Source organism: Stenotrophomonas hibiscicola ATCC 19867 (genome assembly GCF_000382065.1).
Lineage (GTDB): Bacteria > Pseudomonadota > Gammaproteobacteria > Xanthomonadales > Xanthomonadaceae > Stenotrophomonas > Stenotrophomonas hibiscicola.
The window spans coordinates 159,040-215,052 of record NZ_KB907499.1; the positions used below are offsets into that span (position 1 = coordinate 159,040).

General features: G+C 66.4%; 51 protein-coding genes. 14 read left to right on the plus strand and 37 right to left on the minus strand.

The window, feature by feature from the left end; translation table 11 throughout:
* Positions 1 to 119 precede the first annotated feature (119 nt).
* Positions 120 to 617: a YciE/YciF ferroxidase family protein gene (locus tag G370_RS0105630; RefSeq protein ID WP_019659711.1), complete on the plus strand. Its 498-nt coding sequence runs from the start codon at positions 120 to 122 to the stop codon at positions 615 to 617.
* Positions 618 to 656: 39 nt separating this feature from the next.
* Here the strand turns inward: G370_RS0105630 and G370_RS0105635 are convergent, their stop codons facing one another.
* From G370_RS0105635 to G370_RS0105645, 3 genes are read right to left on the minus strand one after another with little or no spacing between them, the layout of a single operon-like run.
* Positions 657 to 1,391: a DNA-formamidopyrimidine glycosylase family protein gene (locus tag G370_RS0105635; RefSeq protein ID WP_019659712.1), complete on the minus strand. Its 735-nt coding sequence runs from the start codon at positions 1,389 to 1,391 to the stop codon at positions 657 to 659.
* A complete protein-coding gene (locus G370_RS0105640; protein ID WP_026346986.1) occupies positions 1,384 to 2,151 on the minus strand; it encodes a DUF72 domain-containing protein in 768 nt (255 codons plus the stop codon). Before G370_RS0105640 ends, G370_RS0105635 begins: the two co-directional genes overlap by 8 nt.
* Entirely contained in the window at positions 2,148 to 2,615 is a 468-nt protein-coding gene (locus tag G370_RS0105645; RefSeq protein WP_019659714.1) for a BLUF domain-containing protein, read from the minus strand. Before G370_RS0105645 ends, G370_RS0105640 begins: the two co-directional genes overlap by 4 nt.
* A gap of 303 nt (positions 2,616 to 2,918) precedes the next feature.
* On the opposite strand from G370_RS0105645, the gene G370_RS0105650 reads away from it, so the two are divergent.
* Positions 2,919 to 3,242: a KGG domain-containing protein gene (locus tag G370_RS0105650; protein WP_019659715.1), complete on the plus strand. Its 324-nt coding sequence runs from the start codon at positions 2,919 to 2,921 to the stop codon at positions 3,240 to 3,242.
* A 121-nt stretch (positions 3,243 to 3,363) separates the two neighbouring features.
* On the opposite strand, the gene G370_RS0105655 is transcribed toward G370_RS0105650, so the two are convergent.
* The 3 genes from G370_RS0105655 to G370_RS1000000121870 form a co-directional block, all read right to left on the minus strand.
* Entirely contained in the window at positions 3,364 to 4,272 is a 909-nt protein-coding gene (locus G370_RS0105655) for a manganese catalase family protein (protein WP_019659716.1), read from the minus strand.
* A 39-nt stretch (positions 4,273 to 4,311) separates the two neighbouring features.
* On the minus strand, positions 4,312 to 4,833 hold the full coding sequence (locus tag G370_RS0105660) for a ferritin-like domain-containing protein (RefSeq protein WP_019659717.1): 522 nt from the start codon (positions 4,831 to 4,833) through the stop codon (positions 4,312 to 4,314).
* A gap of 156 nt (positions 4,834 to 4,989) precedes the next feature.
* Complete coding sequence (locus G370_RS1000000121870) at positions 4,990 to 5,406, minus strand: hypothetical protein (protein ID WP_019659718.1); 417 nt, start codon at positions 5,404 to 5,406, stop codon at positions 4,990 to 4,992.
* 132 nt (positions 5,407 to 5,538) lie between these two features.
* On the opposite strand from G370_RS1000000121870, the gene G370_RS0105670 reads away from it, so the two are divergent.
* Positions 5,539 to 5,931 carry a response regulator gene (locus tag G370_RS0105670; RefSeq protein ID WP_026346987.1) on the plus strand — a complete coding sequence of 131 codons (393 nt, stop codon included), beginning with the start codon at positions 5,539 to 5,541 and terminating at the stop codon, positions 5,929 to 5,931.
* Between the two features lie 13 nt (positions 5,932 to 5,944).
* Here the strand turns inward: G370_RS0105670 and G370_RS0105675 are convergent, their stop codons facing one another.
* From G370_RS0105675 to G370_RS0105685, 3 genes are all read right to left on the minus strand, one after another.
* Positions 5,945 to 6,343 carry a BLUF domain-containing protein gene (locus tag G370_RS0105675; RefSeq protein ID WP_026346988.1) on the minus strand — a complete coding sequence of 133 codons (399 nt, stop codon included), beginning with the start codon at positions 6,341 to 6,343 and terminating at the stop codon, positions 5,945 to 5,947.
* A 285-nt stretch (positions 6,344 to 6,628) separates the two neighbouring features.
* Positions 6,629 to 7,126, minus strand: coding sequence for a hypothetical protein (locus tag G370_RS0105680; protein WP_019659721.1), 498 nt, complete (start codon positions 7,124 to 7,126; stop codon positions 6,629 to 6,631).
* 10 nt (positions 7,127 to 7,136) lie between these two features.
* On the minus strand, positions 7,137 to 8,300 hold the full coding sequence (locus G370_RS0105685; RefSeq protein WP_019659722.1) for a zinc-dependent alcohol dehydrogenase: 1,164 nt from the start codon (positions 8,298 to 8,300) through the stop codon (positions 7,137 to 7,139).
* A 149-nt stretch (positions 8,301 to 8,449) separates the two neighbouring features.
* Between G370_RS0105685 and G370_RS0105690 the strand changes: the two genes are divergently transcribed.
* The 3 genes from G370_RS0105690 to G370_RS0105700 all read left to right on the plus strand — a co-directional run bounded on the left by G370_RS0105690 (position 8,450) and on the right by G370_RS0105700 (position 9,930).
* On the plus strand, positions 8,450 to 8,638 hold the full coding sequence (locus G370_RS0105690) for a hypothetical protein (protein WP_019337695.1): 189 nt from the start codon (positions 8,450 to 8,452) through the stop codon (positions 8,636 to 8,638).
* 98 nt (positions 8,639 to 8,736) lie between these two features.
* Positions 8,737 to 9,375 (plus strand): DUF6766 family protein, encoded by a 639-nt coding sequence (locus tag G370_RS0105695; RefSeq protein ID WP_019659723.1) that lies wholly within the window; start codon positions 8,737 to 8,739, stop codon positions 9,373 to 9,375.
* A gap of 3 nt (positions 9,376 to 9,378) precedes the next feature.
* The gene (locus G370_RS0105700) at positions 9,379 to 9,930 is read left to right on the plus strand and encodes a cysteine hydrolase family protein (protein WP_019659724.1); all 552 of its coding nucleotides are present in this window, start codon (positions 9,379 to 9,381) and stop codon (positions 9,928 to 9,930) included.
* Positions 9,931 to 9,955: 25 nt separating this feature from the next.
* Here the strand turns inward: G370_RS0105700 and G370_RS1000000121240 are convergent, their stop codons facing one another.
* From G370_RS1000000121240 to G370_RS0105740, 9 genes are all read right to left on the minus strand, one after another.
* Positions 9,956 to 10,189 carry a hypothetical protein gene (locus G370_RS1000000121240; RefSeq protein ID WP_080112502.1) on the minus strand — a complete coding sequence of 78 codons (234 nt, stop codon included), beginning with the start codon at positions 10,187 to 10,189 and terminating at the stop codon, positions 9,956 to 9,958.
* A 260-nt stretch (positions 10,190 to 10,449) separates the two neighbouring features.
* A complete protein-coding gene (locus G370_RS0105705) occupies positions 10,450 to 10,899 on the minus strand; it encodes a BLUF domain-containing protein (RefSeq protein ID WP_026346989.1) in 450 nt (149 codons plus the stop codon).
* Between the two features lie 210 nt (positions 10,900 to 11,109).
* Positions 11,110 to 11,955: an aldose epimerase family protein gene (locus tag G370_RS0105710; protein ID WP_019659726.1), complete on the minus strand. Its 846-nt coding sequence runs from the start codon at positions 11,953 to 11,955 to the stop codon at positions 11,110 to 11,112.
* Positions 11,945 to 12,982 (minus strand): glycoside hydrolase family 43 protein, encoded by a 1,038-nt coding sequence (locus G370_RS0105715; RefSeq protein ID WP_019659727.1) that lies wholly within the window; start codon positions 12,980 to 12,982, stop codon positions 11,945 to 11,947. Before G370_RS0105715 ends, G370_RS0105710 begins: the two co-directional genes overlap by 11 nt.
* Before the next feature lie 16 nt (positions 12,983 to 12,998).
* Complete coding sequence (locus G370_RS0105720; protein ID WP_019659728.1) at positions 12,999 to 14,483, minus strand: MFS transporter; 1,485 nt, start codon at positions 14,481 to 14,483, stop codon at positions 12,999 to 13,001.
* A 59-nt stretch (positions 14,484 to 14,542) separates the two neighbouring features.
* The gene (locus G370_RS0105725) at positions 14,543 to 17,236 is read right to left on the minus strand and encodes a glycoside hydrolase family 3 protein (RefSeq protein WP_019659729.1); all 2,694 of its coding nucleotides are present in this window, start codon (positions 17,234 to 17,236) and stop codon (positions 14,543 to 14,545) included.
* The gene (locus G370_RS0105730) at positions 17,233 to 18,927 is read right to left on the minus strand and encodes a glycoside hydrolase family 43 protein (RefSeq protein ID WP_019659730.1); all 1,695 of its coding nucleotides are present in this window, start codon (positions 18,925 to 18,927) and stop codon (positions 17,233 to 17,235) included. Before G370_RS0105730 ends, G370_RS0105725 begins: the two co-directional genes overlap by 4 nt.
* Positions 18,928 to 18,980: 53 nt before the next feature.
* On the minus strand, positions 18,981 to 20,933 hold the full coding sequence (locus tag G370_RS0105735; protein ID WP_080112503.1) for a sialate O-acetylesterase: 1,953 nt from the start codon (positions 20,931 to 20,933) through the stop codon (positions 18,981 to 18,983).
* Between the two features lie 32 nt (positions 20,934 to 20,965).
* A complete protein-coding gene (locus G370_RS0105740; protein WP_050563253.1) occupies positions 20,966 to 23,140 on the minus strand; it encodes an alpha-glucuronidase family glycosyl hydrolase in 2,175 nt (724 codons plus the stop codon).
* Positions 23,141 to 23,232: 92 nt separating this feature from the next.
* Here G370_RS0105740 and G370_RS0105745 point away from each other — a divergent pair, with 92 nt between their 5' ends.
* A complete protein-coding gene (locus G370_RS0105745) occupies positions 23,233 to 24,285 on the plus strand; it encodes a LacI family DNA-binding transcriptional regulator (protein WP_026346992.1) in 1,053 nt (350 codons plus the stop codon).
* Positions 24,286 to 24,311: 26 nt separating this feature from the next.
* Here G370_RS0105745 and G370_RS0105750 read toward each other — a convergent pair whose 3' ends face one another.
* The 8 genes from G370_RS0105750 to G370_RS0105785 form a co-directional block, all read right to left on the minus strand.
* Positions 24,312 to 26,870, minus strand: coding sequence for a glycoside hydrolase family 3 protein (locus tag G370_RS0105750; RefSeq protein WP_019659734.1), 2,559 nt, complete (start codon positions 26,868 to 26,870; stop codon positions 24,312 to 24,314).
* A complete protein-coding gene (locus G370_RS0105755) occupies positions 26,867 to 28,276 on the minus strand; it encodes a sugar porter family MFS transporter (RefSeq protein WP_019659735.1) in 1,410 nt (469 codons plus the stop codon). The genes G370_RS0105750 and G370_RS0105755 overlap by 4 nt, the downstream gene beginning before the upstream one ends.
* A gap of 31 nt (positions 28,277 to 28,307) precedes the next feature.
* A complete protein-coding gene (xylA, locus tag G370_RS0105760) occupies positions 28,308 to 29,642 on the minus strand; it encodes a xylose isomerase (RefSeq protein WP_019659736.1) in 1,335 nt (444 codons plus the stop codon).
* 43 nt (positions 29,643 to 29,685) lie between these two features.
* On the minus strand, positions 29,686 to 31,179 hold the full coding sequence (gene xylB, locus G370_RS0105765) for a xylulokinase (protein WP_019659737.1): 1,494 nt from the start codon (positions 31,177 to 31,179) through the stop codon (positions 29,686 to 29,688).
* 164 nt (positions 31,180 to 31,343) lie between these two features.
* The gene (locus G370_RS0105770) at positions 31,344 to 32,873 is read right to left on the minus strand and encodes a tryptophan halogenase family protein (protein ID WP_019659738.1); all 1,530 of its coding nucleotides are present in this window, start codon (positions 32,871 to 32,873) and stop codon (positions 31,344 to 31,346) included.
* A 14-nt stretch (positions 32,874 to 32,887) separates the two neighbouring features.
* Entirely contained in the window at positions 32,888 to 33,910 is a 1,023-nt protein-coding gene (locus G370_RS0105775; protein WP_019659739.1) for a cupin-like domain-containing protein, read from the minus strand.
* 3 nt (positions 33,911 to 33,913) lie between these two features.
* On the minus strand, positions 33,914 to 34,672 hold the full coding sequence (locus G370_RS0105780; protein ID WP_019659740.1) for a SapC family protein: 759 nt from the start codon (positions 34,670 to 34,672) through the stop codon (positions 33,914 to 33,916).
* A gap of 129 nt (positions 34,673 to 34,801) precedes the next feature.
* Positions 34,802 to 37,930, minus strand: a complete 3,129-nt coding sequence (locus G370_RS0105785; RefSeq protein ID WP_026346993.1) for a TonB-dependent receptor — start codon at positions 37,928 to 37,930, stop codon at positions 34,802 to 34,804.
* 421 nt (positions 37,931 to 38,351) lie between these two features.
* Here G370_RS0105785 and G370_RS0105790 point away from each other — a divergent pair, with 421 nt between their 5' ends.
* Positions 38,352 to 38,909: a fasciclin domain-containing protein gene (locus G370_RS0105790; RefSeq protein ID WP_019659742.1), complete on the plus strand. Its 558-nt coding sequence runs from the start codon at positions 38,352 to 38,354 to the stop codon at positions 38,907 to 38,909.
* A gap of 99 nt (positions 38,910 to 39,008) precedes the next feature.
* Here the strand turns inward: G370_RS0105790 and G370_RS0105795 are convergent, their stop codons facing one another.
* Together G370_RS0105795 and G370_RS0105800 are read right to left on the minus strand one after the other, a co-directional pair.
* On the minus strand, positions 39,009 to 39,221 hold the full coding sequence (locus G370_RS0105795; RefSeq protein ID WP_010485683.1) for a hypothetical protein: 213 nt from the start codon (positions 39,219 to 39,221) through the stop codon (positions 39,009 to 39,011).
* 106 nt (positions 39,222 to 39,327) lie between these two features.
* Complete coding sequence (locus tag G370_RS0105800) at positions 39,328 to 40,509, minus strand: serine hydrolase domain-containing protein (protein WP_019659743.1); 1,182 nt, start codon at positions 40,507 to 40,509, stop codon at positions 39,328 to 39,330.
* Positions 40,510 to 40,803: 294 nt separating this feature from the next.
* On the opposite strand from G370_RS0105800, the gene G370_RS0105805 reads away from it, so the two are divergent.
* Entirely contained in the window at positions 40,804 to 42,051 is a 1,248-nt protein-coding gene (locus tag G370_RS0105805) for an arsenic transporter (RefSeq protein WP_019659744.1), read from the plus strand.
* A 25-nt stretch (positions 42,052 to 42,076) separates the two neighbouring features.
* On the opposite strand, the gene G370_RS0105810 is transcribed toward G370_RS0105805, so the two are convergent.
* The 5 genes from G370_RS0105810 to G370_RS0105830 form a co-directional block, all read right to left on the minus strand.
* Positions 42,077 to 43,507, minus strand: a complete 1,431-nt coding sequence (locus G370_RS0105810; RefSeq protein ID WP_019659745.1) for an OprO/OprP family phosphate-selective porin — start codon at positions 43,505 to 43,507, stop codon at positions 42,077 to 42,079.
* Between the two features lie 134 nt (positions 43,508 to 43,641).
* On the minus strand, positions 43,642 to 44,418 hold the full coding sequence (locus tag G370_RS0105815) for an ABC transporter permease (protein WP_005409726.1): 777 nt from the start codon (positions 44,416 to 44,418) through the stop codon (positions 43,642 to 43,644).
* Positions 44,402 to 45,235, minus strand: coding sequence for an ABC transporter ATP-binding protein (locus G370_RS0105820; protein ID WP_014647218.1), 834 nt, complete (start codon positions 45,233 to 45,235; stop codon positions 44,402 to 44,404). The genes G370_RS0105815 and G370_RS0105820 overlap by 17 nt, the downstream gene beginning before the upstream one ends.
* A 13-nt stretch (positions 45,236 to 45,248) precedes the next feature.
* Positions 45,249 to 46,307 (minus strand): ABC transporter substrate-binding protein, encoded by a 1,059-nt coding sequence (locus G370_RS0105825; RefSeq protein WP_019659746.1) that lies wholly within the window; start codon positions 46,305 to 46,307, stop codon positions 45,249 to 45,251.
* Positions 46,308 to 46,382: 75 nt separating this feature from the next.
* The gene (locus tag G370_RS0105830; RefSeq protein WP_019659747.1) at positions 46,383 to 47,504 is read right to left on the minus strand and encodes a 4-oxalomesaconate tautomerase; all 1,122 of its coding nucleotides are present in this window, start codon (positions 47,502 to 47,504) and stop codon (positions 46,383 to 46,385) included.
* A gap of 109 nt (positions 47,505 to 47,613) precedes the next feature.
* Between G370_RS0105830 and G370_RS0105835 the strand changes: the two genes are divergently transcribed.
* Positions 47,614 to 48,516 carry a LysR family transcriptional regulator gene (locus G370_RS0105835; protein WP_010485668.1) on the plus strand — a complete coding sequence of 301 codons (903 nt, stop codon included), beginning with the start codon at positions 47,614 to 47,616 and terminating at the stop codon, positions 48,514 to 48,516.
* Between the two features lie 61 nt (positions 48,517 to 48,577).
* On the opposite strand, the gene G370_RS0105840 is transcribed toward G370_RS0105835, so the two are convergent.
* Both G370_RS0105840 and G370_RS0105845 read right to left on the minus strand, forming a co-directional pair.
* Positions 48,578 to 48,958 carry a hypothetical protein gene (locus tag G370_RS0105840; RefSeq protein ID WP_019337724.1) on the minus strand — a complete coding sequence of 127 codons (381 nt, stop codon included), beginning with the start codon at positions 48,956 to 48,958 and terminating at the stop codon, positions 48,578 to 48,580.
* Between the two features lie 108 nt (positions 48,959 to 49,066).
* Positions 49,067 to 49,594, minus strand: a complete 528-nt coding sequence (locus G370_RS0105845) for a DUF6622 family protein (RefSeq protein WP_019659748.1) — start codon at positions 49,592 to 49,594, stop codon at positions 49,067 to 49,069.
* 234 nt (positions 49,595 to 49,828) lie between these two features.
* On the opposite strand from G370_RS0105845, the gene G370_RS0105850 reads away from it, so the two are divergent.
* Positions 49,829 to 50,980 (plus strand): serine hydrolase domain-containing protein, encoded by a 1,152-nt coding sequence (locus tag G370_RS0105850; RefSeq protein WP_080112506.1) that lies wholly within the window; start codon positions 49,829 to 49,831, stop codon positions 50,978 to 50,980.
* A gap of 6 nt (positions 50,981 to 50,986) precedes the next feature.
* On the opposite strand, the gene G370_RS0105855 is transcribed toward G370_RS0105850, so the two are convergent.
* Positions 50,987 to 51,859, minus strand: a complete 873-nt coding sequence (locus tag G370_RS0105855) for a methylenetetrahydrofolate reductase (RefSeq protein WP_019659750.1) — start codon at positions 51,857 to 51,859, stop codon at positions 50,987 to 50,989.
* The gene (locus G370_RS0105860) at positions 51,859 to 52,773 is read right to left on the minus strand and encodes a LysR family transcriptional regulator (protein WP_019659751.1); all 915 of its coding nucleotides are present in this window, start codon (positions 52,771 to 52,773) and stop codon (positions 51,859 to 51,861) included. The genes G370_RS0105855 and G370_RS0105860 overlap by 1 nt, the downstream gene beginning before the upstream one ends.
* Positions 52,774 to 52,848: 75 nt before the next feature.
* Here G370_RS0105860 and msuE point away from each other — a divergent pair, with 75 nt between their 5' ends.
* The 3 genes from msuE to G370_RS0105875 are packed head-to-tail and all read left to right on the plus strand — an operon-like array spanning position 52,849 to position 55,542.
* The gene (gene msuE / locus G370_RS0105865) at positions 52,849 to 53,436 is read left to right on the plus strand and encodes an FMN reductase (protein ID WP_019659752.1); all 588 of its coding nucleotides are present in this window, start codon (positions 52,849 to 52,851) and stop codon (positions 53,434 to 53,436) included.
* A 57-nt stretch (positions 53,437 to 53,493) separates the two neighbouring features.
* Complete coding sequence (locus tag G370_RS0105870; protein WP_019659753.1) at positions 53,494 to 54,471, plus strand: DUF1852 domain-containing protein; 978 nt, start codon at positions 53,494 to 53,496, stop codon at positions 54,469 to 54,471.
* Between the two features lie 42 nt (positions 54,472 to 54,513).
* Positions 54,514 to 55,542 (plus strand): methionine synthase, encoded by a 1,029-nt coding sequence (locus G370_RS0105875; protein ID WP_019659754.1) that lies wholly within the window; start codon positions 54,514 to 54,516, stop codon positions 55,540 to 55,542.
* The last annotated feature ends 471 nt before the right edge of the window (positions 55,543 to 56,013 follow it).

Below are 56,013 nucleotides of genomic sequence, written 5' to 3' on the forward strand. Positions count from 1 at the left end.
ATCGTGAAGGGCACGCGCACGGTTCGCGTGGACCTTCACATGCCGCCTTCACCTGGCACCTGCCTGATCGCAACCGGGAAGACCCTACGCTGATCGCTCCACTCACTGCGGAGCCCAGTATGGCTATCAAGACGGCGGAAGACCTGTTCATCCACGAACTCTCGGATATCTACAGCGCCGAGAAGCAGCTGACCAAGGCCCTCCCACGCCTGGCCCGTGCGGCCGAGAATCCGGACTTGGCCACGGCGTTTGAGACGCACCTGGAAGAGACCCAGGGCCAGATCGAACGCATCGACCAGGTTGTCGAGATCCTGGGCATTCGCCTGAAGCGCATCAAGTGCGCGGCGATGGAGGGCCTGGTGGAGGAAGGCAAGGAAGTGATCGACAGCATCGACAAGGGCCCTGTGCGGGATGCTGCGCTGATCGGCGGCGCGCAGAAGGTCGAGCATTACGAGATTGCGTCCTACGGGACCATTGCCGCGCTGGCCAAGCAGCTGGGCTACAAGGACGCCCTGCCGCTGCTGCTGGAGACGCTTGAGGAAGAGAAGGCCACCGACGAAAAGCTGACCCTGCTGGCCAAGGGCGGCGGCAACGCCAAGGCCGCGCAGGCCGCCTGATCGGCGCGCCTTGGAACCCGGCTGCCACGGACGGCGGCCTCAGTGCCTGTAAAGCACCTGATCATTGGGGCAGAAGAACGTGCGCCGCCGCGTGGTCCCCATGTAGAGCTTGCTGATTGGGCCACCGCACAGGGGACAGACCTTCTTCGTGTGCACCTGCCAATGCTTCTTCAGCTCGAAGCGCCGCTTCCATTCCAGGAAGTCGAAGCTGTAGGCGCGCGCCTGTTCGATCAGCGCGGTAAGCCTGCGTGGCGGCAGGTCGCCCAAGCGGGTGGCGGGGTGCACGCCTATACGGAACAGCACCTCGTTCTTGATGATGTTGCCCACGCCGGCAAAGACCGTCTGGTCCAGAAGCGCATCGCAGACCATGACTTCCGGCATTGCCTTCAGCTTGCGCCGGGCCAGCGTCGGATCCCAGGCATCGTTCATCACGTCCGCGCGCCAGTCGTAGACGTCGTCCAACGGCTCGTCGATCAGCCGCACGGAACACGCATAGAAGTTCAGCTCGCCATTGTCGAACAGCAGGGATACACGCGCCGGGGTTGGCTTCCGTTCGTCGATGCGCCAGCTGCCGAACATCATCAGATGGATGCGCAGTGTGTGGCGGCTGAATTCCAGCAGGAAGTGCTTGCCCCAACTGTGGACCGCCTTGACCCTTCGGCCCTGCAGCGGCGACAGGTCGATGCGGCTGTTTCCGGAGACGGTGCGGACCACGTGCCCTTTGAAATGGCTAGTGGCTTCGCGCAGCAGTACGATGGAAGGACCTTCAGGCATGGGCGTTCTCCTGCAGCAGCGCCTGCAGGCGCAGTGCGTTGCCGGTGGCATGGCCCAGTGCTGTATTGTCCAGTACGAACCAGGCCGGCCGTTGCGCATCAGCTTCGCGCCGCAGCCCTTGCGCCAGTTCCGCCAGGGCCTGTTCGCTGTACACACTGCGATAGATCTGCGGCTGGCCGTGCCAGCGCCAGTAGCTCCACGCACGATCACCGCCGGGAACCGCTGCCGCCGGCACACGTGCCGGATCTGCGGCTACCCGTGCAACGCCATGCGCGCTCAGCAGCGCATCCACGTCCGCCGTGAACCAACTCGGATGCCGCGGCTCGCACGCTACATCGGCCTGCGTGCGCGCGCGAAGGCCCCGCAGGAAGGCTTCGGCCGTGGCCGTGTCGTACACCAGGCTGGGCGGCAGCTGCAGCAGCAACGGACCGAGCTTTCCACCCAGCTCCAGCACGCCCTCAAGGAACTGTTCGAGCGGCTGCATTGCATCGCGCAGCCGACGCTCATGGCTGATCTCGCGCGGGAGTTTCACCGCGAACCGGAAGCCCTCTGGAACGCTCGCCGCCCATCGCGCGTAAGTCCTGGGCTGGTGCGGTCGATAGAAGGAAGAGTTGATCTCCACCATCGACAGGCGTGTGGCATAGCGCTGCAGTAGGCTGTCGCCCGCGCCGAACGCTTCCTGATCCGCCCGCGGCAGCGACCATCCCGCACAACCGACGCGTGGTGGGCCGGACGCAACCGGGGCGGCTGTGGCCTTCATCGTGCCAGCTGCCCGTCTGGTTCGATGATGCCACCCGCGCTTGCTTCCGTCTGCGATTGCGAAACCGACAGTAGTCGATCCAGGGCACTGGTGCCCGACTGCAGCGCCGACGCGCTGCGCACGAATCCGGTCCAGTCGGAAATGGCGATCTTTCCCAGCGCGAGCTCATCCACCCGCACGCTGCGCATCCGCCAGCGCGGAAACTGTCGGCGACCCACCCTGCCCCGGTTCAGTTCGACGATTCCGCTGTGGCTGCTTGCAGCCAGAATGCGCGTGTACACCGCCTTGACCCCTGCCTCCGGGCCTTCCAGGTACTGCAGGAAGCGCGAGCCATCGAACAGCAATGTGCCGGTGACATCGGCGGACTCGTTGAACTGCACCGCCTCCGCCACGAGTTGCTGCAGCCGCTGTTCCGTCAGGTTGCGGGAGGCTTCACTTACATAGGCAATCGCTCTGAAGGGCATGGCACCACCGGTTGTTGCAGACCGCTCTACCTTAGCCACACCGATCGTACGCGCGGTGAGACCGGTGTGGAGGCTGCGTCGAACTGTGGCGTGTACCTTCCGCATCGCGTTGACGCACGGTTGGGCCGCGGAACGTGTGTCTGCCACTGTGCGCACGCGTGCAGGGATGTTCGTGGAGGCCGGATGAGGAATCAGAGCCTTCCGGATGACGCGACGTTGGCGGTCGTGCCACCGCCGTCTAGCGCCGGATCTGGAAGATGGTCGCTGCCGCCAATGAGGCGGCTGAGCCCAAGGAGACTTTCCATGGCCAACCAGAACCAGAACCAGGGCACCAGCAACCGCGGTTTCGCTTCGATGGACGAGGACAAGCAGCGCGAGATCGCCGCCAAGGTCGGACGTGCCGCGCACGAGTCAGGCAACGCCCATGAATTCAGCTCGGAAGAAGCACGCGAAGCCGGCCGCAAGGGCGGCGAAGCAGTGAGCCAGGACCGCCAGCACATGGCTGACATCGGCCGCGAAGGCGGCCAGAACAGTCGCGGTGGTGGCAACCAGGGCGGCAACCAGGGCGGCGGGCAGCAACAGCAGGAACGCGGCGGCGGCAACAACCGCGGTGGCCAGCAGCGCTGATCGGCGCTGAAACCCGTTGCATCCCTTCGTGGGCGGACGTGATGTCCGCCCACTTTTGTACGCCCCACGCGGCTCAGGGGCGTTGCAACCGGAGCGCCGCGAACGGGCGCCCCGGCTTCTTTCACGGCTCGCGTGGCGGCAGGTCCAGTGCACCTGCACCCGGGCCTGCCCCCAGCTCGGCCCCGGTGGCCGGCCGCGCTTCCGGGTCGGAGAGTGTGCGCAGGGTCATGGCCTGCACCGCCGCTTGTTCGCGCGGGTCCAGGTCCACCGTGCCGCCGCCGTCGCCACCATCCACAGCGGCCTGTGCGTCGCGGTCGCTGACCCGCTCCCAGAGCTCGCCGCTGTTCCAGCTGCCCTGCAGATCGTCGGCGCCGTCACCCTGCGACATGTCCATGTACAGATCGGTGAACGCCGGATCCCCCGGCAGCTTGCCCGGTGGGAAGTTGGGCTGGATGCTGTGCAACGCTTTCTCGAACGACTTCATGTGCGCGATCTCGCGGGTCATCAGGAAGCGCAGCGCATCCTTGATGCCCGGGTCGTCGGTAACGTTGATCAGGCGCTCATACACCAGCTTGGCGCGCGCTTCGGCCGCGATGTTCGAGCGCAGGTCGGCGGTGGGGTCGCCGATCGAGTCGATGTAGGCGGCTGTCCACGGCACCCCGCTGGAATTGACCAGCGCGGGGCCTCCGCCGTACAGGATCTGTTCGGTGTGGCTGGTGCTGTTCTGGCCCAGCAGCCGCATGTCCTCGGCCTCGGCAAGCCCTTCGGACTGGATCGCCTTGGGCCCACGGTTGAGCATGGCGATGATGGTGCCGATGATCTCCAGATGACTGATCTCCTCGGTGGCGATGTCCATCAACAGGTCCTTGCGCCCGGGATCGCATTCGCCAAGTCCCTGGGTGAAGTAGCGCATCGCGGCGGCCAACTCGCCCTGTGGGCCGCCGAACTGTTCAAGCATGAGGCTGGCGAGCTGCGGGTTGGATTCGCGGACGCGCACGGTATACATCAGTTTCTTGTGATGAAAGAACATGAGGGCTTCTCCGGTGGCTGGTGTGGGCTGGCTTAGGGGTCAACGCTTGGCTTGGGCGCCGGGCGTTTCGTCACGGTTGAGGAACGCTCCGACCAGCCCGTCCTGGTGGTCCTCCAGCCAGCGCGCCATGGCAACCTCTTCCTGCAGGATCTGGCCGCACACCGCCGCAATGTCGGGCGCGCCGGCGCGCTCGGCAGCGATCACCAGCGCCCTGTACGTGGCGATCTCGGTGTTCTCAAAGCCGAATGAAAGGCCCACGCTCTTGACCACCTCGTCCTCCATCAGCGTGTTGCCGGCGGCGTGGATGGCGGCGGTCATGCTCGCGAACAATCCCTTCGCGGTGGGCACGCTTCCTCCCAGCGCCTCAATGCACTGCCGCAGTGAGGCAGACTGCCCCTGCGTCTCCTGGACGTGCTGGCTGATGCGTGCGGCAAGCTGGGGATAGTTCTCGATCCGCGAAGCCATGGCCTTCATCATGGTCTCCGCTTCCTGTTCCATGGCGTACGCGTCCTGCAGCCACTTCAGCAGGCGCTCGCTTCGGGCGGTGTTCTGGTCTGCCATCTCGATCTCCGGTGCGGGGCGACATGCCTCCGGAGACCATCGTGGAGCGAGCGCAATCACCGCGTTGTCGGGCGATGTGAGCCGCCGCAGGTTGGCATTGCACGCAGCGCTGATGCAGCGATAACATCCGCACCCCGGACTGGACCCGGGGCGCCCTCAGGTCGCCAGGGCGCTCGATGCGACCGCGCCCGCCCTGGGGCCCCGGGGGCGGGTGTTCGAAGCGCCCCCGCCGTCCGCCGCCATCACGGCCTGCATCACGCGGTGTTGAGCGCGGTGCCCACCCCCGTCCACGCCCACGACATAGACAAAACGGCCATCAAATTTGGCCTGTGCGCCTTCAAGGGCATCGTCGGCCTGCAATGCCCGCTTCAGCGACTTCATCCATGTCCGTTCAGGCGTACGGTCCAGTTCCACGACAATGGCGGCGCCGCCACAATCGAGCGGCATGCACTCGATACGCAGCACGCCTGGAGAGGCCGCTTCGTTTCCGGATAGAGGCATGACAGAAACTCCGATACAGGGGTCGGCGGCAGTATCCACAGCGCATGCCAAGAAGCCGTCAACGAAATCCATAAGGCCCTCCACGCCTCCTCCACGAGGTTGGTCACGCGCGCAAGGCTTCGCGCCGGACTGACAATGCGCACGCAGGATCTTGATGCAGCACAGCAGAAACTCGTGTTCCCAGGACAACACAGGCATGTACGCATGCAATCCGCAATGAGCCAGCGCAGATGCAACCTGCTGCTGGTGGAAGACCAACTCGACCTGGCCGCACTCATGGAGCACGCCCTTGAGGACGTCGGTGATCAGGTGACGCATGCCTACAGCGTGTTCGACGCTCTCGGGCTGCTGGACACCCAGCGATTCGACGGCGCCGTGCTCGATGTCGAACTTCGCGACGGTGTGGTCTTTCCCGTCGCTGATCGCCTGGCAGAACTCGGCATCCCCTACCTGTTCGTCTCTGCGGTCTACGACCAGTTGGTGCCGCAGCGCCACCGGCGCGCAGCCTTCGTTGCCAAACCGTTCCATGTGAGTCAATTGCAGGACACGGTTCGGCGCGTGCTGGGCGATACCTGCGCGCAGCCGCCCCCGCATTGAATCCATGCAACCGTCACCCCAGGTGCGGGGCTACCACCAGGCCCAGCTGGCGCAGCGCGCCACCACGGGAGAGGCCATCCCAGTTGCCGTGCGCGACGCTGCGGATCTCGGAGGCCTCAACCCACAGCAATCGCATCGACCAATAGGGAAAGAACCTGCCGGAAACCCTGCCGCGGCCCAGTTCGATCAGCTCGCGATGGCTGCGGGCACTGAGAATGCGGCTGTACACCACGTTGATGCTGTCTTCCGGCCCCTCGATGTACTGCAGGAAGCGGAGCCCGTCATAAAGAAGCACACCCGTAACGCCGGCTTCAAGGTTGAAGCGGGCGGTGGCCCTGGCGAGGTCATCCACATGGTCCATGGAAAGCCCCGATGTCGCCTCACTTGCGTAGGCGACTGCACGGAGGGGCACATTCGTTCCTTCTGGCGCAGGAAAAAATTTCCTGCACTTCAATGATCGCCGCGCTGATGTAGGCAGGGATGAGGTGTTCAATCGCCGGGCTACCAGTGCCCTCCCCGAGCTGCACGCTGCGATAACGCGTCGGCAGGCGGGAGCTTCTGCGCTCCCGCGCCGAGCGGTTCAGCGCCAACAGCGTTCACGGCTGTAGATGGTAATGGGCGCAGGCGCCGGCGGCCACATCACTCGGCTGGAAGCGTGGCCTGCCCATGAATACCCTGTGCGGTGATCCTCACCCGGTCAGCGCGGGCGCCTCGCTCTCGCCCTCACGCACTGGAGAAGCTCCCACAGCCAAGGCAGCACCACCAGGCCAGACGCCGGCAGCAGGACCCACCACCAGATCCCGGGTGCTGCCGGTTCCACACTGAGCGACCATCGAGGATGGGCCTGCCAGGCCACCCAGGCCAACAGGACCCACGGCGCGGCATCCAGCACACTGTGCACATGCTGCTCCGCCGGACTGATGCGTCTGCGGCCGTCTGCGCTGACGGTGTCCAGGTAGCCGGCGATTGCGTGAGCAATGACCAGAAGCGCCAGGAGCGTGACCAGCGACAACGTGTTTTCCAGCAGCAGCCACGCCAGCACGCCGCTGCCGATCAGAAGCAGCTGCACCCCATGCAACAGGCTTTCGCGCATCGCGGAGGTGTGTGGAAGGTCGGTCCGGCGGTGAAAATGGAAGTCCAGCGAACCGGCCACCAACCACAGTGTGTACACACAGCCCACGACAATCGCACTCATGGCGCCACGCTCACGGTGTCAGAACGATCTTGCGGCAGTCGTCATCCTTGGCATCAAACATCGCATAGCCCTGCGCTGCATCGGCCAGGCGCATCCGGTGCGAGATGATGTCACCCGGATCCAGCTTTCCTTCCAAGATGGCGTCGAGCAGCTCCGGCATCAGTCCCTGCACGTGGGTCTGCCCCATCTTGAACGTCAAGCCCTTGTCGAACGCGTCACCCAGCAGGAAACCGTGGATGAAGCCGGCATAGACACCGGGGATGCTGACAACGCCGCCGCGGCGGGCCGCGGCGATGCACTGCCGGATCGCCACCCCGCTGCTGCCTTCCAGTTTCACGGCGGTCAGCGCTGACTCCAGCGCACTCCCTTCGGCCTCGAAGCCTACGGCCTCGATGCAGGCGTCTGCGCCCCGCCCGCTGGTCTGGGTCAGGATGTAATCGGCCGGGTCCTCGATCTCCCTGAAGTCGATGGGGGTCACCCCGTAGGCGCGACGCGCGTAGTCAAGGCGGTAGCGAAGATGGTCCACCATGAAGATGGTCTCGGCCCCCAGCAGTCGGCAGCATGCTGCGCTCATCAGCCCCACCGGCCCGGCACCGAAGATGGCCACCGTCGAGCCGGGCTTGACCCCAGCGTTCAGCGCGGCCTGGTAGCCGGTGGGCAGGATGTCCGAAAGGAACAGAACCTGCTCGTCGGCCACGCCTTCCGGGATGCGCAGCGGGCCTACATTCGCCTTCGGCACGCGTACGAATTCGGCCTGCCCGCCGGCCACGCCGCCATACAGATGGCTGTAGCCGAACAATGCGGCCGGAGGCAGTATGCCCTTCTGGTTCAGTGCGGCGCCCTTGCCCGGATTGGTGGTCTCGCAGGCGGCATACTCGGCCAGCCGGCAGTGGAAGCACTCGCCACAGGCAATCACAAACGGAATCACCACGCGATCACCGGGTTTCACCTGGGTCACGCCGCTGCCGACCTCTTCCACCACGCCCATGAATTCGTGGCCCAGCACATCGCCATCGTGCAGGTCAGGAATCTTGCCCCGGTACAGGTGCAGGTCCGAACCACAGATGGCGGTGGCGGTCACCCTCAGGATCAGATCATCCTCGGCCGCCAGCACCGGGTCCGGCACGGTCTCGACGCGCACATCCCTGCGGCCGTGATAGGTCAATGCCTGCATCGCGGTTCTCCAGAAAGATCGGAACACCAGCATCGCAGGGCAGTCCCCCCGCTGCGGTGACATCCGGGTGTGCGCGGCGTTCATTCCGCGGCGCCGTGGCGTTAACCCGGCGCGGTGCAGGCTTCAGGTTCTCGCCGCAGGAGCTGCTCATGAACGACAAGTTGCCTTTCAATCCAACCACGGACGTGGACGATCAGTCGAAGGCCCACACGCCGGACAAACGTCGCAACGACCAGGCCAGGTGGAAGGACCACGACATGCCCGACGATGGGGACGGCCCCAAGGCGGTACCTGAAGACTACGAGCGGCCGGATCCTGACCCGACAGGCAAGCGTTGAGCCCGCCTCACATCCTCGATGCGCAGTGATCACGAGCCCTGCCCTCTTGCCCGCGCATGCTTCGGCACGGTCTCTGGAACAGCTGATCGAGGTGTTGCATGTGGAAACGCAACGGTCTCTCGCTGGTGCTGCTTGCACTCACCGTCGTGTTCATCGTTGGGCAGGCAGTTGCGGGGCACCATGTCCACAACCAGGAGTTGACGCAGCACGGGCGCGCGCCGATCGATCTATGGCACTACCTGGCGACCGGCCACTTCGTCAGCGCCACATTCGAGAACTGGGAGAGCGAATTCCTGCAGATGGGCATGTATGTTCTCCTGACCGTCACCCTTCGCCAGCGTGGCTCGGCTGAATCGCGGCCGTTGGATCCTGCACAGGAGCAGAGCCGCGTCGAGCCAGGACCTACGCCCTGGCCGGTGAGGCGTGGCGGCGTCTGGAAGGTGGTGTACGGTCATTCGCTTGCAATCGCCTTCGGGCTGTTGTTCCTGTTGAGCTTCACGCTGCATGCGTTGGGAAGCTGGCGAGCCGAGCAAGCCGAGCAGCTGTTGCGGGGCCTGCCCGCACCCGGCTTCCTGCAGCACCTGGCCAGCAGCACATTCTGGTTTGAATCGATGCAGAACTGGCAGAGCGAATTTCTCGCCGTGCTGTCCCTGGTTGTACTGACGATCTTCCTGCGCCAGAAGGATTCACCGCAGTCCAAGCCGGTCGAGGCCCCGCACGCACAGACAGGTGATTGAGCCATGGGACAGGATCCATCGACGGCGTTGCTGATCATCGACATGTTCAGCCGTTTCGACTTCCCCGGCGCGCAGGATCTTGCGCCCGTTGCGGAGCGGGCGGCCAGACAGATCCGGCGTTTGAGAGACCACTTCGATGACCGCAGGTGGCCGGTCATCTATGCCAATGACAATTTCTCCGACTGGAAGCGTGACTTCCGACAACAGGTTGCGCAGTGCAGGCGGGACGGGGGCGCAGCCGGGCGGATAGCCGAGCTGCTCTCGCCCCTGCCCGATCACTACTTTGTACTCAAGCCCAAGCACTCGGCGTTCCTCGCCACCCCGCTGCCGGTCCTGCTGGCCAAGTTGGGCGTGCGCCGACTTTGGCTCAGCGGGATGACAGCCGATTCGTGTGTGCTGGCAACCGCGTTGGACGCCAACGCCAGGGAGTTCGACGTCGTCCTGGCAAGGGAGGCCGTGGCGGGGATGCCGTCACAGAAACAGCGAGCAATGGCGCTGCTCGCCGATTCGGGGGCAGCCCGGGTGGCACGAATTGCTTCTCTGGTGCCGGCATGACCAGCGGGATGGAGCAGCATTCGGCTCAAGCCCGGTCTGCGACACCCTTTACACCGGCATGACCGGCGCAATGTGCGCAGCAGAAAATCCGGCCGTTTCCCTCGACACCGTGTCCGATGACGACGCAATCGCAGTGGGCGCAGCGCGGGGCGAACGCATGGATCGCGCATTCGAAGGAATCGAACGTGCCGCTACGCCCGCCTTGCTGTACGGTGAAGCTCTTGTCGTAGTCGTTGCCGCAGACATCACAGGTAGCCATCGGGCACCTCCTGCTCTGGAAGGAGCCTGCAGTGTGGCCATCACGGATGTCGGCGGCAGTGAAAGCACCGTGTCACGACTGTGCAGGGTCTTCACGCGGAGAGCGGCATGGCACCTGCCCTGCATCGTCCGTCCGGACCTGTCCAATGAACCGGCACGCCAGCATGATCTGCACGATGCAGTGATCGCGGGCAGTGCGGGTTGACTGGAAATGCAGGAGATGACTGCTCGCCCGTAGCGTACGTTGGCAATCCCCTTGCGTTATGCGGCAAGGGCGTACGGCTCCACCAGTCCCACCAGCAGATCCATTGCCGATTGCCCACCGGCCGACGTATCGCCACGCTGCACGAAGCCGACCCAGTCCGCGTGGGCCAGCGACTTCAACTGCCCGGGCTCTACCGCAAGCCAGCGCATCGGCCAGAACGGCAGGCGCCGGTTGCCCACCCTGCCCCGCTGCAGCTCCACCAGCCCTGCGTGGCTGGTTGCGCCCAGCACACGCGCGTACGCCACCCGCAACCCGTCCTCCGGTCCCTCCATGTACTGGAGAAACCGCCCGCCATCGAAGAGAAGCACGCCGGTAACGCCGGCGTCCCGGTTGAAACGTGCGGCGTTGTCGACCAGCTGGTCCAGCCTGTTGCCCTCCTTGCGCCCGTTGTCGCCCACAACAGTTGGGCTGGCTTCGCTGACGTATACCACTGCCCTGATAGGCATCGGTTGCTCCTGTGACGAATCCCCCCAGATTCCGATGGCCTCACCGTAGCCCATCCGAGGACCTGGGATGTTCCCATCGTGTGTATTCCGTGATCCGATCGCCACTATCCGACCAGCGGTGCACCTTTCCTCGGCGTGTTCAGGATCCGCAGCCGGTCGTCCTGCTGTGCCGGCACCGCAGGTTCGGGGAGACGCATGCCAGTGCCAGGCTCACGCCCTGTCCGCTGCCCACGCCAGGTCGAACGTCAACGCGAGGCGCTGGCCGGGCTCCAGCCGGTGCGGCGCCAGCGTGAAGCCGTCCGGCGGGCCGCTCTGCGGCTCCACACAGGTGGCGTGCGGCGTGCCGTCGTAGACCACCCAATGGTCGTGGTCCGAGCGCAGCCGCAGGTGCTGGCCTTCGCGTATCAGCGTGATGTCACTGTCGGCGATGAAGCAGTCATCCCAGGGACCGGTAGTGGGAGCCACACAGGGCAGCGTGGCAATACCTTCCCCGTCCCGCGGGTACATCGCACGAGGCGTGAACAGCAGCCGGTCCGGCTTCCGGAACCAGGGATGCCAGCCCAGCACCGCCGGCATCGCCTGCTCGCCGGCCTGGACCGAAAGGCGCATCTGCAGGGTGTGGGCCTGCAGCTGCAGGTCCAGCATGGCGATGCCACCGAAGGGCCAGTAGCCGTCGCGCGGTAACGCCAGCGACAACCTGGCTGCCGCCGCATCCAGCCGGTCGATCTGCCACGGTCGCGAGAAGCCCAACCCATGAATGGCGTGCCCGTTGAAGTTGAGCGGCAGCCGATGCGGCCTGCCGTCAAAGTGGAACGTTCCATGGCGGATGCGCCCCGCCCAGGGCACCATCGGGTAGCAGCCCCAGGCGATCGCAGCCACCCCGCCTTCCTGCGCATCCACCAGCCACTCCACGCCCCGGTAACGCAGGTGCGCCACGCGCCCGCCCGCCCCTGCGGCGAGCGCAACCTCCAGTTCGCCGCATCTCAGCCAGTGCAGTTCACCGGCCGGCAGCGGGGCCAGCGCATCATCCACCGGCAGCATGCGCTCAGGCCCCATACGGATTGATCGTGCGGATGCTTCCGTCCGGCTCCATGTGCAGCGGTGTGCACTTGGCCGAGCGCAGGTGGGTGATGCCGCCGGACATCAGTGCATCGTGATAGAACAGGTACCACTGCCCTTCGAACTGGCAGATGGAGTGGTGGGTGGTCCAGCCCACGACGGGGGTGAGGATCACACCAGCGTAGGTGAACGGGCCATACGGGCTGTCGCCGATGGCGTAGCACAGCTGGTGGGTGTTGCCAGTGGAGTACGACAGATAGTAGCGACCCTGGTACCTGTGCAGCCACGGGCCTTCGAAGAAGCGGCGCGCATGGTCGTCCGCACGCAGCGGCTGGCCATGCTCATCCAGGATCTGCACTTCGCGGGTGGGTTCGGCCAGCTCGGTCATGCAGGCGTCCAGGCGGCCCACGCGCGGCCCCAGCGCCGGCGCGCTGCCCTCGGGTTCCTCGTGGGCCTCGCTGTACTGGTTGTCGCGATACTTCTGCAGCTGCCCGCCCCAGATGCCGCCGAAGTACAGGTAGTGGCTGCCATCCTCGTCTTCGAACACGGCCGGGTCGATCGAGTACGCGCCCTTGATCGGCTCCGGCTGGGGCACGAACGGGCCCTCCGGCCGCGTACCGATCGCCACGCCGATGCGGAACCGGCCCTCGGCGTCCTTGGCCGGGAAGTACAGGTAGTAGTGGCCACCGCGGCAGGCGGCATCGGGGGCCCACATCTGTTTCCGCGCCCAGGGCACGTCGCGCACGTGCAGCGCCATGCCGCAATCCATGGCCGCGCTATCGGGCGTATCCATCTTCAGCACATGGTAATCCTGCATGCCGAAATGGCCACCTTCGTCGTCAAATGGCTGGCCACCATCGATGTCGTGCGAGGGATAGATGTACAGGCGCCCCTCGAACACGTGCGCCGAAGGGTCGGCGGTGTAGATGTGGGTCACCAGCGGTTGCGAAATGGCGTGCGCGGTGAGCTGCGCAAGACGGGCTTTGCTGGCCTGGCCGTCTTCGCCGGCATGGAGGTCGATCATGGTTGTCATCTTGGCGTTACGCGGAGGCGTCGGCGGAACGTCGACGCAGGTGGAGGTCCTGCTCGATGCGGGTTTCGGTGCGCTTGTCGATCCTGTAGAAGAACAGCAGCGCCACGGCGAGCAGGAAAGGAAGGGAGCAGTAGACGCTTACGGTCAAGCGGATGCCCTGCACCACGCCCTCAGGCTGTTGCGCCAGTCCTGCCTGGTAGCCGTAGTGGGCAAGGATCGCGGCGACCAGCGCGCCTCCGACGCTGAGGCCGATCTTCAGCCCGCACAACATCGCCGAGAAGATGATCGCCGTTGCCCTTCGATGGTTCTTCCACTCCGAGTAGTCCGCGACGTCGGCGATCATCGCCCACAGCAACGGGATGGTGATGCCATAGCAGAAGCCATGCAGCATGAAGGCTGCGAACGCCACCGCCACCGCCGTCGGGGGGAACAGGTAGAAGGCCAGCAGGAACAGGGTCGAGACAAACAGGGCGCCACCGAAGACATCGCGCTTGCCGAAGCGATCCGCCAGCCGCCGTGATGCGCCGATACCCAGGATCATGCAGAGGATGCCGCACGCGTTGAACAGGCTGAACACCGAGGTGGCCGCATCCTTCGGCCAGGTGAACGCCGCGAAACCGGCGCTGGCGAGGGCGCCATTCAATGCACGGATCAGGCCGTTGAAGCCAGAGTTTTCCAGGAAGCCGGCCAGCGCCGCTTCGCTCATGTAGTACTGGAAGTAATAGATGTAGGTGCCGCCTTTCAAGGCCAGGTTGATGAACACCAGCACGGTCAGCGCCAGCATCACCTGCCACGGGCGGTTGTGCAGCAGGTCCGACAGGTCCTGCACTATGCCGCCGGTCTGCTCGCGCGTCGGCACGATGCGTTCGCGAGTGGTGGCGAACGTGATCAGGAAGAACGCCGTGCCGATGATGGCGAATGCGGTCATGACTTGCTCGAAGCCGCGCACCCGGTCGCCATCGCCCAGGATCAGCACCATCGGCATCAGCAGCACCTGGATGATGAACTGCGCGACCATCACAGCCACGAAGCGGTAGGCCGAGAGGCTGTTGCGCTGGGCCATGCTGCCGGTCAGCACGCCGCTCAGCGCCGAGTACGGCAGGTTGTTCGCGGCGTAGACGCAGACCAGCAGCGCGTAGGTGGCCAGTGCATAGATCACTTTTCCGCGCTCGCCCAGGTCCGGGGTGCTGAACGCCAGCAGCGACAGCACGCCGAACGGAATGGCTGTCCACAGGATCCATGGGCGGAAGCGGCCCCAGCGTGTGGACGTGCGGTCCGCCGCGATGCCGATCAACGGCGTGAACACGAACGCACCCAGCAGGCCCACCACGAAGATGATCGTGGCCGCGGTGGCAGCCGGCAGGCGGTAGACGTCGGTGTAGAAGAACGCCAGGTAGGTGATCAGGGTCTGGAAGATCAGGTTGGCGGCGAGATCGCCCAGGCTGTAGCCGAGCTTCTCGCGTACCGATAGCGCGTGTTCAGTGCTTGCCATGCAGCGGACGTCCTTGAAAAGGAATCTGGTCGAAGCGGAATCGATGCCGGCGGGGATGATCAGTCATGCGCGGGCACCACGGTGAACCTGCCCTGCGCACGTATATCGGCACTGGACGCCCCCACCCTGACCTCGTAGGCACCGGGCTGCACCGCGTACGCCGCGCGCGCCTCGTCATAGTGGCGCAGGGCCTGCGCCGCCTCCAGGGTGAACGTCACCGTGCGGCGTTCGCCCGGAGCCAGCTGGACGCGCTGGAAGCCACGCAGTTCCTGCACGGCGTCGCCGCTGCCAGCGTGCTCGCGCCGCACGTACAGCTGCACCACTTCGTCACCGCTGCGCGCGCCCGCGTTGGCCACATCCACCGCCACGCCCAGGCGGCCATCGGCACGGACACTGTCTGCATCGAGGCGAAGCGTTGCATAATCGAACCACGTATACGACAGACCGTGACCGAACGGATACAGCGGCGTGCCGCGGAAGTAGCGATAGGTGCGGCCCTCCATGGCGTAGTCGTCGAATGCCGGCATCGCTTCGCCGGCCTTGTAGAACGTGACCGGCAAACGGCCGGCGGGATTGACGTCGCCAAACAGCGCCTGACCGACTGCGGTGCCGCCGCGTTGCCCGGGGTACCAGCTCATCAGGATCGCCGGTAGATGCGCCTGCGCCCAGTCCACGGCGATGGCCGAGCCACCGGTAAGCACCATCACCACCGGCTTGCCGGTGCCGTGCAGGGCCTCCAGCAGGGTGCGCTGCGGCGCGGGCAGCCGCAGGTCGGTACGGTCGCCACCGGCAAAGCCCGGGTAGTTGACCGTCATCTCTTCGCCTTCGACATCGCCGGTGAGTCCACCAACGAACACCACCACATCGGCATCGCGTGCGGCATCGAGCGCTTCATCGAACGGTGCCTTGGCGCCGGGCATGCGCCAGCCCAGGCGCACGCCGGCATCGCGCTGGTCGTCGTAGTACTCCAGCTTCAGCTCATAAGCACGCCCGGCCTGCAGGTCGAGTTCGACACCCTCGGCATGCAGGCGATCCGTGTTCACCCAGTGATCGATCACGCGCTTGCCGTCCAGATAGAGGCGGTAGCCATCATCGCCGGCCACCTCCAGCCGGTAGCGACCGGACACGGGCGGCAGCAGTTGGCCGCTCCAGCGGATGCTGAAGCGGTCGTTGGGTATGCCCTGCCCTGGTGCCGCTTCGCCGCGAGCCAGCAGGTTGTCGGTCGGCGAGCCGCGGTCCCAGCGGAAGCCGATCTGCGCGTCGGTACGCACCAGGGCCGGAGTGCCGGACAAGTCGGGCGTGCGGAAGTACTCACCGCGCAGGCCGCGCTCGGGCGACTCCGCCGAGGACCGCAGATAGGTCGGCTCGATCAGCGGTGTGGCGCCGGGATCGTCGCGGCCCTCCACCAGGTCGACGCCGCGGGCATAACGCACTTCAACGCCCTTGGCCGCCTCGCGTATGCCCTGCAGGATCGTCACCGGCGCCGCCGGTGTGCCGAAGTAGTTGCCGAGCAGTGCCATGGTGTCGTCGGCAGTGGGTCCGACCACGGCAATGCGCTTGATGTCGCGCGACAGTGGAAGGATGCCGTCGTTCTTCAGCAGCACGAGCGATGCCTGCGCGGCCTTGAGGGCCAGCGCATCATGGGCCGGCGCCTGGTTCAACGAGGCCGGAGTGCGCGCCCAGCGCACCCGCTCCGGCGGATCGAACATGCCCAGGCGCATCCGTGCGGTGAACAGGCGGGTCACCGCATCGTCGATCTCCGCCTCGCTGATCAGCCCTTGGCGCACTGCGGCAGGCAGCGTTGCGTACTCCTGGCCGCATTCCAGCTCGGTGCCGTTCCTCACCGCCAGCGCCGCAGCGGCTTCGCGCGTGGTGACGATACGGTGGTGCTTCCAGATATCGACGATGGCCCAGCAGTCCGAGACCACGTAGCCCTTGAAACCCCAGTCGCGTCGAAGCACATCGTGCAGCAGGAAACGGCTGGCACTGGCGGACTCGCCGTACACGCGGTTGTAGGCGCCCATGACCGCATCCACTTCGCCCTCCTTCACCAGCGCCTCGAACGCCGGCAGGTAGGTGTCATACAGGTCGCGCCGGCTGGGCCGTGCATCGAAGTGATGGCGGTCGGCCTCCGGTCCGCTGTGCACGGCCAGATGCTTGGCGGTGGCGTCCAGCTTGCGGTAGACGGGGTCGTCGCCCTGCAGGCCACGTACGAAGGCCACGCCCATGCGCGCGGTGAGGTAGGGATCCTCGCCGTAGGTCTCCTGTCCGCGCCCCCAGCGCGGGTCGCGGAAGATGTTGACGTTCGGCGACCAGAAGGTGAGGCCCTGGTAACGGCCATGCGCGCCTTCGCGGAGGAACTGGTGGTGCTTTGCGCGGGCCTCGTCGCTGATGGTCGTGGCCACCTGCCCCATCAACGGAACATCGAAGGTCGCGGCCAGGCCGATTGCCTGCGGAAACACCGTGGCCTGCCCTGCCCGTGCGACGCCGTGCAGTCCCTCGTTCCACCAGTCGTAGGCGGGTACCCCCAGCCGTTCGATCGCCGGCGCCGCGTTCTGCATCTGCGCGGCCTTCTCTTCCAGCGTCATCTGCGCGACGAGTGCCGCGGCCCGTTGCTCGAAGCTGGCCGAAACGTCCAGCCAGGGCCGCGGCGCAGCCGCGGACGCGGCGGCAGCCACACAGGTCAGTACGAACAGGGCGATCCCACCGCGCCAGGTACGGCGGCGGGCCTTGGACGAAATCGACAGCCTCATTTGCTTCTCCCGTTGCGCTCGTCGCGCGCGAAAGGACCCAGCAGTGCGCCCACGAAGCCGCCTGCCCGGTCCGTACTCAGAACGGTGCCGTCCACCCCGCCTGCGAGCAGTTGCCAGCCCTGCCCATCGCCGGTGTCGAACGAGAACGCATAGTCGCCCTCGTTGCCGGCAATCTTCAGGCGCAGTGCTGCAGGCACCGGTACTTCACGGCTGGCCAGCGTCCGCGTGCTGCGGCCACCGTCGCGCGCTTCGAGGAAGAGCGAGAGGCGCCCCCCGCCAAGGTCACGAACGCCAAGGAAGTACCAGTACGCCTCGCTCTGGAACGCCGCCAGGCCGGCGGCGACTCCGGAAGCTGGCGGGGTCATCGCGGTGCTCGCCTCGAAGCGCAGATGCTGCTGGCGCCGGCCGAGAAACGCCGGATTGCGCAGCGTGTCCAGATCCTCGGCGAGCGGGTGCACGGCCAGCATGCCGGGGCGCATGGCCAGGTCGGCCCAGGCATGCCTGGGCACCCGCACGCGCAGCCACTGTGGATCAAGCGTCGGGCCATCAAAATTGTCGCGCGCTACGAAATTGCCGGTCGAAGGGGCCTGGGATGCCTCGCCCTGCATCCACGCGGGGGCCTTGACCGCATAGGGAATGGCCTGGTCAACCGGCAGGATCTGCGGCCAGCCATCCTGCCAGCGTACCGGCAACAGGTAGGTCTCGCGCCCGGTGTTGTAGTGCCGCTTCTGGTAGTTGCGGCTGGCCAGGAACACCGCCCACCACGAGCCATCCGGGCCTTCGACCAGGTCGGCATGGCCGGCATTGGTGATCGGAAGTGGACGGTCGTCCGGCAGTTCTCGTTGGGTCAGGATCGGATTGCCCGTATAGGGAACGTAGGGGCCCCACACCGTGCGGCTGCGCAGCACCACCTGCGAATGCTGCGGCCCGGTACCTCCTTCAGCGTCGGACAGGTAGTACCAGCCCTCCCGCTTGTAGATGTGCGGTCCCTCGATCCAGATGGGATTCTTTGCCGGCTCCACGCCTCCATCAACCAGCACCCGGCGCGGCCCGACCGGCCTGAATGCCGCCAGATCGATCTGCTGCATCCAGATGGCGCGGTGCCCGTCGTAGCGCGGCGGGCCGGGCGGTGCATCGTTGTTGACCAGGTATACCTTGCCGTCATCGTCGAAGAACAGTGACGGGTCGATGCCATCGATGCCGGGCAGCCAGTGCGGATCGGACCACGGACCGGCCGGATCGCGCGCGGTGGCGATGAAGTTGCCACCACTGTCGGTGGCGGTGGTGACGACGTAGAAGGTACCGTCGTGGTACTCGATGGTCGGCGCGAAGATGCCGCGCGAGACGCTCAGGCCGTCGAAATCCAGTTGCGTGGGGCGGTCAATCACATTGCCGATCTGCTTCCAGTGCACCAGGTCGGCACTTTCGAACACCGGAATGCCAGGGAAGTAGGTGAAGCTGGAATTGACCAGGTAGAACCGGCCGTTCGCGCGCACGACGCTGGGATCGGCATGGAAGCCGGCCAGGACAGGATTGCGGTAGTGGCCGGCCGGCAGCGGCACTTCAAACGCCTGGTCATTGCCGCGGTACTCGAACCAGTCGAAGTACACCGGGGGAGCATCCGGTGGCGCGCTGGCCCGGGTGGTTGCGGCCGACAGCAGGAACAACGCCCCCAGCAGGTGGCGCGCCATCGACCTCAGGCCGGCCCTGTCGCGGGCCACAGGGGATTGCTTGGACAACGTCATCATCGTCGGGCCTCGGCTTCGGCAATGGGAAGTTCGAACGGGCCGGCCGGCGCCCCGCTGCGGTCGCGCAGCGTGCACACCGGGCCATCGGCCCAGCAGTAGCGCACATGCGTTGCGCGCGTGGACAGCGGGCCGCGCAGCAGGATCCGGCGCGCATCCAGTCCGGCATCGGCGTACTCGCAGTGGCGCGTATGGCCCCTGGCCTCGCACAGTTCAAAGCCGATCGGACGCAGTGCGCCGGTCGCGGTGAGCGCGCCTTCGACATCCTCGAACGCAATGGCGACGCCCTTGGGCGTCCGCACGGCGGCGACCGCTCGCGGGCCCGACGGTGCCATGCCCTGCTCGCCGTACACCACATGGCGCGCCACGCGCGCCAGGCGGCGCCCGAGCTCCTGCTTGTTCGGCGGATGGATGTCGTAGGCGTCGCCGATGTCGATGGCAATGGCAAGACCGCTCTGCGCATCCTCGGCCGCGACGCGCCGCTGCGCCTCACGCACCTGCGCCCAGCCGCTGTCGGCGGGCGCAGCCGGCGGCTGGCCGTAGCCGGCCAGTTGTACCAGCAGCAGTGGCGTGCGCGCACCGAACTGCCGTCGCCAGTCCTCGCGCAGCGCACGCAACCGCACTGCATAGGCCGCACCATCGCCGGTGTTCGATTCACCTTGATACCAGAGCATGCCGCGCAGCCCGAAGCCCCCGAGTGGTGCGATCATTCCGTTGTACAGCGTCGACAGCCCGGTGGCGGCCTGCCAGGGGGCAAACGGCGGCGCCTGTTGGCCCGGCGCAACCCGATACATCCACGGTCCCTGCAGTGGCACCCGCTCGCCGGTATCGAACTGCAGGCGGTGTGCCGTTGAAGGGCCGGCCAGGCCGCCTTCGCCGTAGGTGTCCAGCACGTTGACCGCAATGCTGTTGGATCCTGCCTTCAGCAGGCCATGTGGCAACGGATAGCGCCTCTCGCCGGCGCCGTACTGGCTGCCGACGGCGACCCCGTTCACCCAGGTCACGTCCACCTCGTCAGCCGATGCCAGCTCCAGGGTCGCGCCGCGTGCAGCCTGTTCAGCGCTCAGCATCACCTGCGTGCGATACCAGACCATGCCGTTGTAGTCGGCAAGTGCGGGCTCGTTCCACCGCTCCCATGCGCCCAGTGTGGCCGGTGCGCGCGACCATCCGCGGTCATCGGCATCCGCCCGCCATGGTGCGTCACCTGACAGTGCGCCCTCGCGTGTGGCCCACCAGTGCTGCCAGTAGCGGCCCCAGGCTGCGCGTGCCTCCAGCGGATCACGCGCAGACCGCGCGAGGATATCGAGGGCCTCATCCAGGCCGCCCTGCCCGCGCAGTGCACCAACGCTGGACCAGGCCTCGATCCGCGAGCCACCCCACGCCGCCTCGATCAGCCCCATCGGCACGTCGACCGTGCGCTGCAGTTCGCGCGCGAAGTAGAAGCAGGTGGCGGAGAAATCGCGCACCGCATCAGGCGTTGCCGATGTCCAGGCAGTGCTGTCGTTGAAGGTCTCCTGTGCCTGCACGGCGGCGTGCTGCGGCACGGTGAACAGCCGGATCCGTGGCATCGTGGCTGCGGCGATCTCGCTGGCTGCGTTGAGCGAGCGCCACATCGGCAGCTCCATGTTCGACTGGCCCGAGCACAGCCACACGTCGCCGACCAGCACGTCGCGCGCCATCTCCCGACGCGTCCCAGCGTTTACCTCCAGCGTGTACGGACCGCCCGCGGCCACCGGGGGCAGCATCGCCTGCCAGCGGCCTGCGGCGTCCGCCCGGCTGCTCACCGCCTGCCCCGCAAACGTCACGGAAACCGGCTGCCCGGGGCTTGCGTGCCCCCAGACCGCAATGGGCCGGTCACGCTGCAGGACGGCGTGATCCCTGAACAGCGGATGCAGCAGTCCCGTCGTCTCCCGCGCCGCGGCCGGCATCGCCACTACTGCCGCAGCCATCATCAACAGCACACACCCGACCGCTCCGAACCTGCTCATCGGCCATCCCCCGGTGCGAACGGAAACTGCAACGCCTGGTAGTACGACAATGGCTGCGGCGGTGGCCGTTCGCCGGCGGGCAATGGCCGTCCGCTGAGCGACTGGAAGTACGCCACGCTGGCGTCACGCCACCATTGCGCTTCGTCGTGCTGGATCTGCAGGAACGCAGCAACGTGCCGATGCCGCTGCGGATCGATCCGGTCGCTCAGGCCGGCCCAGGTGTCCTGCATCGACCGCACCTGGCGCACACCCCGCGAATAGCGCCCGACCAGCTCATCCCAGAGCGTCCCGCCCGAGCGCATGCGGTGATCCCACGGCACATGATGGAACCACAGCAGCAGCGACTCGGGCACCCGCTCGGGGTCGCCATAGATCTCGGCGACCTGCGGGGCGTACTGGCCTACGGCGTTGCTTCCGCCTGCGCTGCGATCAAAACCGATGCCCTGGCTATCTGCGCGGTGGTAGTAGACCGACGTCCAGTCCGCACGCGGGCCGCCGTCCACCCAGGGGCCGGGGCCGTAGTGATGGCCGCGTGCCATGAGGTGATGCAGGCCCAGCGGCGTCATGTAATCCACTGCCGCCTCGCGCGAGTCCATCATCATCCGCACGATCGGGCCGGTCACCTGCAGGTCGGGCGAGAACGTCAGCGCTGCCCAGTCTTCGGCAATCGCGCGCGCGGATTGCTGCGGGTTCCAGGCCAGTCGGCCGAAGGCGTACCAGTTGGCCTGGTCGAAGTGCGAGCCACTCCAGGTACGGTCCATGCCGATGTTGGCGACGCCGGCGATACCGGTGAGTGCGTGGCCCTCCAGCGAACCATCGACCACGCGGGCAACCGTGGAGCCTTCGCCACGGGCATGGGTGTCGGCCTGCAGCACTTCTTCGTAGAGCGTTCCCAGGTACACCAGGTGCGTCGCAAAACCCAGGTACTCCTTGGTGATCTGCAGCTCCATCATCAGCGGCGTGCGCGGCATCGCGCCAAACAAGGGGTGGAACGGCTCGCGCGGCTGGAAGTCGATGGGGCCGTTCTTCACCTGCACGATCACGTTGGGGCGGAAGGCGCCGTCCAGCCCGACAAACTCGCTGTATGCCTGCTTGGCGCGATCTTCGGGGACCTTGTGCGAATACACGAAGGCCCGCCACATCACCACGCCGTTGTAGGGCGCCAGCGCGTCGGCCAGCAGGTTGGCGCCGTCGGCATGGGAACGACCGTAATCCTGCGGGCCGGGTTGGCCCTCCGAGTTCGCCTTGACCAGGAAGCCGCCGAAATCCGGTATGTGCGCATGGATCTCATCGACCTTGTCGCGCCACCAGCGCCGCACGCCGGGATCCAACGGGTCAGCCGTCGCCAGGCCGCCGAGCTCGATGGGCGCACTGAAGCGTGCGCTCAGGTAGACCCGGATGCCATAGGCGCGGAACACGTCGGCCAGCGCGGCGGCCTTGGCCAGATAGGCCGGCGACAGGCTCAGCGCACTGGCGTTGACGTTGTTGAGGACGGTGCCGTTGATGCCGAGCGAAGCGTTGGCACGGGCGTAGTCGGTGTAGCGCGGGTCACGCCATTGCGGCAACGTCTGCCAGTCCCACAGCGAGCTGCCCGCATAGCCACGCTCGACGTAGCGGTCCAGGTTGTCCCAATGGTCGAGCACACGCAGTGCGACCCGCGGCGACTCCCGCACGTTCAGCCCCTGCAGCGGCATGCCACGCTGCAACAGGCGCAGCAGGTGGAACGTGCCATACAGCACGCCGACATCCCGGCGTGCCGCCACCAGCAGCACATCGCGCCCCTCGGTCCGGACCTGCCGGATCAGGAAGCCCTCGTCGCCCAACGTCGCGATCTCGTTGCCGAACGCGGCAACCAGCGCCGAAGACTGCGGCGTACCCAGCACCAGGGCATGGTCAGTAGTGATTGCCGTTCGCATTGGCGGGGCCGTTCCCAGCAATCCAGAAAGGCTCCGCGCAAGCTCGTCGCGGGTGGCGCGCTGCATCGGCGTGCGATCCGGGGCGACCACTTCGGCCAGTTGCCGCCGGTAATCGGCAGCAACCGTTGCGGCAACCGGCTGGTAGCGCATCCACAGCGCATAGCCATCCTCCGCCCGTGCCCCGCCAGCACAGGCCAGCAACACGAGCACGGCGCACAGGCGCGTGCCGACAGCACACAACAACGGCGTTAACATGCGCCTTTGTAGACTACGTCCGGGCCCGGGGCAGCGCATCATCGTCCTTCGCACCCGCGCGGCAGCGCCACCAAGAACAAAGGGATCGTGCATTGGACAAGCCGAAGAAATCGGTTCGCCGCAGAACCGCAGGCGTGACGATCGACGAGGTTGCGGCCCTTGCCGGCGTTTCGCCTATGACCGTGTCGCGGGTGATCAACCAGGGCAAGGTGCGCGACGTCACCCGCGAGCGCGTGCTGCGCGCCGTGCGCGAGCTGGGCTATACGCCCAATCTTGCCGCCAGTTCGCTGGCCGCTGCACAGCACACGCGCATTGCGCTGATCTACACCAACCCCAGCGGCGCCTACCTGCGCGAACTGCTGGTGGGCCTGCTGCGCGTCGCCTCCAGTTCCGCCATCCAGCTGGTCATCGACTACTGGGACAACCTGGATGCCGAATCCGAACGCAAGGCGGCGCGTGCGCTCGCCGGACGCGTCGACGGGGTGATCCTGCCGCCGCCCCTGTGCGAATCGCAGGCCGCCGTAAGCGAACTGGTCAAGGCTGGCATTCCAGTGGTGGCCATCGCATCGGGGCGCCTGAGCGAGGCCCTGTCCTGCGTCCGCATCGACGATTTCAGTGCGGGCAGGGAAATGACCGAGCACCTGCTCCGGCAGGGACACACCCGCATCGGTTTCATCCGTGGGCGCGATGACCTGAGCGCCAGTGCGCTCCGTTACGACGGCTTCGTCACCGCCCTGCGCGAGGCCGGGCTTGCGGTGGAGCCTGGCCTGGTCCAACACGGTGACTACACCTACCGGTCCGGCCTGGCTGCCGCCGAAACGCTGTTGTCCCAACGCCGCCCACCGACCGCGATTTTCGCCAGCAACGACGACATGGGCGCCGCCGCCATCTCCGTCGCGCACCGGCGCGGGCTGGAAGTGCCGCGCGACCTGTCGGTCGTGGGTTTCGATGACACCTCGGCCGCCACCACCGTGTGGCCGGAACTGACCACGATCCACCAGCCCATCGCCTCGATGGCCAACGCGGCCGTCGACATCCTGCTGCGCACCATCCGCCGTCCGGCGGCGGACGCAACGGTGCTGCGCGATCATGTGATGCCGCATCGGCTGATCGCACGCGGTTCGGTAGCCGCGCCGCCCCGGTAGCGGTAGCGGTAGCGGTAGCGCAGGCATCATGTACCGCATCCGAGGGTGACCTCGGCTTCGTTCAGTGCGCCCAGCGCGACGCGTGACACGGAGATCGTCATCGCATCGCCCGTCACCACTGACCACGGTCGGTCGATCGCGTCCAGCTTGGCGCCCGCCTTGGCCAGGCACTTCAGTGGCACGCCAACACGCTTCCACTGGCCTTGTGGAAGCGCCGCCAGCGAGGCCCCGATGGCGATGCGTGCCGAGCAGCCCGCGCCGCAACCGACCGACAGCCACGCCTCACCCTGCGGCGCAGCGTCGACCCGCAGCGTGGTCAGCAGCATCAGGTCGCCGTTGGATTCGCGCTGCAGATCCAGCGCCGTGTGCGACTGCAGTGCAGCGACGGCCTCGCCATTGCCCGACCAGGCCAGGCGTCGCCCATCCTCCTGCGCCAGATGATCCACGCCGGTGATCTTCAGCCGATCATCGGGCAATGCATCCGGCACGCGGGTCACGGTCAGGCCCTGGCCTGCGGCCTGCTCAAGGCGCAGCGCCATGCCGGGGCCTGCATCACCGCGGGCGAAGAACACGCCGGTCGCGCCCTCGTTGCCGGTCGCGCCCGATGCCTCCGGCAGCGCGGCCAGGTCGCCGTTGTCGGCGTAGGTCAGGCCGAAGCCGAACGCAAACAACGGATCGTAGTCCTTCTGGCCAACGTTGTTGGCGTACTGGGTGGCAGTGCGCGGCCAGCTGAAACTGAGCTTGCCCTTGAAATCGTGCTGCACGCGGCCATCGCTTCCGCGCAGCAGTACATCGGCAATGCCGGCGCCTTCCGAGCCCGGCAGCCATGCAGCCACGAAAGCATCGGCGGCATTGATTTCCCGGTTCACCCAGAGCGGCCGCCCGCTCAGGAAGATCGCGACAACCGGTATGCCGTCGGCCTTGAGCCGCTTGAGCAGCGCCAGGTCCGTTTCGTTGCCGGGCTTGTAGGCCAGCGTCGGCCGGTCTCCCTGGAACTCGGCATAGGGGTCTTCGCCAAACACCACCACCGCGACCTCGGGCTTCACTGCATAGCGACCATCGACGGCAAGCACGGCTTCACCACCGGCCGCCCTGGCCTGGCGCGCGATGCCCTCGTAGATCGTGTCCGCATTGGGGAAGTCCTTGCGGCTGGTGCCGGTGCCCTGCCAGTTGAGCGTCCAGCCGCCGGCCTGCTTGCCGACATCGTCGGCACCGTCGCCGGCCACGAGGATCCGCTGCTTCGGCGACAGCGGCAGGAGGCCGTTCTGGTTTTTCAGCAGGACCAGCGATTCGCGCACGGCCTGCCGGGCAACCGCGCGATGTGCCGGCGCGCCGATCAGTGCGAACTGCCCACCAACGGCCCGTGTGGATGGCCTGCCGGCCTCGAACAGCCCAAGGCGGAACTTGACCCGCAGGATCCGGCGCACCGCATCGTCCAGGCGTTGCGGCGTGATCCGCCCATCCTTCACCGCAGCCAGCGTCGTCTCGTAGAAACCCTTCCAGCTGTCCGAGGCCATCGCCATGTCCAGGCCCGCGATGATGGTCGCGGGGCAGTCTGTGGCGGTGCAGCCCTTGACCTGTCCATGACCATTCCAGTCACCCACCACGAAGCCACCGAAGTTCATGCGGCCCTTGAGTACATCGGTAAGGTAGTGCCGGTGCCCATGCATCTTTTCACCGTTGACGCTGTTGAACGACGCCATCGCGGTCTGCGCGCCGGCGGCGATTGCCGGCGGATATCCGGCGGCGTGGATGCGCACCAGGTCCGGCTCACTGATGCGGGTGTCGCCCTGGTCCTTGCCGTCGGTGGTGCCGCCATCACCGAGGAAGTGCTTCACCGAGGCGATCACATGGCGGCCATCGAGGAACTCCGGCGTTCCCACCCTGCCCTGCAATCCCTCCACCATGGCGGCGGCATAGCTGGCCACCACGTCCGGCGATTCGGAGTAGCCTTCGTAGGTGCGTCCCCAGCGATCATCCTGGGGTACGGCAACGGTCGGCGCGAACGTCCACTCCATGCCGGTGACGCGGGTCTCCAGCGCGGTAATGTCACCGATCTGCCGCAGCAGCGCCGGATTGCGCGTGGCGCCCAGCCCGATGTTGTGCGGGAACAACGTGGCACCCATGATGTTGCTCTGCCCGTGCACGGCATCAATGCCGAACAGCAGCGGAATGGCCTTGCCGCCTTTCGAGGTGTCCATCGAGGCGTCGTAGAAGGCGTCGGCCAGCGCCAGCCATTCGGCCGGCGACGCGTCATAGCGGCCACCGGGATCGGAGTTGCCACCGGCCAGGATCGAGCCGAGCCGGTAGCGGCGCACGTCATCGGGGGTGACGCTGGCGATGTCGCCCTGCACCAGCTGGCCGACCTTTTCCTCCACCGTCATGCCGGCCATCAGGTCGGTGATGCGCTTCTCCAGCGCCGGGTCCGCAGCCAGGGGCCAGATGACCTCCGGCCAGGGATCCTTGTCGGTGGCTGCGGCGGCGGCAGCCCGGTCCTGGCCGCGGCAGCCGAGCAATCCCAGCATCAGTGCGGCGACCAGCGCGCCGCTGCGGATTACCAAGGCCTGCGATGTCATGGTGCTCATCCTTCCATCTGCTCCAGTTCCTTGCCCTTGGTCTCGTGCACATGCCGGACCACGAAAATCACCGAGATCACGGCAGCCACCAGGTAGATGCCGTAGGTGGCCGCCAGCCCTGCCGCGGCCAGCAGCATCGGGAACGTCACCGTGACCACGAAGTTGGAGGTCCACTGCGCCGCGCCGGCGACTGCCAGTGCCGAACCGCGGATCTGGTTCGGGAACATCTCGCCCAGCATCACCCACATCACCGGCCCCCAGGACAGATTGAAGAACACGACGTAGGCATTGGCCGCCACCAGCGCCAGCGTGCCCATGCGGCCGGGCAGCTGCAGATGCCCGTCGACCAGCGAACCGCTGGCAAACGCCACCACCACCAGTGCAAGCGACAGCGACATCCCGGCCGAGCCGAACCACAGCAGGGGTTTGCGGCCGATCCGGTCGATCAGCAGCACGGTGACCACGCAGGCACCGATGCTCAGCGCGCCGGACAGCACGTTGATCAGCAGCGCGTCGTTTTCGGAAAAGCCGACCGCCTGCCACAGCACGGCGCCGTAATAGAACACCACGTTGATGCCGACCAGCTGCTGGAAGCAGGCCAGCCCGACGCCGACCCAGACAATCGGGCGGATCCGCCTTGTCGCCCGGCTCTTCAGGTCGGACAGTCGAGGGCGATGATGGTCGTTGGACAACGAGGCATCGATCTCCTCGAGCGTGGCGCGGGCCTTGTCGCTGCCCAGCAGCCGGGTCAGCACCCGCAGTGCATCGTCCTTGCGCCGCTTCACCACCAGGTAGCGCGGGCTCTCAGGAATGGTCAGCAACAGCAGCAGGAACAGCAGCGATGGCGCGGCCTGCATCCAGAACATCCAGCGCCAGGCGGCCTGCCCGCCCCACAGCGGTTCGGTCGACGCGCCCGCTGCGGCCGCCAGCAGGTAGTTGGACAGGAAGGCAGCGGTGAGGCCGGTGATGATCGCGATCTGCTGCACGGTAGCCAGGCGGCCGCGATAGCGGGCCGGAGCGACCTCGGCAATGTAGGCCGGGGAGATCACGCTGGCCGCGCCGACCGCGAATCCACCCACCACCCGCGCGGCAATGAACCAGCCCGACGACACCGCCGCCCCGGCACCGAGTGCCGACAGCAGGAACATCACTGCCGACAGGATCAGCACGTTGCGACGGCCCAAGCGGTCGGCCAGCCGGCCTGCACTGAACGCGCCCACCGCACAGCCCAGCAGCATCGACGCGATCTCGAACCCCTGCATCCACTCACCGGACCGGAACGCCTGGTGCAGGCCATCCTGGGTGCCATTGATCACACCGCTGTCGAAGCCGAACAGAAAACCGCCAATCGTCGCCACCACGCTGATCAGTACGATCAGTCGTGTGTTCTCACCGCTGCCTGCTGCCTGGTTCATCCCCGTCCCCTTGAGTGCGCCGTTGCCGCGCTCAGCGCAGCAGGTACTGGTTGAGCAGGTTTTCGTAACGCTCCTGCTTGCCGCTGGCCTGGCGCGGTTCGCCGAGGCGGGCGGCCAGTGCCGCCAGGTCCGGCAGGCTGAGCGTGCCACGCTCGAACTCCTGGCCGGCGCCACTGTCGAAACTTGCGTAGCGCTCCTTGCGCCATTGCTCCCAGGGAGACTCGGTCAGCAGTGCATGGGCAACCTCCAGGCCGCGTGCGAACGCGTCCATGCCACCAATGTGGGCAATGAACAGATCCTCCAGGTCGGTCGACTCACGGCGCACCTTCGCATCGAAGTTCAACCCGCCCTCCAGCCCACCCTGGCGCAGCACGACCAGCATCGCGCCCACGGTGTCGTACAGATCGCTGGGGAACTGGTCGGTGTCCCAGCCGTTCTGCGCGTTGCCGCGGTTGGCATCGATGCTGCCGAGCAGGCCATGATCGGACGCGACCTGCAGGTCGTGCTCGAAGGTATGGCCGGACAACGTGGCGTGGTTGGCCTCGATGTTGAGCTTGAAGTCCTTGTCCAGCCCGTGTTCCTTCAGGAAGCCCACCACCGTGGCACTGTCGAAGTCGTACTGGTGCTTCATCGGCTCCATCGGCTTGGGCTCGATCAGGAAGTTGCCCTTCAGGCCGATGCTGCGGCCATAGTCGCGGGCCATGGTCAGGAAGCGTGCGAAGTGCTCGATCTCGCGCTTCATCTGCGTATTGGCCAGCGACGCATAGCCCTCGCGCCCGCCCCAGAACACGTAGTGCTCGCCACCGAGTTCGACCGTGGCCTCCAAGGCGGCCTTGACCTGCACCGCGGCGCGGGCCACCACGGCGAAATCGGGATTGGTCGATGCACCGTTCATGTAGCGCGGGTGCGAGAACAGGTTGGCCGTGCCCCACAGCAGCTTGACGCCGGTGGCCTCCTGGCGCGCCTTGGCCAGGCCCACCATGTGCGTGAGGTTCTTCTGGTACTGGCCGATATCATCGGCATCCGGCGCCAGGTCGATATCGTGGAAGCACCAGTACGGCACGCCCAGCTTGGTGAAGAACTCGAACGCCGCGTCCACTTTCGCTTCGGCCGTGGCCAGCGGCGAGCCCGCCTCCCACGGGAACTGCCGGGTACCCGGGCCGAACGGATCGTGCCCGGCATTGCAGAAGGTATGCCAGTAGCACACGGCAAAGCGCAGATGCTCCTGCATGGTCTTGCCACCGATGACCCGGTTTGCATCGTAGACCTTGAAGGCAAGCGGATTGTCCGAGCCCTTGCCCTCGAACGGAATGCGGCCGATGCCGGGGAAGTATTCCTTGGCGCCGATGAAGGGCTGCGTGCTCATGGTGCGTGCTCCTGTCGTTGTACGGGGTGTCGTGGAGGAGCCATCAGCCGCGCTGCAGCGGCGTGATGGCATCAAGATGACTGAGGAAGCGTGCGTAGGCCCGTGCATAGGCATCGCTGCGGTCCGGATCCGGGCGCGCGGAGAGCGTGGGATCGACGGTGACGTGCCGTGCGGTGATGTCGCTGATCGAAGTGGCGTTGCCCTGCGATCGGGCGAGCGACCACAGCGCCTGTAGCGCCGCTCCAAACGCCGCGCCTTCGGCCTGCACCGGGACCTCCACGGGCAGGCCGAACACATCGGCCACCAGTTGACGCCAGGCAGCGCTGTTGCTGCCACCGCCGGTGAGTACGATGCGATCAAACTGCATGCCCGCGCGGACGAAGGCGTCGTAGCCGTACCTCAGGCTGTAGGTCGCGCCCTCCATGGCGGCGCGGTAGAGGTGCGCCGGAGTGAAGTTGGCGGTGTCCAGGCCGGCCAGCACACCCTTGCCGAGCGGCAGGTCCGGCGTACGCTCGCCATTGAGGAAGGGCAGCATCACCAGCCCGCCTGCTCCCGGTGGCGTCGCGCGCAGGTGCGCATCGCCGTCGCGAGTGCTGAAGCCGAAGGCACGGGCCACCTGTTCGGTCGCCACGGTGCAGTTCATGGTGCAGATCAGCGGCAGCCATCCTCCCGTGGACGAGCAGAACGCGGCCCAGGCGCCGTCCGCGTCGATCACCGGCGCGCTGGAATAGGCGAACAGCGTTCCAGACGTTCCCAGGCTCATCGCCAGGCGTCCTTCGGTGACGCAGCCAGTGCCGATCGCGGCCATCATGTTGTCGCCGCCGCCAACGGCCACCTTCACCGCCGCTGCAATCCCGAGCGCGGCCGCGGCCTTCGGCGCGATATCAAAGAGGGCGTCGGGTGCGGCGATCGGAGGCAGGCAGGCGGCAAGATCACGATCAGGATCGGTGGCGCGCAGCAGTTCCTGCGACCAGGTGCGTGTGCGCACGTCCAGCCAGCCGGTTCCGGACGCATCGCCAAGCTCGCAGAACCGCTGCCCGGTCAACACGAAATTCAGGTAGTCGTGTGGCAGCAGGATGGTCGCCAGCCGCGCATAGGCGTCGGCACGGTGGATCCGGGTCCAGGGCAGCTTGGACGCTGTGTAGCCGGCCAGGATCGGGTTGCCCGCCAGCGCGATGGTCCGTTGGAATCCTCCCACGGCGTCCATGATCTGGATGCATTCGGCCGAGGTGCTGGTGTCGCACCACAGCTTGGCCGGCGCCAGTACCTCGCCAGCATCATCAACCGGCACGAACCCATGCTGCTGCCCCGATACCGCCAGTGCGACGATGCGAGCGCGCAGCGAGGGGTCGATCCTGGCAAAGCAGTCGCGCAGGGCCGACACCCAGTCGGCAGGCGCCTGTTCACGGCTGCCGTCGGCACCGCTGTCCAGCGTGAGCGGCGCGCTGGTGACGGCGGCCACCGCTTGCGCCTGCGGGTCGTAGACCAGCACCTTCAGGCTCTGCGTCCCTGCATCGATCCCTGCAACCAGACCCATCGAAACCGCCTCCGATCAACAAAAAGGTAGCGCTAACATTCCGTGGACTCAAAAAGGGGGCGTGCTGCCCGGCCCCCTCGTTGCCACCGCATGCGTCATCGCCTGCGGTGTTCCCGCACTGTAACCAGCTGCAGCGGAAAAAGCGTGCTGCAACGCAAAACCTGCTATGCGTTTGCTGCCGTCGAACGCCACACGTCAACGCCGGACCTGCAGTACTGCGCGATGAACTCCGCCTGGGTCGGCATCTGCGCGGCGGCCTGCTGCACCGGCTGCTGGATGCCCTTCAACAGGGTGCGCAGATCGGCGTCGCTCACTGCCCGCGCCAGCGGATGCGGCGGGCCTGGCGGAATGCCCTGCCCGAGCAGCACGCTGGTCCAGGACTCGATGCGGAACAGCTCGCCGGGGTCCTGCCAGGCGTGCGCACGCTCGCGCCACGCCTGCAACCGCTGCTGCAGCGATCCGGGCACGCTCATCTCGCGACACGCCTTCCACATCGGTTCGGTGCGCTGCGTTGCGTGATAGTGCAGGATGATGAAGTCGCGCACGTGCTCCATTTCCTGGCGGCTGACATCGTTGTACAACTGCACCAGCGACGCACTGATGCCGTCGAACGGGAACAACTGGATCAGGCGCACCACCGCGCTGATCGTCAGATGGATGCTGGTCGACTCCAGTGGCTCGATGAAACCGCTGGCCAGCCCGAGCGACACCACGTTCCCGTTCCAGGCCTTCAGCCGGCGCCCGCTGCGGAACGGCACGTTCCATGGGTCGCGCAAAGGTGGAGCCCCTGCATCGCGCAGCAGTTTCGCGGCGGCCTCGTCATCAGACAGATGGCGGCTGTCATACACCAGCCCACAGCCAACGCGGTGCTGCAGCGCGATGTGCCAGCGCCACCCCGCCTCGTGGGCGATCGCCCGGGTATAGGGCACCGGCGGCGCCACCGCTTCGGTCTGCACCGCCACGGCCCGGTCGCACGGAAGCCATTCGTGCCAGTCCTCGTAGCCGGTGCCCAGCGCCTGCTCGATCAGCAGGCCACGGAACCCCGTGCAGTCGATGAACAGATCGCCCTCGATCACCTGGCCGTCGTCCAGTACCAGCGCCTGAACCGAGCCGTCGTGCGCGTGCTGCCTGACCTGGGCGATCCTGCCTTCGATCCGGCGCAGGCCGTTGGCCTCGGCCCTGCCGCGCAGGAACCGCGCATACAGGCTGGCATCGAAGTGATACGCATAGCTGGCCTGCGGCTGGGTGTGCAGCGAGAAGCGGTCGCCGCGCGACGCGATGCTCTCCAGGCAGAAGTCGCCCAGGTCCGAGGGCATGCCGCGGCGCAGGCTGTCCAGCCAGAAGTGATGGAAGGGAGCCGCCCAAGTGCCATGGCCGATGGTGCCGAACGGATGGAAGAAGCGATCCCCGGGCAGCCGCCAGTTCTCGAACGAGATCGACAGCTTGAAGGTGCCGGCCACCGCGCGCAGGAACTCCTGCTCGTCAATCTGCAGGAAGCGATGAAAGGTGCGGATCGGCGGCACGGTGGACTCACCGACGCCGACCGTGCCGATCTGCTCGGACTCGACCAGCGTGATCTGCAGCTGGTCACGGAACTGATGCGCCAGCGCGCAGCCGGCCAGCCATCCCGCTGTACCCCCACCGGCAATGACCACCTTGCGGATGCGCCCTACAGGCGTGCTCTCGGTATCCAACGCGGTGCCCTCTCTCAACGGTTGAGCCTGCCCAGCAGCATCGCGCGCATGCGGCGGGCGCGCTGCTCGTCGAACGGTGCCAGATCTCCGCGCGCGGCGTCAGGCAGGTGCTGCCCCGCGCGCTCGCCGGGGCCGAATGCGTAGTAACGGAAGAGCCCTTCCCAGGCCTGCTTCTCACGCGCTGGCAGGTCGCGCACGGACCACATCGCGTGCTGCAGCGCCGCCAGCGGCGACCCCAGCCAGGCCGGCGAGCTTCGCCACCAGTAGTTCACCAGCACGTTGAACGGCTCCAGGCTGCGTACATGGTGCCACCACATGCTGGGAATGAAGATCGCATCGCCGGGTCCAAGTACCGCGCTGCGTGCATGCGCCAGCGCCTCGCGGAAACGTGGATGCCGATCGAAGTCGGGGCGCTCGAAGTCCACCACGCTGACCACCTGTCCGCCCGGCGTGGGATCGAGCGGGCCCGGATAGAGGTTGTCGATCTGGGCGGGCGGGAACAGCGTGAACTCGCGCTGCCCCACCGCGCAGCAGGCGAGGTTGTCGGGTGTGTCGAAATGGCACGAGGCCGTCACCCGGTTGCCGATCCAGATGCTGGCGGTGGCGTCGATGCCCTGCTTCGCCAGCCCGGCGTCGTTGGCCTGCGCGAATGCCGGCAGCAGTGCCCGCTCGATCGGCAGCGAGGCCACGTAATAGGTTGGCGGCCGAGGCGCATGCAGCGTCGTGGCGATCTCTTCCAGCACCTGGGCCAGACCGCCACGCCGCACTTCGAAGTTCAGCCGGGTGAAGTCCGCGCTGTAGAACGGGCGGCCCGCGATCTCGGGGCCGCCGAACGAGTACTGGATGGGCGCACCCGCATCGACGCTGCACAGGTACACCATCGCGTCGTGCACGCCGCCCAGTCCGGCCTGGACCAGTGGCCAACCGCTGGCGATGCCGCGCAGTACGACCGGCTCACCGGCGTCCACCAGGTCAGCCAATGGCAACGCGGCAGGATCGATGCCTTCCAGGATCCGCATCGGCAGGCTGGCGTGCACCGGTCAGTTCCTGACCGCCTGCGCGGTGCCGTCCTGGACGCGGAGGCGGCGCTGCTTCTCGGCGATCAGGCGGCGCATGTTATGCAGCGAGGCAAGCATCAGGTACGCACCTTCCAGGTAACCGGCGCGGTTCAACGCAGCCAGGCGCGAACTGTCCAGCGCCGCCAGGCGCTCGCGGTCGACGCCGTGCAATCCGCTCACGCCCACGCGGTGGTGTGGCGCGATCTGCACGTCGAGCGTGACCGGCTGGATGAGGCCGCAGTCGTCGAGCATCGCGAACATTGCGGCCGCGTACGCGCTGCCCTCGTGGATGCCGCGCAGCACGCCGGCGATGTGGTCCAGGTAGGGCGTGTTGCCGCCCTGCGGCAGGAACACCGGCTCACCGGCGCCGGCGGTGACGCGCGGATGGTCCAGGTCCACGTGCATCACCGCATCCTGGGTGAGCAGGCCATCCACGTAGTGCTCCTGGAACCCGATCAGGAACGGACCTTTGGCGGCCGCACCAGGCAGGTAGGAGGCATTCCAGCGCCCGTCCTGCAGGAACAGGTTCTCGTGTTGTTCGAAACCCAGCAGGGCCACGGACTGCCACGCTTCTGTCCCGCTTTCCCTGCGCAGGAAGATCGGATACTCACGCTGCAGTTCAGCGAACTCGCTGGGATAGGCCGGCACCATGCCCACCGCATCGCCGAACTGCGGCCCGAATCCGGTGGCGACCTTCAGGTCCCGATGCGCGATGTTGTTGAGCATTTCGTAGCGGGCCATCACGGTATCCAGTCCAATGCGGGTTGCTGGCCGGCAGGGTAGCGCAGGCTCGACAGGTGCGGCGACACCGTCCCGGCACGGCACCGCTGGCGGGCAGCGGTGCCGTGCCGGACGCATCGGCAACCAGGTTCAGAACTTGTAGCGGACGCCCAGCATGTAGCGCGGGCTCTGGTCTGCCAGCTTGACGATCATCTGCGACGTGCGCGAGCGCCACCGCACATCCTCACCGGTCAGGTTGATCGCCTCCAGGCTGAAGGACCAGTGGTCATCGAGCGCGTAGTTGACGCTGAGATCCCACTGCTCGTACGGCTCCACATAGTACGGATTGCGGCTGGAGCCCTGGTTGGCCAGGATCAGGTACTGATCGCGCCAGTTCCATGCCAGTCGCACCGACCACCCGTACTTCTCGTACATCAGCATGGCGTTGGCGGTGTCGCTCAGGCCGGTGAGCGAGAACTGGTCGATACCCGGATCGCCGCCGTTGTTGTAGCCGACATCACCTTTCACCACCGTGTAGTTGGCCAGTACGCCGAACCCGGTGTCACCGAAGAAGTACTGCCCGCCCAGCTCCCAGCCGTGCAGCTTGGACTTGTTCTGGTTGATCGGGCGATTGACGTTGAACTGGTACAGCGGATCGTTGGCCTGCCCATACAGATCGTAGGCCGCTTCGGTGGCCAGAACCTGCGCATCGGTTCCGTTGTAGGCGCCCAGGCCGGCAGGATTGTTGCGCAGCAACGCCAGTGCGGTGAACAGCGAGGTGTCGTTGGCCGAGCAGGCGGCCGCGTTGGCCGGCCCGACCTGGGCGACGCAGGCGCCGCTGGTCAGGAAGTCCAACGCCGCCCGTGCATCCGGCCCGGAGGTGGGGTCGGTGAGGCCGTACAGGCTTTCCTGGACGACGGTGTTGCCGATGAAGTTGCTGACCGACTTGTTCCAGTAGGTCAATGACACATAGCTGGCATCGGCGAAGTACCACTCCAGCCCCAGGTCGAGGTTGTCCGATTCCAGCGGCTTCAGGCTCGGGTTCTGGGAATTGCCGCTGGCGCGCGAGGAGGGATCGATCAGCACCGAGCCGAACGGCTGCTGGGCCCCGGGTCCTGCATAGAGATTGCCGTACGGCGCGCGGGCGATGCTTTTGCCAAACGACACACGGCCCTTCAGTTCCTCGGTGAGGTCGATGCTGAAATCGAGGTTGGGCAGGATGTAGCTGTACCGCGCCTTCTCCGTGAAGGGCTGCTGCTCATCGGACAGCACGATGCGGAAATCGTTGTTGGCCTGCCACTCGATGGATTCGGGAACGGCAATGACCGAGGTCGACACCACGTCGGTGGTTTCATAGCGCACGCCCAGGCGGGTGTTGGTGCGCATGCCGCCCAGTTCCCCGTCCAGTTCCACCTGGAAGTACGCCGCCTTGGTCTTCTCTTCCACGAAGTTGTCGGCCGCGCGTTGCGGATTCACGCCCAGGCCGACGCCGTACTCGCCAGATGCCCATTGCGCGAGCTGTCCGGCATTGCCGCGCCAGGCCGGCCAGCTGTTGGCACTGTAGTCGTCGAACAGGCCGACGATGCTGACCGGCTGCAGCAGGTCCATCAGGCCTGCGGCGGTATCCCGGTCCACGTTGGCCACGCCCCAGTCACCCAGGGTGGAGTAGGCCTCGGCGGCCTGGATGCGGTGGGTGGTGGACTTGTTGGTGTCCACGCCGAACTGGAAGCGGCCGTGGTCGAAGTTCCATTCGCCATCGACGCGCGCCTGCTTGATCTCGCTGATCTGGGTCTGCGCGTTGACGCGCAGCACCTGCGTGCCAACCTCGCCTTCCTGGAAGCCCGGGTTGACCACGCCATTGGTCCCGGCGACCGCATCGGCGGTGCTGGGATACCAGACCTGGGTGCCAACCGGCAGGCCATTGTTGAAGTTCAATTCCTGCACCCAGGAGCCGCCACAATGCGGGCCACGGGTGCAGTTGTTGGTGCCGGCGATGCTCATGAAGATCGAACCACCGCCGGTCAGCGGATCATTCGGGCGGCTCTCGTTCTTCGAGTTGTGCGCATCGAAGCTGAGCTTGAAGCGGTCGCTGACATTCCAGACGGCGTTGAAGCCCAGCGAGCCCAGCTTGTACTCCTGCATGCTGCGCTGCTGTTCCAGGCCGAAATCCTTGGTGCCGGCGATTTCACGGATGTATACCGGCGTCGCGACGGCGCCACTGGTGTCGAACTCGACGTTGGTGTAGTTGCTGTTCTGCAGCCACATGCCCTGCTCGCCGCGATTCTCGGTGATTTCGTTGGTCGAGTAGGTGTAATCCACGGTCAGGGTCAGGCTGTCCGTTGGTGCGAACTGCAGCACGGCCTGGCCGTTGACGCGTTCGCGTTCGAATTCGGAGAACGCGTAGCGCAGGTCGTTGGGCCGCGCGTAAAGCTGGCCGACGGCCGGGGCATTGACCACGGTCGGGTTGCCCGGCATCGACCCTGTCCACGGCTGCACGTTCCAGTAGTTCTCCGTGGCCTGCACCGAGCCACCCTTGCGCTTCTGCTGGCTCGCGCTGAGGCTGACGCCAAAGGTCTTTTCCGGATTGCTGTAGCTGAAGATGCCCGACAGCTCCGGTGTCAGGTCATTGTCGAACGGCTGGCTCTGGTCGGAGACCAGCTTCGCCCCGGCGTTGGCCACGATGCCGGCGTGATCGAGCGGGCGCGAGGTCAGGATATTGATCGTCGCGCCGATGCCACCGCTGGGCACCTGTGCCTGGCTGGTCTTGTAGACCTCGATGCCATTGATGGCCTCGGCGGCCAGTTGCGCGAAATTGAAGGCGCGGGTGCCGCCGTCGACACCGCCGATGGCCACCTGTCCGGAGGCACCGAACGCGTCCGCGCCCGGCATCTGCCGACCGTTGAGCGTGACCATGTTGAACTGCGGACCGAAGCCACGCGCGGTCACCTGCGCGCCCTCGCCGTCACGGCGCTCGATGGAGATGCCGGTGATGCGCTGCAACGACTCGGCAAGATTGGTATCGGGGAACTTGCCGATGTCCTCGGCACTGATCGCGTCGACCACGCCCGCCGAGTCGCGCTTGATGTCCATGGCCTGGCTCAGGCTGTTGCGTATGCCCGTGACCTGCACTGCATCAAGCTGGGTGGGTTGCGACTGGCTCTGCGGCTGCGGCCCGGTCGCCGGTGCGGCGTCCTGCGCAAAGGCGGGATTGATGACCAGGGCACCACCCACGAAGGTGAACATGGCCCGGGACCGGAACTTCGCCAACGCGCGGCTCATGAACCGGACCTCGGGCCCGGGGTGCCACGGAAACTGCAGGTGCTCATGAAAGTCCCCTCTGACATACGATCGAATGGATGTACCGCCCCCTCCCAGGGGCACGCACGGGCGTGGCCCGCATTCCAAACCGAACAGCACGGGTGCTCGGGCACGCCGCGACTTACACTTGCTTTTCAAGCCTGCCAGGACAAACACGCGGCAAAGAAGGCAGCCCCTGGACCTTGGATCCCCGTCCGACTGGTAGCGCTACCATAGCGTTGCAGCGGAGAGTAATCATCCCGGTTCGCGCTTGTCACCATGCAGCGCAGCAAACCAGCAGCGCGCGGCACAGCTCATGACCCGGCTGCTGCTGCATCCGGTCAGGCTCACCCGACGTAGGAAGGATGCCCGCACTTGCGGGTCATCCAGAAAGGAACGCACCGTGAACGCTCTTCAGCGCATCGCCGCCGCAGTCTGCTTCGCCCTACTCGTTTCGTCCGGCTCCTCAGTTTTCGCCGCCAACGCCGTCATCGTGGGCGGGGCAGAGATGTACCCCACCAGGACCATCGTCGAGAACGCCGTCAATTCCAAGGATCACACAACCCTCGTTGCAGCGGTCAAAGCAGCCGACCTGGTCGACACCCTCAACGGCGCCGGGCCCTTCACTGTTTTCGCGCCCACCAATGCGGCCTTCGAAAAATTGCCTGCAGGCACTGTCGATACGCTGGTGAAGCCGGAAAACAAGGCACAGCTGACCCGGATCCTGACCTACCACGTCGTCCCGGGCAGCTACAGTTCGGCGCAGCTTCTGGCCGATGCCCGCAAGCACGGCGGCAAGGCCACCCTCAAGACCGTGCAGGGTGAGCCTCTCACCGTGGCGCTCCACGATGGCAAGCTCTGGATCATCGACGCAAAGGGTGGCAAGGCAGGCATCAGCACTGCAGATGTCAGCCAGTCCAACGGCGTCATCCACGTGGTCGACACCGTGCTGATGCCCTAGTATGCGGCCTCATGCAACGGGCATCCGGCGCGATGCCCGTTGCCCGGACCGGTCATGCCGCCGTCAACATGCGGATGCGCGGCCGGCATGGCGCAGTGGCTACCACACCGGTCCCAGCAGCTTCGTCACTTCGGCCTCCAGTTTCTGCGCGGCCTCGTCCTGGGAGGCGACCTTGATGCACAACCCCGACTGTGCCGGTCCCGGCACCAGCTGGTAGCGGTTGATGGTGCCGCCACCTTCACCGTCCAGCGCTACCCGCGCCACTACCGTTCGGCCATTGGCGTGGAAGGTCCAGTCCTGATAATCAAACATGCTTCAGTAGGTGTGCGGCCAAGATGTCATCCCACTTTAGGCGGCACGCCAGTGAAGAACGCTCCAGGAAGATGTTCAGCGCGCGTGGACATGATGGCGACAGGGCCTATTGCAGTGTCCGCGCCAACTGCAGGACATCGGCGAAGAAGGAGGGATAGTCGTCCTGTGGAGCGCTGTGGCTCTCGCGCCGGTGGATCAGGCGCACTGCGACGACACGCTGTTCCGGAATGATCATCATGTATTGGCCCAGGTAGCCGTTGGCGGCGAAGCCGACGGCCGGCCCCCGTGTGATGTCGTAGAGATCGGCAAGCTTCAGCCCTCGCCCGGAGATTTGGCTGCCGTAACGCTGCGACCAGTCCGCGCCCAACTGATCGGCAAGGAAGGCCACCAGCGCGCTGCGGCTTTCGAATGCACGCCCTGCACTGGCCTGCAGTGCGCGCTGCACGTCGTCGTCCACCCTCCTTTGCACCAGCAGATCCTGTAGCCGGGGCTTGAGCTGGTAGCGTTCCCAGGCCGGTACCCGCCACCATAGCAGCCCAACATCTGGCGCACGGGCGCTTTCGGTCGTCATCAACGCGACCGACTGCTCACTCAGGAGACGTTTGCCATCCGGCGCCACGCCTCTGTCCAGCAACAGTTGCCCGATGGCGGCAAGATCGGCCGCGCGCAGGGACAGCCCGGCCATGCCCAGCGGGGTGCCTGCCTCATCCTTCATCCAGGTGTAGTGGGCAATGCCCAGGGGCTTGAACAGGCGCGCGTCCACATAGGCATCCAGCGGCTCGCCTGCCAGGCGCTCGACAATACCGGGCAGCAGGTTGGTGGCCTTGTTGTTGTAGGAGAACACGGTACCCGGGGCATCGCTCAGCTCGGCGGCCAGTGCCAGCCTGACCAGGTCCTGGGCCCCTTCCAGCTCTTCGCCCGCGTTCGCCACGTTCTGCAGGCCCGAGGTATGGTCCAGCAGCATGCGCACGGTAATGGCGCGCTTCCTGCCCTGATTCCATTCGGGATAGATCTGGCTGACCGGCGTATCGATCGAAGCCAGCTTTCCTTCGTCCAGCAGCAACGCAATGGCCAGCGCGACGACCGACTTGGTGGCCGACATCAGGTGAACCGATTCCTGCCCCGCGGCGGGCTTCAGCTCAAGCAGCGTTTCCCGGTCGTGCATCACCAGGACCGCATCGGAATGCGCGGCGCGCGCGTTGCGCTCGATCGCGGCAAGGGCTTCGGCACGCGTCGCCGCTTGGGTGGGCCCGGCGATGCCAAACACCAGGGCCAGGGCGCAGGACAACCAGCAGGATCTTGGCATCGCCATCTCGTCCAATGAGCGTGTGTGCAGTTTGACTACATGTGTAGTCAAACTGCAGTGCCTGAAGTCATGCCGCGCTTGAGTGCTGAAGGTGGGCTGGGCGCCGCCCCGGCCCACCTGCAGCGCGGTCGACTGCAGCGGTCGCCATGCCGCGCCGCACGGTATGATGCGGCGACCCGGAACCTGCGATGATTGCAGCGGCCGCCCATCCGCTGATCGCGCGCGCCAGGACCCCCTGCGCCGGGGTCGCTGCCGGTGCCGCTGAAGCCCCACTCCATGCTCGCCCCCCAAGCCCCCCTCGTGATCTGGGCAGCGGTCGCCGTTGCCACCATCGGCCTGCTGTTCCGTCCTTTCCGCATCCCCGAATATGTGTGGGCGTTGTGCGCTGCCGCCCTCTTGCCGTTGCTGGGCGCGGTGTCGCTGCACACCGCATGGGGCGCGGTGGCCGAAGGCCGCGACGTCTACCTCTTCCTGGTCGGCATGATGATGCTGGCCGAACTGGCGCGGCGCGAAGGCCTGTTCGATTGGGTGGCGTTGTACGCGGTCCGGCATGCGGGCGGATCCGGGCGACGCCTGTTCGACCTGGTATTCCTGGTCGGCACGCTGGTGACGGTGTTCCTGTCCAACGATGCAACGGCCGTGGTGCTGACCCCGGCGGTCTACGCCGCCTGCAAGGCGGCGCGCGCCAATCCCCTGCCCTACCTGTTCGTCTGTGCATTCATCGCCAATGCGGCCAGCTTCGTGCTGCCCATTTCCAATCCGGCCAACCTGGTGGTGTACGGCCAGCACATGCCGCCGCTGCTGCAGTGGCTGGCGCAGTTCGCGCTGCCGTCGGCGGCGGCGATCGGTGCCACCTACCTGGTCCTGCGCTGGGTGCACCGGCGCGAGATCGCCCAGCCGCTGGTGGCCGCGCCGGCGCATCGCCCGCTGACCGACGGCGGCCGGCTGAGCGCACTGGGCGTGCTGTTCACCGGCACCGTGTTGCTGGTCACGTCCGCCTTGAACGGGCCATTGGGCCTGACCACGTTCTGCGCGGGCACGCTGAGTGTGGCGGTGGTGGCGATCCGTCAGCGGCGCAGCCCGCTGCCACTGCTGCGCCACGTGTCCTGGGGCGTGCTGCCGCTGGTGGCGGGACTGTTCGTGCTGGTGGAAGCGGTGGCGCAGACCGGTGTCATCCAGAGCGCGGCCAGCGCACTGCAGGCCGTGGCGCAGGCATCTCCCCGCCAGGCCAGCTGGCTGGCCGGTGGCGCGGCCGCGCTGCTGAGCAACGTGGCCAACAATCTGCCGATCGGCCTGGCCGCCGGTTCGCTGGGCCAGATGGCTGAACTGCCCGCACAGACCCGTGCCGCACTGCTGATCGGCGTGGACCTGGGCCCGAACCTGTCGGTGACCGGCTCGCTGGCCACGATGCTGTGGCTGGTGGCGCTGCGTCGCGAAGGCGAGCATGTCAGCGCGCTCGACTTCCTGCGCGTCGGCGCGCTGGTGATGTCGCCTGCACTCATCGCTGCGTTGTTGCTGCTGTGACCAGAATGCAGGCGGCGGCCCGGCCCTAGAAGGCCAACTGCAGACGGGTATTGAAGGTGGTGCCTTCATCCCTGCCCGCAGCACTGCCGCTGCGGTGGCGGGTCTGCCAGCGCACGGCTTCGAACATCACCCGGCTGAAATCGTTGAGGTACCAGTTCGCGCCCAGTGTCCACGCGTGGCCGGTACCACCACTGGGCAGTTCGGCATAGTCCACGTCCTCATAGCGGCCCTTCAGCTCCCACGCGCCACTGCCGCCGCGCGTCACCGGATCGGCCACCTTTACCTTGCCCCACGTGCCGTTGCCCGAGTAGGACGGCAGCGCGCCCGCCAGGAACCAGCCAGCGGAGATCGCCCACGCCTCGTGGTCGCGATCATAGCGCCCGCCGGCATCGGCCCCGCGCAGGCTTCGCGTACCCCACTCGCCGGTTGCCCACGCCGGGCCGAAGAAGCCGGCCAGTTCCGCACCGTAGGCGGTGCTGCGCTCGGCGCCCACCAGCGTGCCCGGTGTGATCCTGACCAAATCGTTGAAATGCCCCGCGATGGCCGAACTGCGCACCACGCCGGTGGCCCCGGCGGGAATCTCCTCGTGGAAGGCCCATGCGCCCAGATGCACCGTGGCGTCGGCAGTGTCCAGCGGATTCCAGTGGACGCGGGTGGCCCAGGTCTGGCTGTCGTTGTCGGTGCCGGCGTTGTTGAGGTCGTTGCCGGCTACCGACAGGCTGGCATGCCAGCCCTTTCCATACACCCGCTCGGTGAGCCCGACACCGAACAGGCCGCGCTGCGGCAGCATCAGCGTGCCGACCACGTTGCGGTCCTGGAACGGCGTGTTGGACGTGCTGCTGGAGCCGTCGATACCCCGGTCATTGAGGCGGTTGCCCACGGTCAGGTCGGCCGGCAGCCCGAACAGGCGGTGGTCCACGGTGGCGTAGACCGACTTCCACGCCACCGCGTTGTCCGCGAAGTCACCTTCCACCGCCCAGCCGAGGATACCGTAGCGGCCTTCGGCGCCCAGCCGCACCGAGCGGATCTCGGTACCGGCGATGTTGCGGTCACTCACTGAGGATCCGTCGGTGCTGGATGCGTCGACGAACAGGCGTCCGCGCGGACGGAACGCCACGGCGCCATCGGCACTGCTGAACTCCGGCGCACCCTTGGCCCAGGAGACCTTCGGCAGCCTGGACTGGCTGGTTTCGAGTGCGGCCACCCGCGTTTCCAGCGCAGGCGGGGGCGGCGTTGACGGTGCGCTCGCACTGCCCTGCCCGCCCTCGACGGCGCGGAGGCGTGCTTCCAGTTGCTGGATCTGCAGTGCCTGCTGCTGCACCAGGCGTGACAGCTCAGCCTGGCTCAGCGGCGCGGGCAGCGAGGACGTGGACTGTGCGCCAGCATGGCCGCTGGCCAACAGCAGGCCGAGCGCGACCGGCAGCGCTGCCAGCGGCAGCACGGTGGAAGGGTTCATGGGCTCTCTCTCCGGCCAGCCGGCCCCCTGGCCCGGCGCTGGCCTGTTGCGGTGGTGCGGGGGAAGATCGGGGTAGGAAGCGCACGCCGCCGGATCGGCCCGGCGGCGCGGCAGGCGGGCTCAGCCCGTCCGGGTCAGCTGGTGGCCTGTGCCTGGGCGTTGGGACGCCAGGTGATCAGCTTGTTCTCGACCACGTCCAGCAGCGCGTCGATGACCAGCACGAAGGCGGCCAGGATGATGATGCCGGCGAACACACCCACAGCGTTGAAGTTGCCTTCTGCCTGCGCGATCAGGTAGCCCAGGCCCGCCGAGGCGCCGAGGTATTCGCCGATGATCGCACCGACCACGGCAAAGCCGACCGAAGTACGCAGCGAAGACAGGATCCAGCTCGCCGCTGCGGGGAAGTAGACATGGCGCAGCAGGTCACTGCGGCTCGCCCCCAGGATGCGGGCATTGGCCAGCACCACCGGATTCACCTCGCGCACGCCCTGCATGGCATTGAAGAACGTGGTGAAGAACACCAGCGTGACCGCCAGCGCCACCTTCGACCACAGCCCCAGGCCCAGCCACAGCACGAAAATCGGCGCCAGCACCACGCGCGGAATCGCGTTGAAGCCCTTGATGAAGGGATCGAGGATGCGTGCCGAGCGGCGGCTCAGGCCGAGCCAGACGCCGCCGGCCACACCCAGGCCGGTGCCGATGATGTAGCCCAGCGCGGTTTCGGTCAGCGTGATGTAGACATGCTGATAGAACGACGTATCGGACAGCCAGGTCCAGGCCTGCTGCACGATGGCGGTTGGCGATGGGAAGAAGAACGGATCGATCACGCCCAGCGCGATGCCGCCTTCCCAGCCACCGAACACGGCGACCACCAGCGCGAGCTGGATGAACTTGTCAGTCTTGGCGTGCATAGCTCTTCTCCACTTCGCCGCGCAGGCAGGCCCAGATGTCGCGGTACAGGTCGGTGAAACGGTCATCCAGCTTGATTTCGGCCACGTTCCTCGGCCGTTCCAGATCCACATCGAAACTGCGCACCACGCGGCTGGCCGGGCCGGAGGACAGCACCACCACGCGGTCGCCCAAGGCGATCGCTTCTTCCAGGTCGTGGGTGATCAGGATCACCGAGCGCCGGTCCTCCTGCCACAGGCGCAGCAGCTCGTTCTGCATCAGGTGCCGGGTATGGATGTCCAGCGCCGAGAACGGTTCATCCATCAGGATCACCTTCGGCTCGACGATCAACGCCTGGGCCATCTGCACGCGCTTGCGCTGGCCACCGGACAGCTGGTGCGGGTAGCGATGCTCGAAGCCGGCCAGGCCGACCTTGGCCAGCCAAGCGTTGGCCTTGGCCTTGCGTTCGGCCTCGGGCACACCACGGAAGCGCAGGCCGAGTTCAACATTCTGGTACGCGGTCTTCCACGGGAGCAGCGCGTCCTGCTGGAACAGGTAGCCGACCGACTCCTGCACGCCGCTGACGGCACGGCCATCGATGCTGACCTGGCCCGACGACGGCTTCAGCAGGCCCGCCACGGAATTGAGGATGGTGCTCTTGCCGCAGCCGGTCGGCCCGACGATGGCAAGGAACTCGCCGTCACCCACCTGGATGTCGACATCGCGTACGGCGGTGAATTCGCCGAAGGACATGGTCACCTTGTTGATGGCGACCATGGTCTGTGCAGGCTCCAGCTGCGGCGCGCCATTGAACTGGCGCACGGTGGCATTGAGGGCCATGGGTTACCTCCGCTTACGGTTGGGCAGCCGGCGCCGCAGCGTTGGCACGCTCGACGAAGGCATTGGTGTAGGTCCGGGACAGATCGATATCGGCCTTGGCGACATCCGTGTTGAACTCACGCAGCACCTTCAGCGGTGTTTCCAGATCGGCAGGCGTGAAGTGACCGTCCCGGGTGAAGATCGCGCGCGCGTTCTCCACCGCGCGGGCATAGGTGGCGCGGTCACCGGAGACGTAGCTGTCCGGCAGCGCAGCGACGATGTCTTCAGCACTGTTGTCGGCGATGAACTTCAAGGCCATCTGCTCGGCGCGGGCGATCTTCTCGGCCGCTTCGGGGCGCTTGTCCAGGAAGGTCTGGTTGGCGTACATCACCGAGGTCGGGTACAGACCGCCATAGACTTGGCGGGCGCCGTCGTCGCTGCGCGCGTCGAGGAGGATCCTGCCGACCTTGCGCTCGGTGATCAGGGTGGCGGCGGGATCATAGTTGACCAGCAGGTCGATCTTGCCCTGCTCCAGCGCGGCCACTGCTGCGGCGCCCGAGCCGACCCCGATCAATGAGATGCTGTCGGCCGGAATATCGTGCTGGGCGAGGAAGTGACGGACGAAGAAGTCGGACGAGGAGCCCGGTGCGGTGATCCCGACCTTCTGGCCCTTGATGGTCTCCGGGCGCGCCGGATCGAAGGTGGCATCCTCGCGGCCGGCCATCACCAGGCCGGAGTTGCGCGAGAGCAGTACGAAGGCCACCACGTCCTTGCCCTTGGCCTGCATCTGGATGGTGTGGTCGTAGAAGCCGACGGCTACGTCGGTGGAATTGGCCACCAGCGCCTGCAGCACCTTGGAGCCGCCCTGGGCGAAGTTCTCGGTCTTCACCTGCAGGCCGACGTCCTTGAAGTAGCCCTTGGCGTCGGCAATGAAGAACGGCAGGTTGTTGAGGTTGTAGGAGCCGACGCTGATGCGCACCGGTGCGTTGTCGCTGCTGCCGGCGGCCGCGCCTTCCACGCGCCCGCTGTTGCTGCATCCGGCCGCGGCCAGCCCGGCCACGCACAGCGCGGCCATCAAGAACTGCTTGTACATCATCCCTCCCAGGAGTGAAGCATCTACGTTGTAATGGCGGGCATGCGCGTCTACGCAGGCCCGTCCGGGTTCAGATCATGCCGCTGACGTCCATTGGCGGGCTTGGGTGGCACTGGCCGTGGCGGGCGCGGGCGAAGTCGCGTACACGCGCCCCTCGAACAAGCGGCGTGCGGTGCGGACCACGCTGGCAATCACCGGCGAATCGCCCGAGCTGCGACTGAGGCCCACCTCCAGGGCCCCACTCGGATGTTCGAGGGTAATGCTGCCGGGAACGGACCGGCATCCGACCAAAGTGTGGGCCAGCGTGCCCGGCGTGACGGCGGCGGTGGCCAGGCCGACCGCGCCGGTAATGGCCAGTGCGGTGTGGCATTGGTGCGGCATGAAATAGCGCACCTGCAGATCGCCGCCCTGTTGCGGCGCCGACAGCAGCACCGGCTTGGGAATGACCTTGTTGCCGGCGTCGGCGATGCCCATGCGGGCGCCCGCCTCGATGCGCAGCGCTTCCAGCCGGCGCATGAACGCCGCGTCCGCGTTCAGTTCGGCGGGCGAGGCATCACCGCGCACGCCCAGATCTTCGGCACGCACCAGCATCATCGGCATGGCGCAGTCCACCAGGCTGGCCGGCACGCCATTGATGGTTTCCTGCGCATGCCCGCTGGGCAGCAGCTTGCCGGTGCGGGCGCCTGCCGCATCAAGGAAGGACAGCCTGACCGGCGCGGCTGAGCCCGGCGCGCCGGCAATGCGCGTATCACCGCGGTAGGCCACATTGCCGCCCGGCGTTTCCACCGTGGCGATGATCAACTTGCCGGTGTTGACGTTGTGGATGCGCACTTCGGTCTGCGGATCCTGCGCCTGCACCAGCCCACGCTCGATGGCATACGGGCCTACGGCCGCCAGCATGTTGCCGCAGTTGGGCGAGGTATCCACCACTTGCTGCTCGACCCGTACCTGGGCGAACAGGTAGTCGACATCGGCGTCCGGGCGGCTGGAGCGGTCGATGATCGCCACCTTGCTGGTCAGCGCGTTGCCACCGCCGATGCCGTCGATCTGCAGCGGATGTCCCGAGCCCATCACTTCCAGCAGCAGGCGATCGCGTTCGGCGGTGTCCGCCGGCAGGTCGCTGGCCAGGAAGAACGGGCCCTTGGAGGTGCCGCCGCGCATGAGCACGCAGGGAATGCTGAGCAGATCGTTGGACATACGTGTGCTAGATTGATGCGTATCGGGGATGAATGACCCCTCTGTGATTCGATACTGGCATGACCCCAATTGATCTGTGAATTGCTGATTTTTGGATGATTGATACCTGATGAGCATCAATTGCGAAATCCTCGATCTGCGTGCGTTCCTGCTGGTGTCGGAGACACGCAGCTTTCATCGGGCCGCGGAAATCCTTCACGTCTCCCAGCCCGCACTCAGCCGCCGGATCCAGAAACTGGAGCAGGCGGTGGGCTCGCCGCTGCTGGAGCGCACCACGCGCAGCGTCAGTACCACCGCCGTCGGCGAGAACCTGCTGCCACTGGTGCGCCGCATGCTGGAGGAATTCGATGGATCACTGTTCTCGCTGCGCGGCCGCGAAGACACCCGCGGCGCGACAGTGACCATCGCCTGCCTGCCGACGGCGGCGTTCTACTTCCTGCCCAGCGTGATGGCGCGTTTCCACGAAGCGCACCCGAACGTTCGCTTCCGCATTCTGGATATCCCGGCCACGGAGGGTCTGCAGGCAGTGGAACGTGGCGAAGTCGAGTTCGGCATCAACTTCATGGGCGCCAACGATCCGAATCTCGACTTCGACGTGCTGGCTGAGGACCCCTTCGTCCTCGCCTGCCGGCGCGATCATCCGCTGGCCCGCAAGCGCAAAGTGGAATGGGCTGATCTGGCCGAGCACCAGCTGATCACCGTGCATCGCACCAGCGGCAACCGCACGCTGCTGGACGGCGCGCTGGCGCGCGAGAACCTCAAGTTGAGCTGGCACTACGAAGTGACCCACCTGTCGACGTCACTGGGCATGGTCGAGGCGGGCATCGGCGTGTCGGTGCTACCGAAGATGGCCACGCCAGATGGGGATCACCCCACCCTGGTGACTCGCGCGATCGGCAACCCGGTGGTGTCGCGCACGATCGGCATCGTCCGCCGCCGCGGCGCCCTGCTCTCGCCCACGGCGGAGCGATTCCTGCAGATGCTGATGAGCCAGTGGCGTGGGGAGGCGTGAGCAGTCCCGCAGTTCACGCACCCATCCGTTCCGGCACACTGGGCGCTGACAGGGTCGCCCTTCATGACGAGGCCGCGAAGATCGACGCAATACCTGCAAGCGATCCCACGGCCACCCATGAGAGCGTGGCGAATGCAGTCAGCAGTACCTTGCGGTGGACGGCCTGCGCTTCGTTCTGGGCCTCCGACCGTCGCGCATAGGGCCTGGAGAAACCCAGCAGTTCGCCGGTGACAGTCAACACCCCCATCAGGATCAGTGCGGTCACGCAGAAGCCGAACATGGAGCCTATGAAGGCCAAATGGCGGGTGTCGCCGATAGCCGGCTGAGTCCCGGCCAGGGCTTCCACAAGTTGCCCCGTCCACCGTGCGGGCAGCCAGGCCAGGGCTGCGACAATGCCGAAGTGACTGGCCACGTTGATCCAGAACCAGGATGTGGTCTTCATCACGTCAGCGATTCCGGTGTTGGCCAGTGGCGGGCATCGTGACGCCTGCGCCAGCCCCGCGCAACGCTGCATGGGGAAGCCGGCCAGCGGCCGGCACTACCAGGTCAATCAGCCTGGGGTTTCCAGTCCCTTGCCTGCCGCATCCACCCTCAGCGAGGCCAGGTACCGGGCGTACTTGCCGACGAAGATGCCAGTGAACCCGCCTGTCAGCAGCAGGTAGGCGGCACTGAAACCGGCATGGGCGGTCAGCGACGGCGACACCGCAAATGCGGCTTCGAAGCCGTACTTCACCAGGAAGGTGACCAGCAGCAGCGGCAGCAGGCTGAAGTCCGCGCTGCGCCAGAGCTTGCCGGTGCTGCGATCCAGCGTCAGCTTCAATCGATTCAGCAGCAGCCAGGCAAGTGCCGCGCCCGTTGCGATGCCGGCCAGCCACTCGCTCCAGGCGGCCAGCGACGCGCCGAAGCGATGACTGATCGACCACGCGCCCCAGACTGCGAACAGCGCGGGCACGATCGCCAGTTTGTGCAGCGAGGTTTCTGCAGGCTTCATGGCGGCAATGCCACGGGTGACCAGGAAGGCCAGGAGCAGCCAGACCCAGACCGGCGTCTGCGAGGCGAGTTGCTGGAGCATGTTCATGAGCGGTCCCCTTGATGAGTGGTGGCTGAGTGGTGGCGAGGTGCCCTCGCATTGGCTCTCACTATTCGCTTCCGCCCGGGTTGCAGCCAGTGACAGCTGTCAGCCATCGCGGATGACCCGCCGGCATGCTGCGCGTCCCCGGCAGCTGTCGGGGTGGATTCACCCGGTGCACCCTGCGCGGGCCGGCCCTCAGTCCGCGCTACCATCACCACGACGCCGCTGCGAGCCACGTGCATGTACCACGACCCTGTTCGACGTCGCCTGTGTGCGGCGCTGCTGGCCACTGGCTTCGGCCTGTCAGCACCATCGGCGCTGGCGAGCCGGGCGACGTTGGCGGGATGCGGTTCGCTGACCGCATTGCTGCAGGCCGAACGGCAGCCTGGCATGGCGGCCGTTCTGGTCGATCACGGGCGCATTGCCGCGCTGTGCACGACCGGGCGGCTCAATGACACCCGGCCTGCACCGATTGATCGCCATACCGTGTTCGAACTGGGGTCGATCACCAAGCTGTTCACGGCCCTGCTGATTTTCCGGCTCCAGCAGCGGCATCTGCTCGACGTCACCGCGCCCATCGGCCAGTACGTGGAAGGGTTGCCTTCCGCATGGGCATCCACTTCGCTGCTGCAGCTGCTGAGCCATACCTCAGGCATTCCCAACTATCTGAATGAAGAAAATTTCCTGCGGTTGATGCCGACGAATCCAGCCCCCAGTGAATTGCTCGCAGAGGTGGCCGAGCGGCCGCTGGCGTTTGCGCCCGGTGCGCGGCACGCCTATTCCAATACGAACTACATCCTGCTCGGCCTGGCCATAGAGCATGCAACCGGCATGGACTACTGGCGGGTTCTGCAGGAGGAGATACTGTCGCCGCTGGGCATGCGCGATGCGGGACCGCGTCGTGCAGACGATCGGCGCCGGATTGCCCAGGGGCATCTGTTCCAGGATGGCCACTGGCGCGCACCACCGCCCACTGCTCCGGGCTCGGCATGGGCCGCCGGCGGCCTGCTCGCCAGCATCGACGACATGGCGCGCTTTGCTGTGGCGCTGGACCAGCATCGACTGTTGCCCGAGGCGGCCCTGAAGCGGATGTGGTGCGACACACTCCTCGCCAATGGCAGCAAGGCGGGCTGGGGGGCCGGCTGGGAAGTTTCCGATGGCGGAAAGGTAGTCGGCCATGGCGGCGGGACCGCAGGCTTTACCGGGTATCTCCGGCACCGTCCCACCGATCGAAGAACGCTCGTCGTACTGATCAATCGCGCCGGAGACATCAACCCGCAGGGCATTGCAGAGCGCCTCGACCTGGGCATGCGTCGCTGCAATGGGAGGCTTTCCAGGCCGGCGCCTTCGCTGGATCAACCCGGCACCCGGACAACGCGATCCATGCCATGACGCAGATCATCGGCGCTGGCTGATGGAAATGCGCCGCCGGTACTGCGCCACCCACTCCAGCGACGGCGCAACACCGCCGAACGGGAAGAAATGCGGGCTGACCTGGCCATGGGCGCGGGTCAGCCCCTTCACCAGGCGATCGACGAAAACCTCCGGCCCCGCCGTTCCGAGCAGCCGGCCGATCGAGATGCCATACTGGGCGAGCATCGATGCACTGGCGCCTACGCCACACATCGCCGCATAACGCAGCAAGCGGGCGATGCTGGCCGGACCCGGCACGCCGACCAGCACCGGAACGCTGATGCCGCGCGCGCGCAGTGCATCCAGCCAGGCCAGCACGGCATCGGCATCGAAGGCGAACTGGGTGACGATCACAGGCGCCATGCGGCGCGCTTCGATGGCCCGGCACTTGCGTTCGAGTACCTGCCAGCGAGCGTCGCCGCTCATCGCCGGATGGCCTTCCGGATGCCCGCCGATACCTACGACCTTGATGCCGAAACGCTCAAGACGCCCGGTCTCGATGATCGAAGCACTGTCGGCAAACGGCCCGGCAGGCGTGGCGAGGTCACCGGCGATCAGCAGGCAGCGCTCCACCCCGGCTTCGCTGGTGGCGCGCTCCAGGAAGCGTTCAAGCGCTGTGCGTGACCCGATGCGCCGCGCGGAGAGATGCGGCATCGGCTCGAATCCGAGCGCGCGCACGGTGCGCACGGCGGCCAGGCGGGCGTCGTCATCCTCGCTGGCCAGCCAGGGAATGGAGATGACCGTACCGCGCGGGATCCGATCCGCCTCGGCGCGCAGCGCGGGCATGGCCTTCGCGCTGACTTCCAGTGAAAAGGCGTTGATGAAGGCTTCCGCGCGCGCTGAGGTACCGACCGGCATCAGCGCGCCTCGCGTGCATTGCCGGCAAGCGGCGAGCTGTTGCGGGCCAGTTCGATGAAGGCCTGCAGGTAGTCGATACCGGTATCGGCCTCGCGCGCGCCGAGATAGATCTGCTTGGGGATGCCCTTGGCGCCCAGGCGCACGGGCACCACGTCCATGCGCGCGGCGTACTCTTCCACCAGCCAGCGCGGCATTGCAGCCACGCCGCGGCCGCTGGCCACCATCTGCATCATGATGTCGGTGGTTTCGATGGCCTTGTGGCGCCGCGGCGTGATGCCGGCCGGCAGCAGGAACTGGTTGTAGATGTCCAGGCGCTCGAACGGCACCGGATAACTGATCAGCACTTCCTGGCCGAGCTGGCGCGGTTTTACGTGGTCCACCTTGGCCAGGGCATGGTTCCCGGCCACCACCAGCACCTGTTCGTAGTCGAACACGGGAATGAACTTCAGGCCCGGCTTCAGCAGCGGGTCGGGGGTAACCAGCAGGTCGATCTCGTAGCCGAACAATGCGCCGATACCGCCGAACTGGAACTTCTGCTTGACGTCCACATCCACGTCCGGCCATGCCGCCAGGTAGGGCGAGACAATCTTCAGCAGCCACTGGTAGCAGGGATGGCACTCCATGCCGATGCGCAACGCGCCACGCTCGCCCTGCGCGAACTGGCGCAGGCGCTCCTCGGCCAGGTCCAGCTGCGGCAGCACCCGGTTGGCCACTGCCAGCAGGTACTGTCCGGCCTGGGTCAGCCGCAGGCTGCGACCCTCACGCAGCCAGACCTCGGTACCCAGCTGCTGCTCCAGCTTCTTCATGCTGTGGCTGAGCGCCGACTGGGTCAGGTTGAGCACGCCGGCGGCGGCGGTGAGCGAGCCCTGCTGCTCGACCTGCTGCACGATGCTGAGGTGGATGCGCTCCAGCATGACGATGAATCTCACTCATGGATAGGTGAAGTAATACCATTTTACGTCATGGAAAGGCATGACTAGGATCGGGTCATGCCTTCATCCCACCGCCCTCTCCGTATCGTCGCCGTGTCCGGGGGGCTGCAGCGCCCCTCGCGGGCCACCCTCCTGGCCGAGCATCTGCTGGGCGTGATCGGCAACGACGTCCATTGCGAACACCATCTGATCGAGCTCGGCGAGCTCGCCCCGCAGCTGGCCGGCGCCCTGTGCCGCTCACAATTGCCCGAGGCTGTCGAGCGCCAGCTGCTTGCCGTCGAGCACGCCGATGTCCTCGTGGTGAGCACACCGGTCTATCGCGGCTCGTACACCGGGCTGTTCAAGCATTTCTTCGACTTCATCCACCAGGATGCGCTGGTCGACACCCCCATCCTGCTGGCCGCGACCGGCGGCAGCGAGCGCCATGCGCTGGTGATCGACCACCAGCTGCGGCCGCTCTTCAGCTTCTTCCAGGCCCGCACCTTGCCGCTGGGCGTCTATGCCACCGACCGCGATTTCGCCGACGGCCGCGTGCACAACGAACCGCTGATCGAGCGCGCTCGACTGGCGGTCCACCGAGCCATGCCACTGCTGGCCCTGGCCCGCCAGCCCGTCGCCGCCCTCGAGGCTGCCGCAGCACCCTGAATGCCGGATGCGCTCGCCCCGCATCCGGATGTCACCCCGCATCACGGAACGCCGCCCATGACGAACGACACCTTCACCTTCAGCATCACGCGCATCCCCTTCAACGAGGACTACCAGCCCGCCGAGGGCACGCGCATCACCACCAATTTCGCCAATCTGGCGCGCGGCGCTTCCCGGCGGGAAAACCTGCGCAACACCCTCAGCATGATCAACAACCGCTTCAACGACCTGGCGCACTGGGACAACCCGAGCGCCGATCGTTATGCCGTCGAGCTGGACATCATCTCGGTGGAGATGCACATCGACGGCGCCGACGGCAACGATCCGTTTCCGTTGATCGAGGTGCTGCAACCGACCATCGTCGACACGCGGACCGGCGCGCGTATCGAAGGCATCGTCGGCAACAATTTCTCGTCCTACGTGCGTGATTACGATTTCAGCGTGGTGCTGCCGGCCAGCAACGAGGGCAAGGCCACCTTCGGCATTCCGGAAGGCTTTGGCGACCTGCACGGCAAGCTGTTCAAGCACTTCCTTGGATCGGACGCCTACCGCGCCAGCTTCCGCAAGGGGCCGGTGATCTGCATCAGCGTCTCCAGCAGCAGGACCTACCACCGCACCGAGAATCATCACCCCATCCTGGGCGTGGAGTACCGGCAGGGCGAGTTCTCCGCCACCGACCACTACTTCGACAAGATGGGCCTGCAGGTACGTTACTTCATGCCGCCGGGCAGCGTCGCGCCGCTGGCGTTCTACTTCCAGGGCGACCTGCTGGGCGACTACTCGAACCTGGAGCTGATCGGCACCATCAGCACGATGGAAGCGTTCCAGAAAATCTACCGCCCGGAGATCTACAACGCCAATTCCGTGGCCGGCAAGGTCTACCAGCCCAGCCTGAAGCACCAGGATTACTCGTCCACCCGCATCGTCTACGACCGCGAAGAGCGCAGCCAGCTGGCGGTCAAGCAGGGCCGGTTCACCGAAGAGCACTTCATCAAGCCGTACCGCGCCGTGCTTGAGCAGTGGGCTGCGCGCTGATCCATCGATTTCCCCTTCGCATACCAGGACAACCCGACACCGATGAAGAAACTGCTCCCCACCTCCACCGCCGGCAGCCTGCCCAAGCCGTCCTGGCTGGCAGAACCCGAAAAGCTCTGGTCGCCCTGGAAGCTGCAGGACGAAGGCCTGGCTGAAGGCAAGCAGGATGCGCTGCGCCTGTCGCTGCAGGAACAGCAACACGCGGGCATCGACATCGTCAGCGACGGTGAGCAGACCCGGCAGCACTTCGTCACTACCTTCATCGAGCATCTCAGCGGCGTTGACTTCGAAAAGCGCGAAACCGTGCGCATCCGTAACCGCTACGATGCCAGCGTGCCCACCGTGGTCGGCGCCGTGAGCCGTCCGAAGCCGGTGTTCGTGGAGGATGCGAAGTTCCTGCGCCGCCAGACTGCGCAGCCGATCAAGTGGGCGCTGCCCGGCCCGATGACGATGATCGACACGCTGTACGACGCCCACTACAGGAGCCGGGAGAAGCTGGCCTGGGAGTTCGCGAAGATCCTCAACGAGGAAGCGAAGGAGCTGGAAGCGGCCGGCGTGGACATCATCCAGTTCGATGAGCCGGCCTTCAATGTGTTCTTCGACGAAGTGAACGACTGGGGCGTGGCCGCCCTGGAGCGCGCGATCGAAGGGCTGACGTGCGAGACAGCCGTGCACATCTGCTACGGTTACGGGATCAAGGCCAACACCGACTGGAAGCAGACGCTGGGATCGGAATGGCGCCAGTACGAGGAATCGTTCCCGAAACTGCAGGCCTCCAGCCTCGACATCATTTCGCTGGAATGCCATAACTCGCACGTGCCGATCGACCTGATCGAGCTGGTCCGTGGCAAGAAGGTGATGGTAGGCGCGATCGACGTGGCCTCGAGCGCGGTGGAAACACCGGAAGAAGTGGCCGACACCCTGCGCAGGGCGCTGCAGTTCGTGGATGCCGACAAGCTTTACCCCAGCACCAACTGCGGCATGGCGCCGCTGGCCCGCACCGTGGCCAGGGGCAAGCTGCGCGCGCTCAGCGAAGGGGCCAGGATCGTGCGTGAGGAGCTTTCGGCGTAGCGTTTGCCAGGGCTGTGGGCGTCCTGCCGGGTACCGACCACGCCTGACACGTTAACTGCCCCAAGGGCCTTGCAGGCTGCCGCGGTGCGAGCGCCTGCTTGATGCGTGCCACCTCCCCTGTCCCGGCCTCGGCCAGGCGGCGCGCCTGCTGGCGCTGCTCCCGTGTGAGCGGCGGCGGCCGCGCCGCGCCTGCCGAAGGCGCGGCGCCCACGAGACAGGCGACCGCGTCGCGCAGCCGCAACCGGGGGCAAAGCCGAGCCGCGCACCAGCGCTCGGCATAGCGCCGGGCTTGCCGCGCATTCACCGCGTGCACCACCTTGGCCGGGGACATCCTGCGTGCATCCAGGTACACCTGGAAGCCGAGCACTGCGTGCGGGACGATGCTGGCCACGATGCGGCCGCTCCACCATAGATCCCAGCGCTCACCGCGTTGCACCCAGCCGGAGGACGCGGGGACTGCCGGGAGACCGC

What these genes read in the sequence shown, in the direction of transcription:
- G370_RS0105630 (WP_019659711.1), top strand. Translation starts at nt 120, where the DNA reads ATGGCTATCAAGACGGCGGAAGACCTGTTCATCCACGAACTCTCGGAT.
- G370_RS1000000121870 (WP_019659718.1), bottom strand. Translation starts at nt 5,406, where the DNA reads ATGGATTTCGTTGACGGCTTCTTGGCATGCGCTGTGGATACTGCCGCC.
- G370_RS0105645 (WP_019659714.1), bottom strand. Translation starts at nt 2,615, where the DNA reads ATGCCCTTCAGAGCGATTGCCTATGTAAGTGAAGCCTCCCGCAACCTG.
- G370_RS0105810 (WP_019659745.1), bottom strand. Translation starts at nt 43,507, where the DNA reads ATGAACCCTTCCACCGTGCTGCCGCTGGCAGCGCTGCCGGTCGCGCTC.
- G370_RS0105850 (WP_080112506.1), top strand. Translation starts at nt 49,829, where the DNA reads ATGTACCACGACCCTGTTCGACGTCGCCTGTGTGCGGCGCTGCTGGCC.
- G370_RS0105820 (WP_014647218.1), bottom strand. Translation starts at nt 45,235, where the DNA reads ATGGCCCTCAATGCCACCGTGCGCCAGTTCAATGGCGCGCCGCAGCTG.
- G370_RS0105835 (WP_010485668.1), top strand. Translation starts at nt 47,614, where the DNA reads ATGAGCATCAATTGCGAAATCCTCGATCTGCGTGCGTTCCTGCTGGTG.
- G370_RS0105680 (WP_019659721.1), bottom strand. Translation starts at nt 7,126, where the DNA reads ATGAGTGCGATTGTCGTGGGCTGTGTGTACACACTGTGGTTGGTGGCC.
- G370_RS0105635 (WP_019659712.1), bottom strand. Translation starts at nt 1,391, where the DNA reads ATGCCTGAAGGTCCTTCCATCGTACTGCTGCGCGAAGCCACTAGCCAT.
- G370_RS0105690 (WP_019337695.1), top strand. Translation starts at nt 8,450, where the DNA reads ATGAACGACAAGTTGCCTTTCAATCCAACCACGGACGTGGACGATCAG.
- G370_RS0105655 (WP_019659716.1), bottom strand. Translation starts at nt 4,272, where the DNA reads ATGTTCTTTCATCACAAGAAACTGATGTATACCGTGCGCGTCCGCGAA.
- G370_RS0105875 (WP_019659754.1), top strand. Translation starts at nt 54,514, where the DNA reads ATGAAGAAACTGCTCCCCACCTCCACCGCCGGCAGCCTGCCCAAGCCG.
- G370_RS0105710 (WP_019659726.1), bottom strand. Translation starts at nt 11,955, where the DNA reads ATGGGGCCTGAGCGCATGCTGCCGGTGGATGATGCGCTGGCCCCGCTG.
- G370_RS0105780 (WP_019659740.1), bottom strand. Translation starts at nt 34,672, where the DNA reads ATGGCCCGCTACGAAATGCTCAACAACATCGCGCATCGGGACCTGAAG.
- G370_RS0105860 (WP_019659751.1), bottom strand. Translation starts at nt 52,773, where the DNA reads ATGCTGGAGCGCATCCACCTCAGCATCGTGCAGCAGGTCGAGCAGCAG.
- G370_RS0105660 (WP_019659717.1), bottom strand. Translation starts at nt 4,833, where the DNA reads ATGGCAGACCAGAACACCGCCCGAAGCGAGCGCCTGCTGAAGTGGCTG.
- G370_RS0105735 (WP_080112503.1), bottom strand. Translation starts at nt 20,933, where the DNA reads ATGATGGCTGCGGCAGTAGTGGCGATGCCGGCCGCGGCGCGGGAGACG.
- G370_RS0105695 (WP_019659723.1), top strand. Translation starts at nt 8,737, where the DNA reads ATGTGGAAACGCAACGGTCTCTCGCTGGTGCTGCTTGCACTCACCGTC.
- G370_RS0105750 (WP_019659734.1), bottom strand. Translation starts at nt 26,870, where the DNA reads ATGAGCACCATGACATCGCAGGCCTTGGTAATCCGCAGCGGCGCGCTG.
- G370_RS0105720 (WP_019659728.1), bottom strand. Translation starts at nt 14,483, where the DNA reads ATGGCAAGCACTGAACACGCGCTATCGGTACGCGAGAAGCTCGGCTAC.
- G370_RS0105640 (WP_026346986.1), bottom strand. Translation starts at nt 2,151, where the DNA reads ATGAAGGCCACAGCCGCCCCGGTTGCGTCCGGCCCACCACGCGTCGGT.
- G370_RS0105795 (WP_010485683.1), bottom strand. Translation starts at nt 39,221, where the DNA reads ATGTTTGATTATCAGGACTGGACCTTCCACGCCAATGGCCGAACGGTA.
- G370_RS0105725 (WP_019659729.1), bottom strand. Translation starts at nt 17,236, where the DNA reads ATGAGGCTGTCGATTTCGTCCAAGGCCCGCCGCCGTACCTGGCGCGGT.
- G370_RS0105830 (WP_019659747.1), bottom strand. Translation starts at nt 47,504, where the DNA reads ATGTCCAACGATCTGCTCAGCATTCCCTGCGTGCTCATGCGCGGCGGC.
- G370_RS0105730 (WP_019659730.1), bottom strand. Translation starts at nt 18,927, where the DNA reads ATGGCGCGCCACCTGCTGGGGGCGTTGTTCCTGCTGTCGGCCGCAACC.
- G370_RS0105845 (WP_019659748.1), bottom strand. Translation starts at nt 49,594, where the DNA reads ATGAACATGCTCCAGCAACTCGCCTCGCAGACGCCGGTCTGGGTCTGG.
- G370_RS0105755 (WP_019659735.1), bottom strand. Translation starts at nt 28,276, where the DNA reads ATGAACCAGGCAGCAGGCAGCGGTGAGAACACACGACTGATCGTACTG.
- G370_RS0105840 (WP_019337724.1), bottom strand. Translation starts at nt 48,958, where the DNA reads ATGAAGACCACATCCTGGTTCTGGATCAACGTGGCCAGTCACTTCGGC.
- G370_RS0105670 (WP_026346987.1), top strand. Translation starts at nt 5,539, where the DNA reads ATGCAATCCGCAATGAGCCAGCGCAGATGCAACCTGCTGCTGGTGGAA.
- G370_RS0105855 (WP_019659750.1), bottom strand. Translation starts at nt 51,859, where the DNA reads ATGCCGGTCGGTACCTCAGCGCGCGCGGAAGCCTTCATCAACGCCTTT.
- xylA (WP_019659736.1), bottom strand. Translation starts at nt 29,642, where the DNA reads ATGAGCACGCAGCCCTTCATCGGCGCCAAGGAATACTTCCCCGGCATC.
- G370_RS0105685 (WP_019659722.1), bottom strand. Translation starts at nt 8,300, where the DNA reads ATGCAGGCATTGACCTATCACGGCCGCAGGGATGTGCGCGTCGAGACC.
- G370_RS0105715 (WP_019659727.1), bottom strand. Translation starts at nt 12,982, where the DNA reads ATGATCGACCTCCATGCCGGCGAAGACGGCCAGGCCAGCAAAGCCCGT.
- G370_RS0105700 (WP_019659724.1), top strand. Translation starts at nt 9,379, where the DNA reads ATGGGACAGGATCCATCGACGGCGTTGCTGATCATCGACATGTTCAGC.
- xylB (WP_019659737.1), bottom strand. Translation starts at nt 31,179, where the DNA reads ATGGGTCTGGTTGCAGGGATCGATGCAGGGACGCAGAGCCTGAAGGTG.
- G370_RS0105785 (WP_026346993.1), bottom strand. Translation starts at nt 37,930, where the DNA reads ATGAGCCGCGCGTTGGCGAAGTTCCGGTCCCGGGCCATGTTCACCTTC.
- G370_RS0105815 (WP_005409726.1), bottom strand. Translation starts at nt 44,418, where the DNA reads ATGCACGCCAAGACTGACAAGTTCATCCAGCTCGCGCTGGTGGTCGCC.
- G370_RS0105705 (WP_026346989.1), bottom strand. Translation starts at nt 10,899, where the DNA reads ATGCCTATCAGGGCAGTGGTATACGTCAGCGAAGCCAGCCCAACTGTT.
- G370_RS0105650 (WP_019659715.1), top strand. Translation starts at nt 2,919, where the DNA reads ATGGCCAACCAGAACCAGAACCAGGGCACCAGCAACCGCGGTTTCGCT.
- msuE (WP_019659752.1), top strand. Translation starts at nt 52,849, where the DNA reads ATGCCTTCATCCCACCGCCCTCTCCGTATCGTCGCCGTGTCCGGGGGG.
- G370_RS0105805 (WP_019659744.1), top strand. Translation starts at nt 40,804, where the DNA reads ATGCTCGCCCCCCAAGCCCCCCTCGTGATCTGGGCAGCGGTCGCCGTT.
- G370_RS1000000121240 (WP_080112502.1), bottom strand. Translation starts at nt 10,189, where the DNA reads ATGGCTACCTGTGATGTCTGCGGCAACGACTACGACAAGAGCTTCACC.
- G370_RS0105870 (WP_019659753.1), top strand. Translation starts at nt 53,494, where the DNA reads ATGACGAACGACACCTTCACCTTCAGCATCACGCGCATCCCCTTCAAC.
- G370_RS0105740 (WP_050563253.1), bottom strand. Translation starts at nt 23,140, where the DNA reads ATGTTAACGCCGTTGTTGTGTGCTGTCGGCACGCGCCTGTGCGCCGTG.
- G370_RS0105825 (WP_019659746.1), bottom strand. Translation starts at nt 46,307, where the DNA reads ATGTACAAGCAGTTCTTGATGGCCGCGCTGTGCGTGGCCGGGCTGGCC.